This is a genomic window from Klebsiella sp. X1-16S-Nf21 (assembly GCF_002837615.1).
GTDB lineage: Bacteria > Pseudomonadota > Gammaproteobacteria > Enterobacterales > Enterobacteriaceae > Klebsiella > Klebsiella variicola.
In genome coordinates this window covers 1-52,712 of sequence record NZ_PJDK01000040.1, presented here as the reverse complement: position 1 = coordinate 52,712, position 52,712 = coordinate 1, and the positions used below count along the sequence as shown (strand labels likewise).

Genomic DNA, 52,712 nt, shown 5'->3' with positions numbered 1-52,712 from the left:
AGGTGGCAATGCTATCCCAGTGTGTATTCCCCTCCTGCGCCTGGTAGCTGGACTGGTGATGTAAACGCCAGCCAAAGGCGCGCAGGCTGGCATCCAGCCCGAGATAATGATGGCTGCTGCTATCCCCGTCGACGATGCTCTGATAGCTGTTGGCCTGATAGCGCAGCACTGCGGCGGGTACGCCGCTATCCACCTTCTTCAGGTTCACCGCCCCCCGATAATGGGGTTGCAGTAGCGCCTGGGGCATATTCACCCGCAGGACGTTTTCCCCGCTGTCATACTCCCAGCCGATCGCCTTATTGATCTGCGAAAAGCGCAGGCAGGTGGCCGCCGCCGGCCACTGGGCGTCCTTCAGCTGCAGGGCGTCGAACAGCGAGGGCGAGATGCAGGGCTCAAGCTGGCCATCGTGTTCCTGGATAACAAACGTTTCTTCCGCCAGGTCCCGGCCATTCACCGAGAGCGTGCTGCGATACTGTCCGGCGTGCAGCGGATTACCGTATTGATATTTCTGGAGATCAACCTGCGCGGCGCCGTGCAAATGGGCGCGGTTAAAACTAAACGCCTCTGCCGCCCATGCCTCCTGCCAGGGAAGGAGCAGCATCAACCCAAACTTGATCTCCCTGAGTTTCATAATAATGTCCTTACTGAGGATAATTATGATTCACTACCGCGCCGTAATCATTGATGGTGGTGAAGCTGAATTTCTCCGGCAGCGTACGCAGCGCGACCCCTTTAAGCGCGATCTCCAGCGAGGAAAAAGGGGCGACCATGCCAGCGGACTGTTTTTGTCCGTTAAGGGTGATGCTGTCGATGGTGATATAGCGCGATGAGGCATTGCTCACCCGCAGCCCATTGCCCGTGGGAGTCAGCGCCCAGCGCAGGGCATTCTCCGGCGCCATTTTTTCCGCCGCCACGCCTGCCGGACGGTAAAACAGCTTGATACGCGACCGTATCGCGAGCTGGAGGTAATTGATTGCCGTGCCGTTTTTCGGCTCAGGCGGGATGTCCAGCAGATTAAACCAGAACAGCGACTCCCGATCCTGCGGCAGACGGCTGCCGTTGAACACCAGGCGCCAGCTTTGGCCCTTTCCCGGCTCGATACGCACAATCGGCGGCAGCACAATAAACGGCGCCGAATCTTTTTCCGGTTGATTTTGCACGCGGCCATCGTCGACCCAGACCTGCGTCAGAGAGGGGGTCTCCCCCATATTGGTGGCCCGGACGGCGATCTCTTTTTTGTCGCCGGGAAAAATAATCCGTGTGCCGTCAATAACCATGCTGGCGTCCGCCGAGGGTAAAATGCAGGACAGCAGCCATGCCAGAACCATACGCCGCATATTCACCTCCTCCTTGCCGGGTGGATAAACGGCCCCTGAGCGGGGCCGTGGACAGGGTTTACGGATAGACCACCGTAAAGTTGACGTAGGTAGCGACTTTTCCAGCCGTAGCGGCGTCGGTCGCATAGTAGCGGGCATAGAAAGGCAGCGAGGCGGAACCATCCTGCTCAGCCACCGCCACCGGGATCACGTCCGGGCGAGCAATGGTGCCGTCTGCAGCGACCGCCGGAGTCTCCGCGAGGTTAATCGGCGTAAACCGGGTGTTCAGCAGTTCCACATCGACGTTTTCTGCTTCCGTGCCGTCAGACAGGGTATTTTTTAGTCGGCCCTCCGTGGAAACGTATTGATCTTTCTCGAAGTACACCGAGACATCAGCCCCTGGGGTGCAGCTCGTCAGATCGATGGTGAAGGGAACCACGCCCGCCGTCTCACCCGCGCTGCTGAGCGCTGAACGCTGGACCGTCGGCAGGGTCACCGTCTTATCTTTATTCACTACCGTACAAGTATTTTCGATGACTTCACCATTAAAGGTGACTTTGCCATCAGCAGCCTGTGCCGCTACCGGAGAAAGCATCATCATCACCACGAAAGATGCCATTCCTCTGCTGTATTTTTTCATATTTACTCCTCATCACCACGCTTATGGAGAATCGTTCAGGAAATACCCCTGGCGTACTTTATACGTACAATTTATTAATGCTCAGTCCATTGGATTAACCTGTTATCTTTTAACCCCTTCCCTGCACTGACATCCTACTCACTTCATTGTTTATTATTCAAATTCGCCACCAGGACCATTTCTACTTTTTATAGAAAAGTCTTAACGCCACTCTGAAAAAGAAATAAAATAAACCAACATTAAAAACATAACTCATTGTAAATAAATGATAATTTTTATTTTTTGTTTTCCATACAACATTCGTAAAATGCGATCTAAATATCTCACCCTCATTATTAACCACCTCCTCCCACGTTCTCCCCCCTCGATTGAAAGCGCAGGGAGTATGTTATTTCAGACGGGTATTCTCTACAGTAAATTGTCGAATCAGGCAGGACAGCATGCACAGCGTATTTATGCCAGGAGGTCATTATGTTGATCTGCATTGCGGATTCAGAATATTTTAATATTGCGCTGAAGGCGTATATTAATGAACCAAACAGCAAGCCTCTGGATATTAAAGAAATGCTCTGTTACCCGTTTAGCGGACAGAGTGAGATGTTCTATACTTTTTTTGCGACCGATGCCGGAGCCCGGTTAAGCACCATCCTTATTGATTACAGCAGCGTCAGCATCGAAGTACTGCAGGTCGCGCTCAGTTTAAAATCGTTTAATCCCCTGATCCGGATCTTTATTTTTGCCAAATCAGGCTACCCGTTGAGCGAGCTCGAAAGCAGCCTCGCCATTGTGCTCGGCGCAGAGTTCATCACCAGTTTTGCCGGGCTCAGTACGGCGCTTGCCCGCGCTCCGCGCTGGACGTCGCCCCCCGCCGACAAGCTCTATATCGCCATACCTGACAGCTATAACCTGACCCGTAAGGAAACTTTTTTAATCAGCCTGTTGATGGGGGGAATGCCGTTGTGTCACGTGGCCAGCACCATGCAGCTCACGATCAAACGGGTCTACTACTACCGTTCACGCGTCCTTAGCAAGCTGGCGGTGAAAAATAACGTGGAACTGATGAACAAAGTTCAGGGGATGGTGTTGCGCCACTACCGACAGGAGACAGGCCATGAAATCGTATCTCTACGCTAAAAATCGCCTTATGTTGATTATCCTGAGCTGGCTAAGCGCAGACGAGGCGTTGCCATCTCGTCACGATTTCCAGCAGACTGAAGCCATCCTCAGCACCCTGCATATACCGTATGTGCTGAAGTCTGACCTTGATCAACTGAAAGCTACGCTACAGCCATTACTCGCCACACCCGGGCCGCAAGCCTGTGAGGTAGGCGCTTTTCTCAGCGCCCTGTTGGCGCTGTATACCCGGTTAACCGAATATACCGCCGTCGAGCACTATCTGCTCTCCCGGCATCTCTAAGTAGCAACCCGCCTGGGCAGGAGGCGCCGCGCGCCTCCTGCCCGAACGCATTACCTTAGGTCAACAGACTGCTCGCCGCGTCGGGAGACGTAATCCCGATAGCCCTCGCCAACGTAAATCTGCCGTGGCCGGTAGATGGTCAGCGGCGCCTGGTGCATCTCGTTCCAGTGCGCCACCCAACCGACCGTCCGACCGACCGCGGTGACCACCGCAAACATCGACGAAGGCAGATTCATCGCCTTGAGGATCACCGCGGTATAGAAATCCACGCTCGGCGACAGGCCATTGTCCACAAAATAGGGGTCGGTCAGCGCCACGTCCTCAAGGGCCATCGCCACCTGCAGCAAACGGTCGGACATGCCTACCTCCGCCAGTACCCGATGGCTGGTTTCACGCAGGATCCCGGCGCGCGGATCGCGGTGACGGTAGCGCGAGTTGCCAAAACCCAGCCGGCGAAATGCCTGCGGATCGCGCTTCGCCTGGCGCAGAAACGCCGGAACCTGATCGACGCTTTCAATCTCCTCCAGCATTCGCATGCTCGATTCATTGGCGCCACCGTGCATTGGCCCCCACAGCGACGCCAGCCCGGCGGCGACGCAGGCGAATAAATTCGCCCCGGAGGAGCCCGCCGCACGCACCGTGGTGGTCGAGGCGCACTGCCCGTGATCGGCATGGAGCACCAGGATCTGGTTCATCGCCTGCTCGATGACCGGATTCAGAACATATTTCTCCGCCGGGATAGCAAACAGCATCTGCAGGAAATTTCCGGCATAGGAGAGATCGTTGCGCGGATACGCGGCGGGTTGTTCAATGGTGTACTTGTAGCTCATGGCGGCGATAGTGGGCATTTTCGACAGCAGCCGGGTGGCGGCCAGCGCCCGGTGCTGCGGATTTTCCACATCCAGGACATCATGATAGAACGCCGCCAGCGCCCCCACCAGGGCGCACATCAGCGCCATCGGGTGCGAATCGCGACGAAAGCCGCTGCACATGCGGGCTATCTGCTCGTGGACCAGAGTATGGCGGGTGATGGTCTCGCGAAAGGTTTGATAGCTGGCCTCATCCGGCGCGTCACCGTTCAGCATGATGTAGGCCACTTCGAGAAAATCGCACTGGCGAGCCAGCTGATCTACCGGATAGCCGCGGTGCAGCAGCACGCTGTTTTCCGTATCGATCCACGAGATCGCCGACTGGCATCCGGCGGTATTGGCGAAGCCGGGGTCATAGCTGCAGAATCCGGACTGATTTAGCCCGCGCATGTCGACTCCCACCGGCCCCCGCGTTCCCGGCACCTGCGGCAGGTCGATGGTCGGTTGTTGCCCGGCAAAAGAAAGCGTTAACGGTGTAGTGCTCATCCTGTTAGTCCCCCAGCAAGCTTATCAGCGACCTGAAGTCATTCTTCAGGCGGAAAGACCAACATAACCAATGTGATGCAGCATATTCATTGATGTCATCACTATAACCCTGACAAAGAGGATATTTTACTGGCCTTCACGGGGAAACAGGCCGTCTTTCCCCAGCCCACCGCCGGATAGCGGCACAAATCGCCAAGGATAAAGGCGATCATCGCTGTCAAAATTTACGCTGAGTAAAGAAAGGATGAAGAAGAGCTACCATGAATTTTGTGCTGTCGATGACCCTCATCTGCATTACCATCGCCTGGCTGATGATGAGCCTGCTGCCGGTGTAGATGCACCGCTAACCGCCACGCCAGTGGTCTGGATAACCCCTCCTTCAATTGATTTCCGCCGAGGTCTTCGCCTCTGAGGTTTCACAAGAGCCATATAAGAAGTACTGGTTGCATATCAGGCTGTTGCGTTTTCCCGCCGAGGGGTAGGCTAAAAGCCCACTGTTAAGGAGGTGATATGTCTGGACTGATCAATCCACATGCGGCCCCGGAAGAAGCAGCCTATGCGCTGCTGATTGAGCTCGTTCGCGCCCAGCGCGTGCCGCAATATGAAGGCGAAATTTCCGGCCTGCTGGCGATGTACGACGAAGCTGTTAAACACTTTAAAGAGAAAGAGACCGAGCGTTAGGCGTGGACATCGTGGTGCGAGGAAAACGTGACGCCTGCGGGAGACGCGCAGGCGTTGGCTGGATAGCGGCTTGCGTCATCAGCTGCCGCGGTAGGTAGAGTATCCGTACTGACTGAGCAGCAGCGGGATATGCAGTTTTTGATTTTGCTTTGTGACATTGAAAATAACCGGGACCACCGGGAAGAACGTATTCATGTTTTGGCTTTTAAAATAGTTACCGGTTTTAAACGTCACTTTATAAACCCCCGGCTCCATATTCTCCGCCTGCGGATAGAGCGATTTAATCCGCCCATCGGCATCCGTTTTACCGGTGGCGATATGCTGCCAGCTCTCCCCCTGCTGTTTATCCAGCTCAATCTGCACCCCCGGTGAAGGGAGCCCGGTTTGCTGATTAAGAATGTGTACGCTGAGCGTCCCCTCTGGCGCCGCCAGCGCACTGAAGCTGAGCAGGGAAATTACGGAGGCGATAACTAATTTCATAATCGTGACCTTATTGGGCAAGTGAAAGTGCCCTAACTATAGTCAGCGCGGCGGGGAAAAAAATTAAACTTTTTGTTATCAGATTGCGGTTATTCGGCGGGGAAAGGCGCAACTGGATGTGCGCTGAAACAGGCCATAAACGGCCTTCTGCACAGGGAAAGTCGGCTAACAGATATGATCTTTTCATCTTGAAAAGCAGACCTTTTCCGGACGGCGGGTAACGAACGTCCGGGACCTGTCGCTGATGCTTATACCGTGAGCCGATCGTTGTCAGAAGAGGGATTGATTGTATATAGACTTTGGATAAATGTTTGACCAGGATGGGCTCATAGCTTGTCACTAATACGCTCAATTTTACAAGGACTAACCCGATGCCATTACCCGATCGTCTGCAACCAGCCAAAGTAAACCGCCAGAAACTGCAACAGCTAGCGGACATGGCCGAAGAGATACTGTCGCAAATTGATAATGGGGCCAAGGAAGAAGATGCCGGATTGAAAATGTTGATAGATAGCTGGAATAGTCAGGTCATTAACCCATATGCATTCTCTGATTTCCGGGACTTCTCTTCATGGACCAGTGCAAAAGACTTCACCCGGATGGCATTTAATCAAGAAAAATATGTGGCGGATTTAACCTGGGATGAGCTGATTCAGATCATCCAGTTTGTGTGTCAGGCCGAAGGTAAGGAATCTGAACAAAGCTACGCGCTGGGAGTGCTGGAGAAAAACTTTGATGCCAATCCATCCGACCTTATCTACTGGCCAGATGAATGGTTTCAGGATAAAGACATGCTTCATGTCGATTTGACGCCTGAAGAAATCGCCGGATACCTGATGGCAAAATCTGGCCGGCGGCTAAGCGATGCGCCGCAGATCGAGCTGAAGTATCCGATACCTTCAAATACGTAAGGTATATCAGCGCTCAGTTTGTAGATGTTGAAAGAATGGGATAGCGGCAAAATCACCGATCACCTGGATTTATATCAGGCGCCGCTACGCTTTCTCCTTGTCGGAGACTGGGCTTAAACTGCCGCTGGTGTGTTCCGCATCACGGCTTAGGCCAGCTACGTCCTGCTTCTGGTTATCACTGGTCATTTTGTCGCGGCTGACAATTAGGCTCCCCTGACCACGACCCGGCGCCGAAGGTGTAGCCCAGGCCACCACTGAGGCTGTTCTGCGTGTTGTCGTAGTGGTCATTGCACCGCAGGCTGGTTATCACCAGGCAGATAATGCGTCGCCTCCATTTTCTGAAATCCAGCAGAAGCAGGAAATCTGGGATCATTATTCATATCCCGCAACTTATTGCCTTGTGAAGGATTTGATTCAACCTGTTTCCAGAACGTTTGCTCATTCAAATCCCTCGGCGCTGTAAATTGTTTACCCGGCTTAGCCGTCGAGATCTTCTCCGCTGCTCTAATCAGTATTGTGTTATCAATAATACCGGCTGCTTTACCCACTAACGATAACGCTTTTTCTGCCGGGATTGACGTCAGCAGAGCCAGCGCGTAATCCTTCGCCTCTTCCGCTGTCAGCAACGCCATTACCGTATCCGAGCCCGGGTTATTACTCAGGATGGTTTTGATAATATCCGCGCTTTCCGGCAAGTCGCCGCGTACGATATCCTTTAACCCGGCCTGTACCTGCTCCGGCGAAAGATTGTTGTCCTGCGCATACTTCACCCAGGATGTGGCTGCCTGTCCGGTTTCCGTCATCCCTTTTGGCAGACTCAGCGAGTTAGTCTCAACAACAATCCCAACCACAAAGGCTGGGATCTTTTCGACATAGATTAAAATCCCTTTACTTTAAAAAGGCGGAATAATGCGAGTCCAATGCCTCCAATGCTTCCACCATAAAGTCCTAATTTTGCTCCGTGCAAAACATCTTGCCAAGTTGTATTAAAACCATCGCCAAGCAGCCACAGTAACAACGAAAAAAAAATCTTTCCGCATACAGATAATGCGATCATGAATAAAATCGTAGCAGCTAAGAGAAATAGAGACTGAACACATCTAACTCGGAGATCATTTTTCATTTTTATCTCCTATTTTTTTTATTACCTGTTCAGCTCCTTTACCGCCTCCCTCTGATATTACTGAAGCTCCAATATTACCCATATTGCCTGGAAGCTTACCAGGCAACATCTCCTTAGGGATCCCCAGTTGACCTTTAATTTCGGTATATTCCAGCAGGTCAGGATTAAACTTAGGATCCCAGCCGCCGGTTAGCCATTTACCAGCCGCATTTGTGCCTGAAGAGATTAGTTTGCCTCCCCAGTAACCGCCAGCAGAACCCAGACCATTAGTAATTGCTCCTGTTAAAGGATTGTCACCGTTGATCTGATTGGTTAGCGCGCCACCGGCTGCATTCCAGCCCACTGTTCCCCATAAGCCATTCCCTATGCTTGCAACGTTTATCCAGCCAGCAACAACAGAGTTACCTGTACTCTTCTGGCCGCTGTTGTCGACGCTCATCGACAACAAAAGTGGGCGCTCCGCTGTCGCCGTCAGGTTAACGATGGAGCCGCCAGGTTTTTCGCCCGGCTGGATTTCAATTTGCACAGGCGTCGCGCGCGTGCGGTTAATCTGCTCCATCCCCTGTTCGATATCACGCAGGTTAAGAATATGGCCTTCCAGCCCTGGAAACGCCATTGTTAACTCACGTTTAGCCGCCCCTTCCATGGTGATTTTTTCGAGCTTTCCTTCAAGAATAGTCAGATGTAATACCCCGGAACGTAAATCCTGCTCGGTCAGAAAAACGCGGCTGGTAATATATCCCCGACTGATATACCAGTCGGAAATAATATTTACGAGTTTAGTAATACGCGCAATATCCATGCACTGCCCAAGCCAGGGCTGGACTATTTTTTGCTGCTGACGCGGATCAATAAGCGTCGCGCCATCTAACGCGATGCGATGGATAGAAAAACAGGGACCATCAGAGGCTTCAGCCTGCGCAGGCATCGCCGCGTGAAGGCTGGGCGTGGCGCGCTCCAGCGATTCACGTTGCTGCTGGTTCTGACGCAGTAATTGTTGCTGCTGTTGCTCAATGCTGTCGCGATCGGCTGGCGATAAAAAAGCGGCGTGGGTGGTCAGACTCAGCGTCATTAGTCCCAGAGCCAAATACAGAGATTTCATCCGTGTTCTCGTTATTACTTAACGTGCAGTGCAAAAACATATTCCATTATATGTTGCGCGGATTTAAGCATGAAACTTACGGTATGTGAACATGAAATAATGAATGAGGATCGTTTTTAGGATAATGACTTTTGCGCAGAAAAATAGACGGCAGAGGAAAAATAACGAATGTATTAAAACGTATTTGAAATATGTTTTTCAACCGCAATAGCACAGCCAGGTTACAGGATAGGGAAAATGGTGTCCGGTACGAAAAAGCAGCAAGAGGATTAGAAGCTGATATTGAATGGCACGCCCTACAGGATTCGAACCTGTGACCTACGGCTTAGAAGAAAGTAGAGCGTTAAATAACACACTGTAATCACACATGTTTTCCGCGTTCGCATCCGGTTTTGTGTCGTTTCGTGTCGTTTGGGTACATCCCTGTCTTTATCGCGCATTCCTGTCACGCCACATCTACGACACAGCAGCCACGAGCTGACAGCAACTAAACAACCGCATTGTCCTGGCGAACATCGCAGATAGTAAATGTCACGACCCCGATGACAGTAACATCGTCCAGGGCCTCGCCCTCGATCGCTTCGCCATCTTCGGTAATCAGTGCCTTTCCTCTCAGCGTGGCAAGTTCCGTGCCGCCGCCGTGCTGGATCAGAACCTGACTACCCTGCTTTGGCTTCAGGGAGATATCCAGCACAACGTAACCACCAGATTGCTCGAAGACGAGCGTATTTGGACCGACATTGCAGATCGAGTTAACCGTTAATCGCTGTTCCGTGTAGTCCGTCGCGGGTGATGGAAAGCCCATTACAGAACCCTCCCCATGTTGGCCATCATCCACAGGCGGTTTTCACTATGCTCTGCCGTTTTATCGATGAAGTAAGACTGCTCGCGAGCGATCCAGGCGTTAGCCTCCACCTCGGAAAAATGGATGCCGCGCCGGCGAAGCGCGGTAACGAAGTCGCGGGTGTGAAGGTACTGGAACCCCTTGGAACTGCGCAAAATGGACTCGCGGAAAGCCGCGGCGATGTCTGACTGTCGAAGCATGATCTGCCCTCCGATAAATACTGTTTTTATATACAGTAGTTTTAAACAAGAAGCAGATCAAGCAGGCTAACAACCGTCATGCGTTAAACAGTTATGCCTCGGCCCGGGCGTGACGCATATTCCTTAATGTAGGCATACATGGATGCCTCTTCAGCATTCGTCAGCGCTCTGTTCCAAAGCATTGCCAGCATGATCTCCGTTGTTGCTACCGTAGTCCCAGATGGTCCACGCGTACCAATACGGAGAGTGGCAGTGTTGCGCAGGTCACGAACGTTACCCGATACCAGTGCCTGTGAAGCCTGCGTGCTCTTGGTGAGGTTTTTTACATAACGGTTGCCGGTGGTTCCTGAAACACCCGTCCCGTCAATTTTCCCCAAAATAGCCCTCCACCAGGTGTTATCTGCCGCCGCAAGAGAAGTTGGAAGTCCAGATTCTGCAGTCAATACCGCAGAGTTAGCGTTCGATGCGGTTCCGGCAACGCCGGTATAGGATGCGCCAACCATCTGCTGCGTGCCGACGGCCTCAAATACGAGCCCGCAGCCTTGCGCCGTAACCGAGTTGCCGCTTTCGGTAATAACGTTGTTAAAGTTGGTAAACAACGGCAGGCGAACAGTTTGAGGGGCATATATTTTGGCAACAACAATCATTGTTGGATTTGCCATCTCAGCAATATTAGTGTCGATATAATTGGTTAATGACAACTGGGAACTATATTCCGTTACGTGATTTGGTGTTCCTACAATGGTGGGCTGGACTCCGCCAGCCACCTGGTTTACCCATAATCCTTTAGAGCCACCAAACCACACGCCCTGAAGGCCATCCATAACAGGAACATTAATGCCCATTGAAAAAGACTGAGCATTTACATTTTTTCCAATAATTACTGCACCCATTTTTAGGCCTCTTCAGTAGCTGTAATAATGTCAGCGCCGCACCAGTTTTGCAGTGCGTACGGTTTACCATTTAGTTCAGAAATTGATTCTGCTGCTGGCGAGCCGGTTACCAGCTCCCATTTATATGTTGATAATGAGTCGTCACTATCAGCGATATTGTGAACGCCAGAATGATAGGTTTTATCTCCAAGCCAAATATTTACCGGAGCAACCAGTTTTCTTGATGCGACAATTTTAACTACAACGTCAGAAGCTAATGTCACGGTCAAATCTGAACCATGCAAAACCCCCTGCGCATCTTTTATAGTAAAACCTTTATCAGCAAAACTTGTTGCCACATTTCCTACATATCCGGGAGTAAATTTAACTGGAGGGACGGGAACCGAAAAAGCTATGTTAACCGTATCTTCGCTAAAAATAGCCTCACGCATGCGGAATACCGGCCTGCCGCATCCCCTTTGCACTAAATCCATAACCTTGCCTGCATCGCAACCGAACCAGCGATATGAATTAGCGAACATGTGGTTATCGTTGCCATCAGTATTCACTGGTTTAGGCAAATGCCCCACCGGATTAACAAATGTCGCTAACCCTGGATTATTGTCGCAGAAATCAAGAAGGGCGCGAGACACCGCCATTGAATTTGAATCAGAGGTATACGTGCCACCAAGTTGATAGTTATACCAGTGCGGTGGCAATGTCTGACCAAAAATAGCCATCCCATCCGTGCAAATGTTGTTATAGAGCGTATTCAATGCAGTCATATATGCATCGTACGCCGTTGAGCCATCGTTCTCGCCCTGCATCCACATGAAGCCACAAAAGCGCGATGTCTTTCCTGCAGCATCTGCTGCGGTTTTAATAGCCTGAAGCGCGGTAATTACGTGATTATAGAAGTTGGGAGTCGCTCCTTTACTGAGCTGCGCGATGGTCTTTCCGCCTACACCGCAGCATGCCCCGGCAAAAATTCGCGTAGAATCATTATCGACCATCAACCGCTGGTTATGCAGCAACTTACCGAAGTTAAGCCAGCCAGAAAGCGGGGTTTCACCGAAACTACCGGATGAAGGGCTGAGAGTGCCATCATCTAGCTGTCGCACCTCAATTAAATTATTGAGATTGCTGTTTCCTACCGGGCCAAACTGATCTGATGTCGTGCCGCTAACGTAATTAGAGCCTCTCGGAGAATTGCCAAGCATCAGGTTCCCGAACATGTTCAATACAGAGAGAGGAACCTGGCTATTCGTTCCGACAGAAAAAGACTGACCATAAACAATATAGATGTTTATATCTGCTGTCGGCATCTGTGTCAGATAATAACGCTGACGCATAGCCCCGGCAACCAGAGACAGAGAGTTGTTAGCTATTCTTGCTACAGAATCGGTGCCTGAAACCTCACCTTCAACTCTAATTTTCGTCTGGAGTTTGAAGTCTTTAGTTAACCTGAGAAAAACAATCCCATCAGGGTCCTGCATTGTAATAATGTCAGCGCTATTCCCATCAACATAGAAACTAATGGCACTTGACTCAATGCCAATATTATTCCCAAGCATAGAGACAATTTGCTGTATCCAGTCATATTTAACTGTGATACCTAAACCTTTAGCCACTCCATTATTGAAGCTAGCGAGAATGCGTCCATCCTCATCCTGAACAGAAAACCCATCCTCTGTAACTTTGAAAAAAGAAAAAATGGCATTTTCAAGCAACTCAGGCATAAGAGATACTTTGCTTGTTTTAAACCCTACCCCATTCTCATCCATTGAAACTTTGGCGGCTGAATAACCATCCTGATCGCAAAAATCAACAAGAGTTTCACTGTCTCCATTTTGATAAATGCTTTCTGCTACAGAATCGGCTTTCCCTTTTGCCTCATCAACTGCAGCCTGTGACGGCATTTCCCTCCCGGTAGGTTCCAGGGTCCCTCCGTTATTAATAACTTCAATAGCCAGCGCGCTATCGTCAGGGCTGCGGTAATACGTGGTAGAACCCACCGGGATATTCGCTATGTCTGCCTGAGCATCAGCCAGCGTCATATACTGCCGGCTGAGAGGGATCAGGTTCTGCCGCGTTTCTTCGACAACTTTATCCCCTTCCGCCTTAATTCCATCTACGGTGTAGTGCTCACCGCCGAGGCGATCGGTGTATGTCAGCTCTGTACTGGTGACAACCTTATCCAGCATGGCGCCGGCATAAACTGCATCCCGAATATCAGTACTTGGTACCTGGTTGTCGGTTGGAGTTGGTAACGGTACTTCTGCCATTGTGCATGTCGCCCTATAAAAGGCGCACGAAGCCCTCAGATATGAACCTGATGGTGTGCGCGAAGGTTGGTAATTACTGCTGTGTGTTACGGATAAATCGAGTCTGAATACTCAGTGAGTGAGAGGGTTTGAGTATCGTCACCGTTAGGTTTGGCGCTATCGACGCGCCAGATTGTGGAGTTCAGTTCCGAGTCGGTAGCAATGAAATAACGGCTGGGGTTTTGCACATTTTCGCGGTCATAAATGTTCAGATCGAAGGTATCGGCTGCAGCCTGAAATGCTTTGGGCTTGCCGCTTACCGGATAAGCTCGCCAGCGCCCGCGGTAATTGCCGAGGCTGTCGGTCATCACCACCCACATATCGCCGAGAGAAAAGTCGATACGCTCTGACGTCGAGAACACATCCCCGGAGCGTCCGGTGATGTATCCCGTTTGCTGCGCGTTGTCGTACATGTCCGGACACTGAACCACCGTACCGCGTACGACCTGAGTCTCCTCCAGCACTTTCACCGTCATGGTCAGGCGTGAGTAAAGGATTTTTCTCGCCTCAAGCCAGGCCCGATCGGTTGCCTGAGTGGCGTTGCGGCAGCCATCCAGGCTGATCTGCATCGCGTTAACGGTAGCATCCTCAACCTCAGTGATGCCGCTGCTGTCGATCTGCAGGTAGATGTACGCCTTCTTGTTCGTCAGCGGGTCGACGTAGTCCAGCGCCACGCCGTCATAACCACCAGGCAGAGACATTTGCCAGGCGACTTTGTACTCGTCCCAGAACATGTTTGAGCGCGCAAATACCGCATCGGGATTTGTCACTTTCTCATCACGCCAGAACGTCAGCACATCGCCGATGTTATTGCCGTCAACGCGGGCCACATTGGCGATCGTCGCTATGCGCTCACCCAGCGGCTGCTTCTCATCCGAGAAGGTGTAATCGAAATACCCAAGCGCCTCATCCGGCAGCGAATCGGCAATGGCATACAGAGCAGCGACGTCAATACTGGCCACGTCCTGTTTACCGACAACCACCCACTCATGCAGGATTGCATCAGCAAACGAGCGACTCGGCCGCAGCGTGTAATCGACCGCGCCGGTTGCACGGTCATAGCTGATGGTATGCCGCTGCGCCAGCATGTTGTACTTCTGCTCGCGGTTGCTGTTGCTGTCGTTCGACCCCTTAATCGTGATGCGGGCAATCGTGTCTTCCGGATAAACGACGTTTTCGCGCACGTTTACCGCATGGATCGCCATCAGCGTCACGACGTTAGCGTCATTGCTGTTGTCGAGGCGCTCGATGGTGACCGCATAGCGCCCCGCCCCGGCAGCCGGGACAAACTTGTGCGTTGTGCGGAAATACCGGGTTGTCACCTGAAAGTCGTTATCAAAGAAATAATCGTGCTGCTCTGACGTACCAGGCACCTGATTGTTGTCGTCATCGACCTGCCAGAACTTGATCCGGTATTGCGTTGTGCCGGCCGTCGCGCCGAGCTGAACCAACACATGCACCCAGACCTGCGTCGAGACGATCGGCGACACTGACGGCCCGATAACAAGGGGTGTCTGGTCATTCAGCGTGAACAGAGTCGAGTTGATAACCGCATTGCCCGGCAGAGACGTAATTTCTCCGGAGAGCTCGCCGATATAAAACGTCGTGTACGACAGCGTGTCATCTCCGATAAAGCTCTCAGAGGAGATGATGTTCCCGGCACCGGTGACGTTGCGTGTGACGCTTGTTCCGCCGTCGTTCCAGGTAGCGTTAATGACGAATGACACGGGATGAGGTACCGCCAGCGCCGCAAAGTAGGCAAAGTTATCATCGTTCGACAGCACAATGGCTTTGAGCTGATTACTCTCTATCGCCACTGATGTCGGCGCCGTCGTGGTAGCTGTCTGGGCCGGGAAGTCCTGGCTTTCGTTCAGGCCGGGGACAGTTTCGTTATCGACGTCATCGAACTGATACCCGACTTCAATCGTGCCGATCACATCACCAGGGTTATAAATCGCAGAACTGGCACCCGCCAGGCTGCCGAGATTCGATTCCGAGTAGCGGATCGAGGAAATGGTGTACCGGCCGTAACCGACTTCAAACCACTCCGTGAGTTGCTTGTTATTGTCGACGAACTCGAACAATGCCTCCTGAATCAGATCAGGAAAGACGCGGCATTGCCCGTAAATATTCGGCCTCCCCTTGTACAGCCTCGCCCGATTGGTCTGGCCGGTCAGATCATTATTGGGGGATTCGCCTGTCGCCACCGATACTGACGCGCTGGGCTTATTTGACAGGCCGAACACCTTCAGCGCGCCGGAGAGGATTTTCGTGACCGGACGCAATATCGTGGTAATGAGTTTGCCTACCCCGCCCTCTGGCTGGTCGAACACAGCCACGACGTCACCAGATCGCATTGGCCGGCTGATATCGTAATCGTCAGGCAGCGCTCGGCCATTCAGTTTCACGATAACATCGCGGTGCAACTGCAGGGAATCCAGCAGGCTCACCAGTGTGGTGCCTGCATCTACCGTCCCCCGTTGCAGCGGCGCGCCGGGCAGCCTCTGTAACTCATATCGAACCATAGATCATGTACTCCACGCGGCTGTAAACCTTAAGAAGCGCCAGCGGGCTGTCGCAGCGTGCGAAGCCGAATTCGCCGCGGGCATGCAGGCACTTAACCGGGCTGATCATCACACCGATATGCGCCGGCACTTCGCCGCGGTAAAAAACGGCGATGCATCCAGTGGCCGCCACCGGCACACGCCGCCAGTGGGCGCGCTCCTGTTCGTAGCAGGTGATGAAATCCGCGCCCGATTCGTAGCCGGCGATGTGATGCAGCTCTAGGCCGAGAACATGCCGGTAATAGAGAACCACCAGGCCCCAGCAGTCCATCTGCTCAAAACTGCAGGCGCGATTAGCCCAGGGCTTGCCGTTAACAAGCCCGATAAAGTCGCTCTGTGTCATACGGTGATTAGCCCGGGATAGTCTTTCGTGGTGTAAATGATGGAGTTGGCCAGCGTCAGCGGGTTAGTCTTTCCGGCGGTCACGGTGACGTTGCTGGCATCGGCGGAAATGTCGTTCACATACAGCGTCCAGTCTTTCAGGGATGTAGTGTCACCGATCGCATTCCACTGCTGATACAGGCACTTTATCGGCGTCATACGCGCCGCCCCGCGCCAGCTTTTCAGTGTCTGCCGGACATGCTCCGTCGCAGCGACAAAGGTAATCGTCATGGATATCACTGCCGTTCCGTCCTGCGCCGGTTCTGTTACGCTGAACCGCGCAGGCTCGAATGAGTTGCCGCCAAACGTCGCCGGGCGAAACAGGTTATTGACCACCCGGTAATAACCAAACGCAGGATGATAAAATTCCACCGTCTGTTTGATATCGCTCGCCGGCCGGCGCTCCTTCCACTCTCTCAATGTCGGCATCAGTCGGCCCTCGGCATAACTTCGGTAATCAGGTAATCCAGCCAGTATCCATAGCCAGGCTGAGCCTCAACAATCCAGTCGTCGTAGTCCTCAGTAATGTCCTCGATACCGTTGCTGATGACCGTTGCGGTCCAGGTGACAATGTTGCCGTTTTTGCTGGTCTGCACCGGCATGTCGACGAAATGCAGAGTCTGCTGCTGAACGCCCTGCGTATCACCCAGGTCGATCGGCATCTGAAACCAGTTGCGCCCGCGGTCACAGTACGTCGGCGAGCGCAGCCACGACTTAAACCGCTCGGCCTGGGCAAGCGTGAATATCCACTGCAGCGTCCAGGTTGCTTTCAAGTCAGTAGTAATCGGCGTGATTATCAATGGACCGACTGCCGTCTGCGTCGTCTGCCAGGCTGTATCCTGCGTCATGTTCTGATCGGCGCGCTGGGGAAGCGGCAGGAACGGAGGGTATTGAACTGTTGCCACGTTTCCTCCGGGCATAAAAAATGCCGCTGCTGCGGCACTGATCTTTTATCAGGATGTTACTAAATGTATCTCGCTGATACTGTGTATTTTTCACACACAGCAAGAGAGGTCATATGTCTTACATTCACAGCAGAGAACATGCTGATCATGGCGATGTCATCAGCGTTCATTGCTCTCATCAAGTTAACGTACTGGTTCTGGATGATACCAATTACTCTAAGTATCGTTCGGGGCGGCAATGCACATATTACGGAGGGTTTTACACTAGATTTCCCGCTAATATAGCTGTTCCTCACTCTGGCTACTGGAATGTCGTGCTGGCCCTTCCTCCCGGCCATCGAGCTAATATCCAGTACTCAATCAATATCATCCGGTAAATTTAGCTGACCTTTTGCCTGAAATAGGGATTCTTCAAGGGCGGCAATGATCTTCTGCTGTGTGCCGTCCCTTAAATAACCTACCGACGCCATCCCCTCCTGTTTATCGCTGTCGCGGTACCAGATAACCTCGCCATTAACTTCGATTGCTACTTTCATTATGTTCACCCATTAAAAAACCCGCCGGAGCGGGCTTGGTTTAGTAAGTGGCTTGCGCTTTGCGGCTTAGTCCAAATGTCTGCTGCATCTGAGAGGATACCGGGCCGCCTCTTTCCATGTCGGTGATCAGCAAGTCCACAACTGCACTACCGTCCTGCATGTAGCCGTCGGCACTCTGGACGGTGGCGCCGGTAGACTGGTTGATGACGTTCACCTGCACGCTTATCCCTCCTCCTGACTGCATATCCTTATTGCTGATGACCTTCCCGTTATCGCCGGGGATCATGTACTGCTTGCCGGTGCTGGCCTGGTAAATCTCTGGCTTGCCTTTCTCGCCGACCTGGTACAGGCCGCCGGCACTTACCGGACCGCCGTTGTAGCGAGCGCCGGCAAGCGCAAGCCCGTTAGCCAGTCCCACAGTCGAACTGATACCAGCTGCAGCCGGGCCAGCGTTAGCACCGAATGAGGCGAGCGATGCCATCGCGGCCGCCGGAGCCCAGGCCGATGCGGTAGTTGCCGCCAGTCCGACTGATGTCGCCACCGATGCGGCGCCGAGCGTCTGACCGAGGATGTAGTTTTTCAGCGCTTCGACGCCAACCTGGACAATGCTATTGATCACGCTGTTCAGGATGGTATTCCCAAGCGACCGCATCGCCTCCTGCGCTGACATTGTGCCAGTTAGCAGGCCGGTGATTGCATTGGAGGCATTCCCGCTAAACGCATCCACCGCACTCGTCAGCATGTTATAGCCGAGGCTTTGCTGGCTGAGTATTTCCCATTGAGCTGCGATCCGCTGCTGCTCATATTGCCGGTCAGCGGCATTTTTCAGCGCCAAGGCATTCTCATGAGCGAGAACCCCTTGCTGCTCGAACTGCTGAATCAGCGCCAGCTCCTGCGCGTGCTGGTTGGCCAATTGCTGCACCGGGTCAACTTCTGCAAGTGCCTGCTGGGTGGGGTTAACCACCTGCTGCGAGCGTATTTTGGCAAGGTTGGCCTGATGCTGCTGCTCCATCTGCTCAGTGGCTGCGTTGTACTCCTGCAGATCAATCTTCCCGGCGTTCAGCGCCGCTTTCAGGTTCTGCATGGATTCAGCGTAGGATTTATTCTCAGCCTGTTCCGGAATGGCATTAAGCGCCTCTGTTACCCCCTTCGCCGCTGCGGCTGCATCCCATGCGGCTGCTGCGTATTTGCCTGCTTCCTGGATTTGAGCCTGAGTAGCTGATTTACCGAGAGACTGCTGCGCACGCAATATCGCCTGCTCACGGCTCAATTCCTGAGTTGAGTCCGCTGCAAGCTCAGACTGCTGGCGAAGGTTTTCGAGTTTTTGGGCAATAGAATCTGCGGTAGACGCCGACTGCTTCCCGGCTTTGTCGCTTTCCTTCCTAGCCTCCGTAACCCGATAGGTTTCGGCGTATTCGTCCTGCAGCGCTTTGATTCGCTTCGGATCGGTCACCCCAGCATCAGCTGCATCATATTGGGCCTGAAGCCTGGCTCGCGCCTCACCCTCAAGTTTGGCCAACGCAAGCCGGCGTTCAGAGTTTTGAACCAGCTTCTTGGTTGCGGCGTCATCGCCTTTGGTCGGCGGCGCATTAAACTGGTTGCTTCCGGCGTCCTTCTGAGCCTTTGCTCGAATGTGGGCTATCTCCCCCTCGATCTGCTTCAACTGTACTGCTGCCTGCGCCCTTCTGGCCTGAAAAATTGAGTCAGTTTCATACCATCTCTGGCCGTCTTTCAGCTCATTGTTCAGATCCTGCTGGAGCTTGATCAGCTTCGGCATTCTTGAAGAATCGCCGACATTGTTGTTGTAGTAATTGAGGTTATCCGCGACGCTCTGCATCAATCCTGCAAGGGTCGTAGTCAGGCCTATTGCCTGGTTCAGGTCGTTAATGGCATTTTTGAAGGCAACATCGAGGCTGTTCTTTGCGCGATCAATGCTGACCGGCATTTTATCGAACTCTTCATTGACCGACTGCGACTGACGTTGAATGGCGTTCAGGGCATCCTGAGCCGTCAGTTTACCTTCCAGCATTTTCTTGCGAAGATCGCCGATTGATATCCCCAGCCCCGCTGCAATCTGGCGCGCAAGTTCAGGCATCTGCTCAAGAATAGAGTTGAACTCTTCAGCACGGACGATACCGCCAGAAATAGACTGGCCGAACTGCCGCAATGCGTTTGCCATTTCCTCAGTAGAGGACCCACCGATCGTGCCAATTTTTTGCAGTGTCGATGTCAACCCGAGAATTTGCGAGTTAGTGGCGCCAGTCTCCTTTAGCGCTGTCGTCAGTGATTCCCATAACCTCTCAGTCTCTGACAGGCTATTACCTGTTTGAGCTGCGATTGCAGACAGGGAAGCAAGTGTTTCTTTGGCCACGTCAATGCTGGGGCTTAGTCTGGCTATCCTCGCCTGGAGCGTAACCATCTCGTCGCCGATGGCGATAATCTTCTTCGCTGCATCAATGGTGAAAGCTGCTGCAATGGCAACGCCAACTTTATTTAAAGCACCTTCGAATCGCCCGGCAGATCGTGATGATTGCTCAAACTTGGCGTCCATTTGGTCAAGACGCTTATTAACCTGCTGCTGCGCCTGGATCAGGCCGGATACGTTAGCCTCAATGTCATAATAAATTTCACCTGCTTTCTCTGCCATCGCATACTCCGGGCATAAAAAAACCCGCCGTAGCGGGTTTGGTTATTTACAGGCCCGTTGGCCTATATAATACGCTATTGAATTATCAACTATTGGTGACATGCCTTCGTCAGGCTTGGATGCTTTCATTTGTTCCAGCGTGTCTCCATCACCAAGATACTTCACCGTCCACGATGTGCAGTCATACAGGCGCTGTGAGTAGGATGTCCCTGATGGCCCCTCTCTCATGGTCGTGATGGTTGCCATGGAACCATTTAAGCTTTTATCAATGATGGTGTATTTGGCTTTCGAATCAGTTGGAATGCTTATTGTTGTCGCGGAAACTGCACTAAATGACATTAGAGCTATGACTGAAAACACGACCTTTTTCACACCTTCCCCTCCCTCTATAAAAGATGAGCATAATCCTAGCAAACTTTAAAACTCTTTCCCTTATAAAAGGCGACGACATTGCCCGCTGGCTCTGTAACTATTACTTCCGCATGCCTAAGCTCGTTATCCTTGTCGATAGATGTAATCACCTCACCTGTTTTTAAGTTGAATACCTCTAATTTATTCTCATAAGGCTCTCTTCCTTTTGAAGAGCCATAAAAGGATAGCGCCAAATATTCGGCAAACTCAGATAGGGAACATGAGGTTAGATGGGTCGTAGTAGTTAGCCTGAATACTTCTTTTTGTTGAGCATTAAGTACAATGATAGCTGCCATGATCCCATCAGGATCACGGTGAACACTGAACACAAAAGTCCCATTGAGAGAAACACACCAGGCTTTTACAGAAAATCCACTTCCTACCCTTACCATGAACTGAAACTCTTCGTTTTTTAGGAGAGCTACCGTATTCTCCCGCAGGGTTTCATATTCAGCTCGATCAAAATGCCCTACATGCCATTCGCCATTTTGGCTTGGCACGCAATTGATGCAGAAATGCTCCATCCAGTAGAGCACTCTTCCATCGGAAAGCTCGCTCCCCCTTTCTAGCTTCATCACCTATCCCCACCGCTTTGTTTTCGACAGATTAGCAGGGATAGGAGAGAACGACAAAGTGCTCCATCTTGGCTTAAAAATGGCTAAGCAATGCCGGGCAAGTACAGCTGAACTTCATCGGCAGCACGATCGCGCGCAGCATGGAGCAATTGCTTACGTCCACCGACTCCCCATTTCGCCATCTGGCTAGCACACTGGCTAATCGCTTTGGTTTCAGTGTTGATGATATGATCGATTTTGTTCAGGCGGGACATTGCTCCAATGCCCATACGAACAACCGTCCGAAATACCTCATACACCTCGATTTCGAACTCGGGCTTAATCCATGCTGCATAGCGAATGGCAAGCAGCTCCACTCCCCAGACACCAGGCTCATCCCCACCCTTAACTACCTTAAGTGGTTGAATTTGTTCCAAAGCACTTTTTTGGGCTTTGGACTGCAATGCTTTGATGAATCTTTTAACCTGAGCGCTGCGGAGGAATTTACTGGGCCTCTGCGACTCAGTTGCCTCCCCTTTTGCTACTGCCGCAGCATGAAGATCGTTGAAGTTATAGCGACCATCGCCATCGACACGAACGGAGACGCCGTTCACTGATACGGTTGGATATTTCATCGTATTTACCTTTCTGTGGTGCGAGCCTGTTCGCGTAGACATGGGCAGCCAAGAGCGGAACGATGAAATCCACCGCCCTGTCTCAGACTCACACTACGGAAAGCTCTTGCTGAAAGAAGCGCACGCGAATGCGCGATTTGTTGCGGGTATAAAAAAGCCCCGGACTATGCCGAGGCTGGTTTATTTGGTTTTACGGGCTCGTTCCTGCTCCATCATCGCCTGCCAGCGGCGATCGTCTTCGTCCATGACCGTGTCGTACTCTTCGCGCGTGAAGCCGTTCTGATTTGGGTATTTGGCGTTAATCATCATGGCGAACTCTGTCATCGTGAGGTTCTCAGCCTCTTCCCGGCTTATACCGAAATGGTTGCGGGCCGCCATGATGTAGTCGGCTGCGCGGAATTCTGCTGTTGTCTCATTCGTTTCGTAACGCTGCAGCTTGCGCACCTTCGCTTTGCCGATGATGCCGTGCATCATCAGGTTTTGCGCGACGATGACCATACTTTCCGGCGGCATGCTGCCCGGGCGCCATACAAAGCCACGCTTACGTGATTTCCCCGGTTTCATCCAGCCAACCAGATCGCCGATATCGTCGTCACAGCAGGCTGTCAGTACCGTGTGAGCAGCCATGATCGCTTTTCGTGACAGGAGCCCGCTTTGCATAAACCGAAGGATGCAATCAGGAAGGCGGCTGTACTCATCGCGGATATAGGCCTCAGCTGCGCGCTGCGCGAATGGCGTCGCCTCGTCATTGCACAGGTCATAGAACGCCTGAACAATCTCCTCGGGCTCACCGATTCGCGCCATGTTGCGAAACGACGGCCGGAAAAAGAATTCCCGGTCACCGGTACCGATAACGCATTCGCCTAATTCTTTAATCGGGGTCATAGTCGCTCCATAAACAGTATCAAGGGCGCAGAACGCCCTTTGTACTATTCACGAATGGCCTGGGGGTTAACTGATAGTGACCGTGCAAGATGCAGACGTGATCTTGACTGGTGTCGCGGAAGAATCGGTGACTTCACAGGTATAAACCCCGGCATCACCAGAAACAGCGCTGGCCTTGTTGAAGGTCGCCGTTGTTTGACCGCTGACAACCGTGCCGTCTTTCTTCCAGACGTAGGTATAAGGCGCTGCACCACCCTCAACCACTACAGACATAGTCAGAGCCGATCCGGCCGTCACGCTCTTGGTCGTCGGCAGGTTGGTGGTGAACGCCAGCGCCGGCGGGGCGACCTCAAATACCACGGTGTCTGCATCAGCTACTTTCCACTCTCCGGAGAAGGTGGAAATATCCGAGGTGCCGAAATCACCAGACCAGGAGGTGGTGTTGAAGTAGCCCATGATATAAGTGCCAGCGTCTTCACCAGTTAAGTCGAAGCGAACCCAGACAGACGGCTGCCGGCCGGCCTGCACTTCATCGAAAATATATTTCGAGATGGCAATAGCGCCAACTTCCGTCGTCTTGTCTTTCTTGCGGAACTCACCTTCGCCGGAGATGGTGAAGTCCATGTTGTTGACCAGGTTCTCAACCAGACCTTTCGTATCGTCAGCCTCAGAGGTGACGGTATTCATGGAGTAGTCAAAGCCCTTGGTGGTCATGGCGCCGAGTCGCTTCCATTCGGAAAGCGCTGGTACCGTATCAGCACAGCCAAAAGCCATGCGGAGCACGGCCACCTTACCAATCAGCTTGCCGGTGTCATTAGCGCAGCCTTGCATGTATGCCTCTCAATTAAAAAAGGCCGCCATATGGCAGCCTGATGGATGATTCTGGCGGGTTAAGCCGCTCTGGCTTCAATCCGCAAAGCGTCTGAAGAAAGCTCTCTGCGATGTGCTGCATTAGCAGTGTCTTTTTCCGCCATTGCGAGTATTCGGTCGTGAGCAATTAGCCCTGCTGTTCTTGCAGCGAGCCTTTCTCTCTTGCGAGCAATAACATCCGCATATTCGTAATGAATTCTCAGCACTTTCTGTGCATAGGATGCATCGAAGGGATAAATCATGTTTACTCCCCGTAAGTGCAGGATACGAGCAGCCGGGTTACTAATCGGCCCTCTTCGGTGGGGATCGGCGCCGGGACATTGCCGACAAGCCGTAGCGCGCCTACGCAATCATCGGCGCCGGATTGCGCGCTGATATACTCGACAATGGCGTTTACCGCGGCGTCCGCAGCATCGGGATTCGCCTTCGAGGAGATCACATCAACCATCACATACCAGTCGCCGCCGAGGTCAAAGGTGATATCGGTACCGCCGGAAGACCGGAACACGATGAACTGATCGGTATCTTTCCCGGTGTCGCGCCATTGCCGCCACTGGACCTTAAACCCCGCGGTAAGCCCCTCATCCACAAACAGGTCTTTGAGGCGCATGTACATGGGAGGGGTCATAGCGAAAGCTCCTTCTTCACTACCGCGTCAATCTGGCTGCGGGTATCTTCGAAGCCCTTCGTTAAGAACTCCTTGCGGGCCGTTGCTCGCGTGAAGTTCTGTTTCACTGCCGGGTCGTGAACATAAACCGCATAGTTAGCCGAATAGATTACACGACCGGTGACGAGCGTTCCGTTAACAGTGATTTCCCTGGCTTGGCTGTTGATGAGCGTCGACGTATCGATCGGGGTGTAAAGCGCGGCCTGCGCGCTGCCAATAAGCATCGCAGACTGGATTGCTCGCACGACTTTACGCCCCTGGACGTCTTTGATGATGCGATCGAGGTTGGCCTTGGCCTGGCGGATGCCGCGAACTTTAACGCCCATAATCAGACTCCCGTAATCAGTGCGAAATCGTCCGCCAGTCGCTCGAACGTATCTGCGAACTGGACGATCTGCCGTATCTCGTCGGCCTCATCCGGCGGTGCTGCATCGGTCGACACGCCAATCAGGATGTAATCCCCTTCCCGCGCCGTTGCGTACTCGGTCCATATCGTGTTTTTAACAACGAGCTCCCGGCCAAGGTCACCGATTTTTGCAGAGAGTCCGCCCTGGTAGTCGCAGAGGATAGCGATCGGCGCTTCCCACCCATACGGCTGACCTCCGCCGTCGGTATCGCTACCGTCGGCATCGCGTATGCGCCGCCAGATTGTCGCCGTCGCGGTGTAAGACCACGAAGCTATAGACGACATCAGTCATCCCTCCATCGCAGCACAACGGCGCCTGTGGCGCGTATGCGGTCGCAGTTAATGAACCACTCGCCGTCGCTTTTCACATATGCTGTGGTTTGCTGGCCGGCATCGGTGATCACCCATACCCGGGTAAACGTCCGCGGCAGCCGTTGCTGAACTGAAACCCACGCCATTAGCAGCCCCCGACCACCATGAACAGCCCCACACTGTTGCCGGCGCTGATCGGGAGTTCACTGGTGCAGCCACTGGTATCCAGTTTCGCCAGAGAGTCACGCAGCCAGGTGATGCCGTCGTCTCCGTAGTCGAATGAGCGGGACGCGCCGGACGGAGCGCCCTGTGATTTGATGCGGCGGGCGCCGGAGGACGTCGCCATAAGCGCGGCGGCGTACATCAGAATCAGCTTCGCGGTGCACTCGTCATACCCCGCGCCATCTAGGCACGGAATAATCTTGTTCACCACGCAGAGAATCGGATCCAGCAGCGCGCCCGGGATGGTGTAACCCAATTCACCGAGGAACGCCTGCACGTCTGCCGCTGTGATTGGGTCAGCCATGGTTATTTCGCCTTTTTCGTTTTAGCAGCAGATTCATCCTGCTGCTCTGCCTGCTCTGCCTGCTCTGCCTGCTCTGCCTGCTCTGCAGCATCATCGACAGGCGTAGCCACTTCCAGTACCTGATCTTCATCACTAATGATTTCAACCAGACCGGCGGCCGCCCAACGTTTAGCGACATCACCGTTTACCGAGACCTGCGCGCCAACCTCCAGCTTCTGGAGATTGGCACCGGAAAGCAGGTTGTCTCGAACCACTTTTACCAGTGCCATAAATGCCCCTTAGCTGTGTGCGTAGATAACGGATTTGCGATTGTTGATGTCAGTCTTAACCATCAGGCCCATCGCACCCCAGGTGCGCCAGACGTAGTCGCTGTTGTAGAACTGACGTGGGTCAGCAACAGTACCGACGGCCTGACCAACAATCGGAGCGATAACACCCGCAGTCAGAGGAACAATCAGGATCTGGTTACCGGTCAACTGCGCATCTTCTTTGATGGCAGCAATACCGGAGAGCTTCAACAGCTCCAGCAGAATGGTGTCGGACTGGTAGTTATCGCTGAAGTAGCGTTCCAGGTTAGTGATGATCTGCCCGGAAACGTACCAGGTCTGCTGCGCATACTGCAGGTTGGTCAGCTTCATCACGTCACGCAGCGCGATGGCCGCGTTGCGAATTTGCTCCGCCGTTGCGCTGGCGCTGGTGAAGTCGATATTCAGGCCGGAAGCACTGAGATCGACAACCTGTACGCGCTCATCGGCTTTAACGCCCTTCCAGGTCTTGCCATCAAAGGCGATATAATTGCCAGCGGAATCACGGAAGCCATTGAAGACGTAATCCACGTACTGACGTCGAACATCATCAACAGAACCGCGCTGAGCGTCGGCCAGAGAAGCCAGAGCGGAGCCTTTGTTGAAAATCGGGTCACGCCACTGGAATTTGAATCCAGAATCGTGGATCGGAACCATCGTACCGTCGAAGGTGTACGCGCGCGCATCCAGCGCCGCACCAATCTGTCCGGACATAGAGGTGTGCGCCCAGCCGCGGCCGCCGGTGCGAGCGTACTCGTACACTGACTCTTCAAGACGGACAGAGCGGGACAGCGGGATCAGGTCGTTAAGCAGAGTGAATTCAGTGGCGGGCTCAAACTCAGCCAGCACAGTCTGGTCGTAAGCGCGATACAGTCGACGGATATCGTCGACAGCGTTCGTCGCGTCCAGCGCCGGTGTGTTCGCCGCATCACCACGCCAGCGGGTGCGGGATACAAAATCAGCAACGGCCTGAGCACTCATGTTGCGCGCCATTTGCAGCTCGTTAAACTGCGCCTGGTTGGCTTCAAGGTTGCCCGTCTCAGTCGCGCGTCGGGTGGAAAATACAAACATTCAGTCTCTCCTTACTTGAACACGACGCGAACCAGATCGCCTGCAGCGGCGGTCAGGGACTTGTCTTCTTCGACATAGGCAAAGATGGTTTCATCTGCTGCCAGTGCTTTGATGCGGCCATTAGCCACGGAAACCGGCTGGCCCTTGGTGTAAGTACCAGCGGCAGCGCGAACGTTGAGGAAAACGCCCGGCGTTGGCTGGATGTTTACCACCCAGTCATCGATCGCGTAGGCATCATCAACCGTTTTGCAGCGCAGATAGTCGTAGTTAGCGACGTAGAGAATCGCGTCTTCAGTGCCGTCAACAGAGGGTGTCGGCTTGGCTGCGCTGAAGAAAATAACGGTACCCGGCAAAAACGCCGCGGTCGCAGAACCTTCACGATTAAGTTGCGGGTTGGGGAAAATACCACCCGCGTGAATTACGTGTTTCCCGTCTTTAGCCATTTTTTACTCCGGCATTTCGCTGAAAGAATCGTTGTTGTTGACCTGGCGGAATGCACCATTCAGGCCGGTAGAGGTCTGGCACTGAGCAAACAGGCCATCAAGTGCGGCGCCGTCGAGAGCATTCACCGCGAGGTCGTCCAGCCCGAATTTCGCTTTTACGACCGCGCGTTTTTCGCCCTTCTCTTTGTCGGAGTTGGCGGTAAGGCCAGACTTAACCGCGGCGAGATCGTCAGCGAATGGCTTAAACCATGCCGGCGCTTCTTCGCTGTTGCTGGCCTGCTCTTTTTTCTTAGGCTTGCCGGTGGCGGGGTCGATTTCGTCCTCGCCTTCTTTCTTTGCTGCCGCCTTCTCTGCCGCTAACTGGTTGTAAGCGTCCATCAGTTCGGCATCGGACTTGCCTTCAGTCGGCTTACCCGCGGCTAGGAGCGCATTGATAATCAGTTCTTTCATCGGATCTTTCTCTCCGTTGGTTTTAATCTCGTACTCAATGGGTTTGCGCACGACTTCTACAGGTTCGCCGACGAATACGGCTTTGCCGTCATCATCGATGAGGTACTTCTGTTTGAAATACTTGGCTTCATCGCGGTAGATGAAGCTGTCCGGCCATACCGATTCGGGCCAGAGCCACTTATCATCAGCACGGCCTTCGTGAAGCTTGTCGCTGATGGCGCGCTGGATATCGTCGAAAGAGAAGTTCGAGGCGTTGGTAAAGAAGAATCTCGTTTTGTTGAGCAGGCCTTCGCGGGTGCAGTCAGCGGCTTCAGAAAGACGAGCAACTTCGATCTCCACCTCTTCGCCTTCAGAGTTCACGAAGATGCCTACGCCTTCAGATGGCGTTCCGGCGCCCGGCTCATCGAGCAATACCGCGACATGGTCAAACATCATGTTGGTGGCAATTTCGTTGTACTTTTTGCCTTTAGACTCGCCGTTGGCGGCGATGCCGGAATACAGCAGGCCGGTTGAGATGTGGATAGGTTCAGAGTTAGTGCCGGCGATCATCTCGTCCAGGCGGTTAATCAGGCGCTTGCCCTTCTCACTGGATTCGGCGTACTGGCGATCGATATACATATCGCCGCTGACTTTTCCGTCTTTGTGGCTGACGTTCTGGAGCCATGCGCCGACGTGGTAGTTATTCACCGCCCGGACATCGCGAGCAGACACATGCTTGCCGTCCACCTTCGGGTGGCCCAGCGGCATCGGGTTGCGCTCCAGCGTGTTGTAGGCCTTTTCGATTTCTGCTGCCGGGTACAACTTCCGGTTCATCACAATATCGTCCACGACAGGCGTGATGCCGCGAACCACGATATGTGGCTTGCCGTCGATGGTTTCAGTAGTGATGTTTGAAGCGGAGTTGACGACGGTCAGCACGTTAACGCGGTTGCGTTTCATGCTGGGTCCTCATTGGTGGATTTCAGGCAATAAAAAAGGCCGCCGTGGCGACCTGTTTTTACTCAGTTAGATTTATTTGAATTTAAGCTCAGTTTTAGCATCAAGAACTATCGCATCAATAAGTTTTTGTGTTGCCCTGGACATGTCATCGTACGCAACGAAGTCCGGGTATCCTTCTTCATAAACGCTATAATCAGAATCTGACTCATTCTTAAAGAAGTCAGCAAGTAGTAAGCGGGTGTTATGGCTAAGGGAGATCGGTGCTATAGCGTAGAATCGATGAATTTGCGCGCTCACTTCATAAAACCTACGCCAGTCAAAATCACCCTCTGGTTCAGGCCTATTATTAATTTGGGCTTTGTAGCATCTTTCGTAAAATTTATTTGCTTTTTTATAAATGGCCTTAATTTCAAATAAATTATCAATTAACTGGTTATATGATGAGTGTTTCTTCTCCCACCATTTCTCATGGTAGAAGCGATTTAAAGCAAAGCTTGCAGTAAACCAGGCGGCAACCACCCCTGTTGTAATCGGAACAACAAGAGTTAGAAAAAAAGAGCCTACTTCTTGTGGGGTAACACTCATCAGCTTGATTCCATGAAAATTATGATGATGCTATTAAGCACTAATTGGAATCTTCTTTCCATTGATCGCGCTCTTTTGCCAGACGTTCAGCCAGACCTTTGTTGAAAATTCTGCCGTCGTCGTTGAGCAGGACCGGAATCTGGGAGCAATAACATCGATATTTGTTGCCATCGCGAGAATAGAACTCCCTGACCCACTCAGTCGTTTTGACCTTTCCGTGTTCGGCGGCATGCCACCACCGGGTCGTCGGTTTGAGCGCCGACAGCCACAGAAGGCCGGTATTCAGCCCAAGCCGATCCGCCGCCCAGTCCGTTTCGTTCCATTGCGCCTGGCGCAGCGCGCCGACCTGCTCAGTCTGAGCGATGGTCTTGGCCTTCGACATCGAGACATCAAGGCGCTTGCTGACGATGCTGGCTGTTTCTCGGGGGTTTATGCCGCGGCCTATTGCGTCGGCAATGACGTTAGCGAGATCGGCCCGCACGGCGTCGCTTGTCCCCTTCCAGTCGCTGTACGTGCTGATGTAAGCAGCAGCGATCTGATTCTGATACGCTGGACTGGAAAGCAACTGCTGCAGCGTCGTCTGGCTGGCGTAAACCGGCGACTGTACCGACAGATTCGTGAAGGCCTGCTGCGTTCCTCGCTCATACTCTGCGACGACATAATCAAGCGCCCAGAGGTTTTGGCTGCCGCCATCCAGCAGGGCATCGTCCAGAATCGTTTGCACAATCTGGAGAAGGTCGGCTAACTGCGCCGCCGTCATGTCATAAATGTAGGTGCCGGAGTTAACCTGGTAGAGCGACGGCTCAGCACCTTCATTATTGCACATCAGCCATGAACGATCGCCGTTAACCTCCCGCTGTCGGCCAGTCAGACGCTGGTCAAACACCATTTTCAAACGACGCTTAATATCCAGATACCGGCCTTCGATATCCTGAAACATCCTGCTAACCGGCCTGGCTGATTGCGTGGGGTCGACTTTGCTGCGGGGGATTATCGGCGTGCCGACTTTACTCTTTTGCTCCAGGGTCATCGGAAAGAGGATCATCGGTTGTCACCTTGTTGTTTGGGTCTGGCTGAGCAACCTCTTTGCGAGGTTCAAGCTCACCGACTGCCCTTACCTCGTTCTCATCGACCACAGGGGTGCCGTAGGCTTGCTGAGTTTTCTGGGCAACATCAGCCATAGTCGCCATATTCGCGAGCTTTTCTTTCTCACTGGGAGCGAGCAAGTCAGACCACGCCAAGGTGACCTCGCCCGATGCGGGAGGTTCGATAATACCAATAGTCCAGAATCGCTCTATCACTCGCGTAATGACATCAGACATAAAGCCCCAGCGTCGCGTATTGCAACGATTGGCCCACGCGGTTTTATCCTCCTCTGAAGCAAGGTTGCCTGTCTGCTTGCCAAACAGGATGTTAAACGGACACTGAATCGTCGACGCGAATGAGTTTGCAGAAACCGTCCACGTTGGTGTCGGATCAGCTGCCGCAACAGAAAGAACGCTCGCCTTCCCTGCCTGCATTGCTATTGCAGCATCCGTACCGCGGTTAAGCTTATTCACCTTGTCATTCATCGCATCACCAAGGTTGTTATATCCAGCATCCTTGGCTTGCTTGATGAGCGTGTCAATTTGGGTGGCGGCGTCGAACTCCATCGCCAGTTGACGACTGGCGTTCTTCAGAAACCCCTCAGCACTACCGCCTTTCGTCTTCTCAATATCGAGGAGGTCATTGTAGCCGGCCTCAAGAAGCGGGATTCCCGACAGGATATTCTCATCCTCTGAGCCTTCACAGAGCAGAATGATACGATCAGGATGCACCTGAACCGAACGAGGGCTGCTATACGTGCCCTCGTCGCCTATCGGTTGTTCATTAAACTGATAGCTGACGGGCTGCCCGTAGGTTTCCGACCAGGTATCAATATCAAGGTTGCCAGGTTTGACTTGCGGCTCCCATGCCGGGATCAGTTTAACCAGTGCAGCACTACCTAGCCTCTGGACCAGTGCCACATCAACAGGCTCACTCCAGTCTCGATTATCTTTCACCTGAATCAGAAGTGCTGAGTAACGCCCAACCATATTGCGGCGGTCAGCGTCTTTAATTTTCGCCCAGTGCTTTTTCATCAGTTTGGTAACTGACTTTTCCCATGGCGTAGTTTTGGTCGACTCCCTGTCTTCATCACCATCGATGATGGTCGGCCTGTCCATCCAGCAGGAATCCAGCAATTTATGGACAGCTGCAAAACCGGTAGAGCCGCGGCGATACTGGCGATAGAAATTGTCGAACGTCAGAGCGTCAGGGTAGCCGAACTCGTCCCATAATTTGGTCCGCTTGACGTTGCCATTACGCCCTGCGTAGAGCATGCGCTGGCGCCCAATTGCATCAGCAAGGGCATTAACGAGGAATTGCTCCCCGGTGCTTAATTCACTCACTGATGAGCTCCTTAGAAGAAGACTGCACCAACCTTTTTCGGTGAGTGCAGTACGCGGTAACGAGTACCATCCCAGTCATGATCTTCCTGCTGGGTGTCTACGTCGTCAGGGTTTTTATTGTCGCGGACAAGCACAGGGATACGGCTAATCCAGCCTCGGCAGTAGTCGAAAACGTAGAATGCTGGCTTCTCAGGCACGCCTGATTCCAGCTTTTTACCTTCGATAACAGCTTCCAGCATGTCAGCGAATAACGATGCGCCATTGATGCGGGAGCCGGGCTTTTTGTCAGCAGGCAACCATGTAACTCCCTGCGCTTCCATCTTCTGCGCGATCGATAACTCGTTATCACCAGTGTTGAATATCGCGCCGTCAGCCGGTCCAGGAATAACTTCGCTGCAGATGCCAGGCATAATGTGAAGCTGGCCCTGGGTGACACCGTCGATTTGAATCTCTTCCGGCTCGTCGACGTCTTCGCCCGTCAGCCGCTTGTCAATCCACGCCACGCCTTTCGCGACGTTGGTGGATGACATATTCAGGCCTTTGTTGAGCTCGTCAGGCGGGCATCCGTACCATTCACCGATCAGGATAAGGGAACCGGCAGGCGGGCAGAACTGTCGACCATCAGACAGCTCGGCGGCTGTGCCATCGGCCTGAGCCCACCAGAGGTTAGAGAACGGCTTCGACTCACCCCAGTCATGGGAGCGGTCGACGGTCCAGCTATCGGGAATACGGAACGGCTTAATGACATGCAGAGCTTCATTCCATAGATGGTCGAATCGGCCTCCGCTGGTCACGTCCCATGAGCCCTCTACCCACGCTTTGCGCCGGTTAGGGTCTTTTATCGCCATCAGGGTCGCGATGTACTGCGGGTCAAGGTACGGGTTCTCTTTAAACGATCCGTGGATAGCTACGCGGGTAAGCGTGATTTCCTCTTCTCGTTCTGTCTGAGGGTTGAATACCATTTGCCGGTCGCGCTGCACGGTCCCGCGCGGCGCTGGCTCAATGAAGCGTTTCTTTACCCAGGTATGCCCGATGCCAAACGGGTTGGTCGTGCTGAACGTCTCCAGCGGGATCGGCTTTAGTAACTTGCCATTATCCAGCGGGTAGTTTTCCGGCCTGAACGATGAGCGTCGGCAGGAGAACATCATTTCGTAGAATTCAGGGGACTGCTGTTTCGTCAGTTCGTTAAAGCCAATGAACGGGAATTCCTGCCCGTGAAAATCCCAGTAGTCGTCTGCCTCTTTGCCGAAGCGGAATAGAAGCTCCTCGCCTGTTGGCCATACCCATCGTAATTCGCTCGCAGATGACAGATATCGAGCGCCATCGTTGAACAGACGAAACATACGCTTCGACTGCGTGATAATGTCGGCAAGGTTCTTGTATTCGGTATCGAAGATGACGCCACGCCAGAACGAGCCATAGCCTACTCCAACATTGCGCCGGAACCTGGCCAACTGCGCAGCAGTTTTACCAGGGCCGCGAGTTCCTTCGAAAAGTATTTCGTTACACGGGCAACTCAGAGCCAGAGACTGTGATCCAGGCAGTGGCTTCCATACAGCTTTGTAATTCATCCACCGAGCACCTCACCCTGTTGTTTCTGCGCCGCCGCCTCCCAGTCATCCACGTTATCGCTGGTTGGTACAAGCATGACGTTATGCGTGACCTCTTTCGTTTCAGCCTTATTCTCAATGCTGTATGCCTCTCGTTCGAGGCCGATAAGCGTTTTCAGGCTGTCGCTCAGGTCTTTCATGGATTTAACGCGGGAAGGAAGACTGATTATTTTGTGGTAGAGATCGTTGAGCTTATCCATACCTTTGTCATCAGGCGATCGCATCATCTCGCCCAGGTCTTCAAGCGCGGCCACGTTGCCACACTCTCCGGCCAATTCATCGAATAGCGTGTTGGTCAGTTCGCGAGCCCGCCGGATGTCTCCCCGGTGCTCCATGCGTACCGTTGCAATAACCTCGGCTGTCGCCTCTATCAGTACGCGTTCGGTCAAAGTGCTTTCGTTGCGTACCGTCCTGCGTACCTCCCGCTTGCGTACCAAGTCGTCAGCCTTTTGCTGAATCTTCGCATTCAGGTCGCGCGACCAGTCGTCACGCTTTGCTCGCTTACGGATAGCGCCTTCGCTGATACCGTGTTGCGATGCGATTTCACGGAGGGACATCACCCCGGCCCGGTACGCCGTCTCGATGGCCTCCCAGTCGGGTTTGCTCATACTCCATTCCTTATTTTATCTGTTCAGCACCGACCCTTTTAGCCGCGCCATTACTGCTTTCTTTTCGCCTGGCGGCGTGAGTGGATTTGCCTCCTATAAGAGACAAAAGCTATTCAGAAGTTGATGCGACTCACTATAGAGAGGCCTTGTCCAACGCGCTCCGGATTCAATAGTGGCGAGTATAGATACATCACCGCGTAAGAATTTAATGTTACAGGAGTAGGAAGAGCCACGCGGAGGGATAAGTTACACAATAGAACGCACCACACCACCAACTAACCAAGGAGGTTTAATGTCTCACATCGAAATTATTCAACTGATCGATTCATATGTCATACTGGCGACCCATATCATTTCTCTCATCATCGTTTGCCGTAAATTGATTGCCGACCTTTCTCGACGCTCCTAATCCCCGCCTTATCCAGATTGCACTGCCCAAGCGCAGAGTTAAGCTTCGCGTTTAACTCCAGACTGTCCTGCCACCTGAACGGAACAACCATTTCGGGGAGCGGTGTGTCTTCTCTAAGCCTGGTGCTTATCAGGCCGACGCGATTGCCTCATTGAGGTTATGTGCTGATCACATACTAGAGAAAGCTCAATGCTTTCCTTCTAGACTATTGAAGTTCAAGGGAAAACATGGCCTCTCCAATGTTGGTTCAGCCATATTTAAAACCTTAATAACCAAAAAAAGGAAATAAATAATTGCAAAATCTTAATATAACCATCTTTCGCAGATACAGAATTTAGTCCCCGAAATCAATAATGCCTTTAAATGTGCTTTTATCAATGGTGATCATTTTTTCTAATTTAGCAACCACATCAGGGTTTTGTTGCATATCATCAATCCATTGCCGAACTGCACTAACAATGTCTTTACAAAGTTCAATGACATCAAGCTGAAGGGTACCATTGAAGTTATTCATGTGCATAGATATGCCCACATTGGTTGGCGGGGTAATTTTAAACTTCCGCAATCGATTTTCATCCACCCCTTCATGTAAACATGCATTTCTTAAGCTCCAGCAGTCTTCTGCAGTAAATGCAACTGTTGGAGGCTGTTGTTTCCATTGCTCTACCATAACTAGCGGCATTCCTTGTAAAGCCTCAGGCGAGGTGACGAGCATTAACTCATAGAAGTTGTCTGGGTTGTATCGCGGCTTAAGATACCGATTGAACCAATCTCTATATCTGGCTCCATTTCCTTGCACAGCGTTTTCTGTGGCACCACAGATATCTGGTAGTGAAATGGCAATAAACAAAGCTCCGAACCAATTTTCCTTCGCCAAAGATTCTTCAATTGATGATAACAACTGATTCATAAGTTTAACCACATTAAATGGAATGGAATTAAACTCTACAATGGAATCTGATACCTAGGCTACAACATTATCAATAAACTTTTAGAGGTTGCTCGGCAAGGCCTTACTTCAGACATGGCTTGGCGATGAATTCCTACTACTGGCTGATGGCCCGGTAGTAGGCCTGCCAGCGGTACTTATCCAACCGCAGTTGTCGCAGACATTGAGCGGTTTCGACGTCCGATTGCAGGTCTTCGTCGGTATCCTTCCCTGCGTCACTTGCTTTGCACGGAGGGCTCATCAAATCCTGGGATGGTGTTGGCAGCGTCGATAGCTCGCTGGCGCAGCTGCACAGCATCACCGTCAAACTGGCACACAGTACGATTCGGAGACTGAACATATTTCACCACGTCGCGGGTTATGGTTCGGTAGATGACCTTGCCCTCTTCTGTAGCGGCGGCGGCCTTTTGCTCAACTGGCTGGATAGTCTTTTCGGCTTTCTCTTTCTTCTTCGCCGCGAGGGCGTTGATATAGTCAGCGTGAGAATTCCAGCCAGACCGCCATGAGAAAATGCAGGAAAGCAGCAGGATAACTACAGCGCTGATAATGGCGGTTAACCGGCTCATTTCTGGCCCCACTCGCAGACTTCACGCTCAATCTCGCGCCTGGTGATCAGCCCCTTCCACTGCTTGCCACCGGCATACGTCCAGCGCTGCAGTTCCTTGCATGCGCCCGGCACGTCTCCAGCATTCAATTTCTTCAACAACGTAGAGCTGGCGAAAGCGCCAGAGCCAATGTTGTAGGTGAATGAGTAAAGCGCGGCGCGGGTAGGATCAGGAATGCGGACTTTGATGAGCGGATCAATGGCGCTTGCCACCTTCCGCAGATCTTCCTTCAGCAGGCTGTCGCACTCCCTGTCGGTGTAACGATGGCCGCGGCGAATATCGGTGCCAGTGTGACCATCACAAACAGTCCAGACGCCGACAACATCCTGATAGGCGTAATAACGCCTTCCTTCCAGGCCGTCAGCATTACCAAGCATGACAGAAGCAATCGCGATCGCACCCGAACCGCCGGCGATCACGCCAATCAGTTTATTCCTCATTGATGGCGTCATGCTCACCCCTGCGTATCACTTGCGATCCGCTTCAAGGCCTCGGTTACCACTTCGGCTGAAGCCGGGCGGTCACTTCCTGGCTTAGTGGAGACATCAGCCAGATAACTGGCCAACAGCTGCGTGCGTTTTTTCTCTTCATCCAGTCGCTCTCGCTCTTCTTTACGCTTTGCGTAATACGTCTTGATTGTGAAGAAGGCAGAGATCAGGGCGCCAATGATGAAGACATAATCCTGCAGACTCAGGACGGAAAAGATACCAAGCAAGGCTGACCACCAGTAAGGCAGATTGTGACCATCGGTTGGGTTCATACGTTGCATCTCTCACCTCCGATAATGTTCGGGGTGCTATCTGTAGTCAGTAAAAGGTTCAGGGCCGTCGGGCTGATTTACCAACAAAGCGTCGAGGGTGATTCCCGCGACCCTGAAAATAAAAAACCCGCTCAAGGCGGGAAGAAATACCAAGGGTAAAAGCGACGGCGCGGTAGCCGTAATGGCCCCAAGGTAGAGGGATTGGGTTGTGGTGGCCGGCGCTGAACCCGGCTCAGTGAGTTTCCGATATTTTGACAGCATTTCTGCTGGATAGGCTTCCGGCTTCATCACCGCCTCGGAGCGCGATCACAACTCGCCAATGTTTACGCATCAGCCTGCGCATTCACCACAACGGAAAGAGCACTGACTTCGAGCAGACCTTGGGCCCAGGAACGACGATCAATCTCAATGCTCTTACCTGTTATGGGATCCGTTTCGTGGAGCAACGGCCAGCCGATCAATCTGGCACCGGGGGAGGACTTATTTTAGGCGATAATGCCCGTGCTCCATATATTGCGGATAGCGCAGGATTCGAACCTGCGGGACGACAGTTACACACCCATCCCGATCGGTTAGCTACTGACTGCCTGGAGCTAGCCAGCGACTCAGCCAACTCCCCATCCTTTTTAGTTATATCAACAAATCTTATTAACCGATCCATCACTTTCCTAATCCCCCTACAGTATGTTACAAAAGTTGAGATTTATTGCGTTTATAAATGCTCACCTTAATTTGGGGGTTTTGATGAATCCTGCGTATCCCGTATATGAATCAGTTGATTTAGATGATAAAAACCTACAAGAATTTTCCAGGAAAATTAATCGAGGAGCCGATCCGATATCAGTCCCAGTTGTAGAGTACCCACTACCATTCGCTAACTGCTACTGGAATGTAGAGTCATTGGTCAAGGAATTTGGCGGTCGCATGGTTCTTGGCTGGGACCTTTCACTGTGGCCAGGAAGCCACCTATGTGCTGTACATCATGCAATATACCTTGATTCCTCCGGTACACTTCATGATGTCAGCAAAAGGATTGAAAGCTCACCTAACCAAAGCAGCACAATCTTTTTGCCAGACAATTCTCGGGATATAAATCTAAATAAAATACCTGCAATAACATCACGTTTTTTTGTTTTAGATAATAACGCACATACAAATGAATACATCCACGCCTACTCTCTTGTGAATAAATTTGAACAAGAAAATAGTCGTTTCTTATATTCCATAGGTTTCAGATGTGAGACCAACCGCGCCATAGCTAATGGAACACCATTAATGCCAACAAACATACCTGAGGAGTTTGTTGATGATTTCTACCGAATATCTAACGCAATGTCCTTGGCCAGGGATTTTCTGGGGTTGAAGAGTCACGCCTTAAGAGCTAAAACTGGACATCTCCCCTGAGGATTTAAACCTACAGGATATGACGCCCCCTGGTAAATCATCATCGAGATGACTTTTTCATGCTCAATTTTGGCGGACCGACTATTGGCAGTTGAACCGCGGGATTTCTCCATTTTGCATTTTTTTCTGCCCATAGCTGCCAACCTATTTTTAAATTAGTTGAACCAGCAATCTGGTTCAGGGCTCTTGCGCGGCGGGTGTCGACGCGTCGTGCAGCACGTCTCAACCAAAGAGCCCTGACCGGATCGCAGGCATAAAAAAGCCCCGGCGGAATGCCGAGGCTAATTTTACAAACTGGTATGTGACTATCATCTTCATGCCGCCACTTAAAGTTAAGGCAGCATATCAAATTAGACTCAAATATGACGTATTTAATTGACTTTTGCAAGACCCTGCTGCGAAAAAGTCGCTTTTTGTTGTGATCGTGTTCTCACAGCACAGAGAAGAGAGTCGCTATCAAGCCGCTTAAAAATGGCGCACATAGCACGCCAGTAATCAGCGTAGTTATGGCACCAGTTATCAGGCTTAACGCCACACAGGGCTGCAAGGTCCTGATGCTGATATCCATACTTACCCGCCAGCTCTGCTTTCACGTCCTGTGCCGCCAGCCAGATAAGCTTCTTCAGGCGCTCCATCGTCTTGCCGGCCACTTTCTTAGCGCCGAGTTGATCACGGAATTCTTCCCATGCCCACTGTGTTATCGCTACCTGATACTCAAAGCGGATATTGTCGCTGTAGTTCCACAGCAGCCACGCTTTCTGATGCTCTTCCAGCGACAGCAGAGCCCGGCGCCAACTGGCCGTCGAATACTCAACGGGAAGAACGAGAGCGATTGATGAACCTTTCGCGCGGGACTGCTGCCCGGGAATTGGCGGGCTGGATGGGTTTACCATGCGGCCGGTTACCGGGTCGGCTACTTTCTTCCTTCCCCGGCTGCGCGCCGTAGCGGTGAATTGTGCGTTCTCTGCAAATGCCACCAGTTGCCCTTTCGTCGCGCCGCTCAGATCGGCGGTGGCCACTATCAGCTGCTGGCGTACAAATTCCAAGTATTGAGCTGTCATGCTGCTTCTCCCAGGCGCTTATAGATACGGACGAAATTGCGTAATATTTTGTAGTCGACCAGCACGGTGCCGCGGCTACGCAGGAGGCGGAGCTTTTGCCAACGGTCGCGGATGCGTTCGATAACGTCACGGCTCATTTGGTAGTCCTCGCCATGGCCTTGGCCATCGCCTTATACGCCCTGAGCACATACGCGCTCTTTCCGTACAGGGTGATCTGGAAGGTAATGCCGCGAGACTCCCAGGTATTGACCGGGGAAGCGTCCAGACCAGCATCCGCAATGCGTCTGGTCATAGCCAACTGCCAGAACGGGCCAGTCAGCCAGATGCGGGAATAAGCCCCTTCGTCGCTATAGGTGATCTTCATGCAGCCTCCCGTTGTTTTATGAGCCTACGGCGTAGCGCGCTGTAATGGCGCCTGATGCCTTCCAGTTCTTCGATGGTGTACCGGTGAGGGGTGTTGTTGTTTTCGAGGTCCTCGACGCGCTCAGCGCCGATTTTCTCTACCAGACCGAGGCGGTACTGCTGCTGGTTACCTGACATTTGCACGTTGCAGTGATGACACTGCTTGTGAATGTTGTCCTCGTTGTAGCGCAGGTGAGATGCTTTACCGCGGGAGCGGTAATGGCCGGCTTCCCACTGAACCGTGTCAAACGTGCCGCAGCTGATACACGGCAGATCGTGGTCACGCTCGCGGATATAGTCGTTAACGACACGCTGGGTCATATCCTCCCAGTGTCGGAGAGGCTTCACCGCTGCTTTGCGCTTGCGCCAGGCTGCGCGTTCTTTCTTCGCTTTCGCCTGAGCCTGCTTTTCGCGCTTCTTCTCCAGTTCCTGCATGGCAAATTCAGCGCCATGCTCAGGGCAGCACCAACGATGGTTTTCGAATGCTGGGGTGAATTTTGCCCGGCAGATTTTGCACCGGCGCTGAGTACGTTTAAGCATGATCACCACCCTGGATCTGCACCAAGGTCAGGCGTCCGCAGAATACAGCCCCGGTATCGATATACATCTGATTGGCGTACTGGCTTGGCTGATGTGTCGGGGTGTGCCCAAAAATAAACAGGTCTGCACCGGATATTTCATTCACTATCCCATCCTGAGCTGCGCTCACTCGCTCACGATTCCAGATGACCTGTTCTGCATCGACGGGCTTGCCATATGAGTATTCGTTATGCGGGTAGTCAGCATGGCAGACCACCACCCTCTTACCCTCGGTCATTACCTCGATGATGAGTGGCAAACCAGCAACCAAATGCGCCAACGCGATAGCCAGGCGTTCTTTGTCGTAGTCAAGGTTAAAGAACCATCCGCCACCGTTAGCGAGCCAGTGATTCACGTTCCCGGAAGAGGATAGTCCGTCGAGCATCATCTGCTCATGGTTCCCTCTTACAGCCATAAACCAGGGCATTGCGATTAGCTCAAGGCATTCGACGTTTTCCGCACCACGATCGATAAGGTCACCTACCGAGATCAGTAGGTCACACAACGGGTCGAAACGGACCCTTTCCAGCTCGTTCATTAGCAGCGTATGGCAACCATGCAGATCGCCAACAACCCAGATGTTGCGCCAGATAGCACCATTAATGCTTCGGTAGAGGCTCATGCAATTTTCCTTCTGGCAGCACGACGCAGCCAGCGGACATCTGCCAGGTGAGCCGTATAGTGAAAGGTGGGGATATCTGATGGTTTAACTTCGACCTTGCGCTTGCGGCGCGCCGGCACGCGGAAGATGCCGCGATCCATGACCTTAGCGAGCAGACTGTGCATGCGAAGCCCTCCATTCCTGGGCCCATGCAATTCGACTGCTGGACTTCTCGCTGAACTTCACATTGTGCTCGGTGCCGAACCAGTAGATCGCCTCGATAACCTCCACCATGTAGCGCTTGCTGGATTGAGAAGTGCGAACGCCGAAGTAGACGCGGCCGCCATTGATGCCCGGGGCGGATTTCTGCTCACGCTCCGGGTTTTGCATCTGGCTGACCAGTACGGTGATGAGGTCTTTCCACTCCGCTGGCTCCAGCTTTTCACCGTACCAGATCACCTGATCGCTCAGGTCTTTCAAAAGTGGCCACATGAGACGATTCTGTTTATCGGTACGGCTTTCTTCGCGCGCCTCGATAATCAGCGGCGATCGGTGGTCGACGGGCAGAGACTGGATGAAGTTGACGACGTTACGCTTAACGTTGTCGTTGATAAGGCAGAATTGTTGCTTCACGCTTCACCTCCGGAGAGGTTAAACGCTGAATGCAGAAAATCGCCGGTGGCTTTCGCCATCGGTGATAGGGATTGCTGTAAGGTTTTGTGCGCCATGTGTCCCCACTTGGCGCCGGAAGTAAGTCGTCAGTTGCTCAGGCTGACGAGGTAATTATCGCCCGTCACGGGGATAAATGCAAAATGAGCATATACGAGAAAATCGCTATTTTTTGGCGTTCTGCTCTGCCATTTCCAGATAGCGCGGATCGGATGCCTTGGGGAGTTGGATACTCTGCTCGCGGTAGTAGCGGACGCGTTCCATGAAGTAGTCCCGTAGGTGTTCTGGCTGCTCTCTGGCTACCACTTCGGCGACAACCGGCATGTTCAGCCGCTCTTTGTAGGCGACGCCGGAAGCTGCGAGGTCAACATTGACCTTGTCCTGCTCGTCTTTCGATTTGGCTGCAATGTTCCACTTCGACATAAGAAAATCCCCTCTGGTGTGGAGGGGATTATATATCGCTACCGGTTTAGGTGTGCGGCTTTGCATTATTCTGTAGTTATGCAACATCCCAGACAGGATCATTAGCGGCTTTTGGACGGGTATCGATACAAATACCTATATGGCAATGACTCATACTACAACCGAACCATTTCTGCCAATGAGTGCCGTCCATGCATATTTCAAGGACTTGTTCATTTCCTCTGAACATTACCCCATCAAACAACATATCGATGCGCTCAATGATGATTCCTCGCGGAGGGTCTAACTTAATCACAAGGTCGATTTTTCTATGTTTACTGCGAATTGTTATATTCGGGCCTTCACATTCAACATCCCAATTATCTGATTTAACCAACCATTCATTCTCATTGATTATCAATGAGTCACTACCGTCTGGACCACAAAATATGCCAGAAAGAAGCACTGGAGAAAGTTCATCTTTCGGAGGTGAAACCGAAAGAATCGGTTTATCGTTAACAACAATTAAGTGGTTGCAATCATAGAATGAAACACCTGCAAATTTTATTTCAATGGGTTCACTATGAAAGTCAAACATTTCGTTTGCGTAACCCTCCCTAAGACACTTAGGGTTTTTATTCGCTTTGGCCACTGTATCCCTTGATAATCGCCCTCTCCCTCTACTTTGATTACATTGAGAGCACAAGAGGGTCATTCCCTCAGGGTTATGCTCGGTAGCATCAGCAAAATCAGGATCAAAGTGCTCATAATCATAAAACCCAAGACCACAAATCACACACCCAAACCCGCAGCGCTGCCTTATTATTCGCTTCACAGGCCCTGGTATTGTTCTGGACAGCCCGTGTTTGTTTTTTTCTGTCATGTTCATTCAACCCTAAGTGAAACAACATAATCACTATAATCCTTGTATGTTAAAACGAATACAACGGTGTTCCTAAATGATGGAACTTGTCTTTTTGATTTATCTGGACTTACAATTTTTCAGTCTCCATACGGCCTGACCAATTCGGCTCTCGTTGGGGCATTTTGATACCAGCCCATCTTTCGCCAGTTCGATGAGCTCTTTGCGCAGGTCTGAGCTTCTCCATTCCACTCCGGGGAATTTACGCTCCATTGCGCAGCGGATATTCCACGTAGCGAGTCGGAACGGGTATCCACTCCCCAGCGTCGCATCCTGCTGCGCTGCTCCCTCGATCAACACCTGCATGATTTTGCTTTTGACGTCACTCACCTTTCACCTCCTGCGCCGTTCTGCGCTTAGCTCTTGCCAGCAAACGTATCAGCACGAAAGCGCGGTGCTGTCGCATTCCCTCTGTCATGATTTTGGCTCCTGCGGGGCGGCTGCGAGCATGGCGACATAACGCTCGCGCAAAGACTTGCGTCCGTAGTCGCTATCGTTAAATGCAGCGCACATGGCTTGCGTTGGCTCCTTCGGCACCATCACGTAACCATCCGGAATTACCGGAGAGTTGCCAGGATGCACCGGACAAGGCCAGCGCAGCGAACCATCGCCGCTGGGGCATGTGCAAACAGGAAAAGCCTGGAGCATGGTGGCGCGGCAGGCGTTCCAGGAATCAGCGGCCGCATTTCGTTGGTCTTCACCCCACTGGAATACAGCGTGGTCACGACGCCTGGCGCTGGCAAGAATCTCGATACTGTCCGAAGTGGCTTCCTCCGGCACTACCGGCTGCTGCGCGTGGCGATAGAGCTGGGTGCCAACAGGAAGCGCCCTGTCAATTGTCGACGTGTCATTGCCTGGGCGGTTAGATAAAACTTCGGCCACCGGCTCGCTGTCCATTGCGGCCAGCGCCATGCGGGCCAGCTCTTCCGCTTCTTCAGCTGGCAGCATTACGTTACTTCCGGCGCCGTAGGTTTCACGCCATGATTGAATTTTTGCCAGGCGTTCTCTGGTTATGGTTGATTTGGTCATTGGTTGGCTCCTTCGATAACAGGCATAAACGAGAGGTCAGCGAAGAACTCACCAAACCCAAAGCAGACGGAATAGGCCAGGCGACCGTGAGGCTTGTAGCCAGGGTTAGTGATATCGGTAGTCGCATATGTCGCGGTGATTTCTGCCACGACTTCTTCAGGTTTTGATGGAGTCTCGACCCACGGAATACAAATAAGGTCAAAGTCACGCGCCATCGTTCCGTGAATAGCCATTGCGTAACCGTGCTTGCGGGCTATCTCCGCCAGTGCCGGATAAAGTGCGCAGTACACAGGGGCAAAATTTGCAGGTTTCATCTACTCAGCCTCCACCTTGATGCCAGCTGACATTTTGAAGGGCAGCCGCTTAGATAACGGAGACTTCTTCAAGCGAGAATTCTGAGGCTCATGCGCGCATTTATCGCAAAGGTGAATATTTCTACTGCCAGTGCCGACACTGAATATCGCGCCGTTTTCACAACCCTCTATCTCACATTCTTCGAATTGCCATCCATCCGGCAGCTTCACGGTGCGGGACTCCAGCTCGACGATGCGAGACATCACGCGCCGTGATTTCTCCCTCTCCCGCTCAAGCTCTGCATCCAGTACGGCAATGTGCTGCTGCGCCTTCTCCAGCGCCTCTAGCAGCGCGAGAACGTTGGCTGGGTTAGCCAGGGCGATGAACTCTCCATTCCTGTCTGTCTGAGCTTGGGTGAAATCACCACTATCGACATAGAGGATTGAGCCCTGAGATTCATCACTGCCTACGTCATACTCAATGCTGGTATTTTTCGGAAAATAAACCCACTCACCCGGAGTCGCTTTCTCTGCTGCCGCTTTCAGGCTCTGCGCCAGTTCGGTGATATCAGTCATGCTGCAAGCTCCTTAATCGGGATCCGATTCATGTGCATGGTGTAGCCAGTACGGGCCTCCAGTGCCGCATACTGCTCCAGCAGGTCAGGGTGATGCGTTGCGCCGTTCTTCAGATCGTTGCGGCTTGCCATGATGCAGAACACGCAGCTCAGGCGCTCGTTACCCAGTGCGTAGGCGTAGTGTGGCTCTTGTCCTGCCCCGCTGATGATTGCGAAAACCGCGTCGGCCTGCAGATCGTGAACCGGTAGCCACTCGTACCAGGTCAGAACGGAATTGGAGTCTGTCTCGTTCTTCCGGAACGCCTGCCGCTTTGCGCGACCTGGCGACTCCTGAGCCCGCAGGCCCAAGCAGTTAACGATGACCTTGAACCCGTTGGCCTTCGCATAGGCTCTAACCTCGCGCTGGATAGGTCCGCGCTTCAGGTCACTGGTGCACTGCCGGGTACTTGCAGAAGGCCAACTCGGAACCTCCGGGCGGTTCAGGAATCGACGCTCTACCATCTCCAGCAGGGTCTTGTGTGCACGGGCGACGATGAACGGTATGCCTGCTGCCTCTGCCTGTTTCTGAGCCAGCTCCAGCGCTCCGGGCCATTCCATCGCGCCAAGGGACGCATGCACGACAACGAGCTGCTTCGGCGGGATGACCTCAAGCAGATTGATGAGCATCGCCTGGCTGTCTTTGCCGCCAGAATGATTGGAGACAAACAGCGCGCCAGCAGTGATTAATGAAGTAATGTCGGGGATCATTTGGCCCCCTCGCGCACCTGGTTTGCAAAATCGACCATCGCATCATGAAACTCGATTGCCCCTGAGGTTCGCGTCTCGGCTTCTTCGTAGCTGATATCAAGCCTGTCCATAACACAGTCAGTTTCAAGGTAGTCAGAGCAGGCATCCAAAGAAGCGGTAATCGCATCAGCCTTAATCCCGGCTACGATGCGATCGGTGGCGGGGGTTTCGATTTCAGGCTTGGCGTAAACAGGCCACGAATCACTGCCGTCATCGTTTTTCTCCCCCGGCTGCTCATGCACTGCAAGATACTCACCACCGCGATCTGGCTCTTGATATGTCGGCGGAATCGAATGGAAGGACAACCATGCATCTGGTTTGTTGAATGCTTCCTTCAGCGCCACATTCTCCGCAGCCAGCTGCTTAAACGCTTTCGCCAGCTTCAGGAACTTCTGCTCTCTGATCGACAGCTCGCCTGCGCTCTCCAGGGAGGCGATGAGCTCGTTTACTGTTTCGATGTTCATTTTCTTACTCCCGCCAGGCACTGGTTAAAAAGGGTGGTCATTGGGTTTACGCCGCCAGGACGCTGGCGATACTGAACAGACGGATCGCTTTCGGTTACGGCTGTCGTGTCGATCAGGGTGTAGCGGTAGCTCCTGCACTCACCCGCACGCTGTACCTGGCCGTCACGGTGCATCTGCCACAGGGAGGAATTGACCACTGAAGAGTCAAGGCCGGTACCGCGGCGGATATCCTGAAAGCTGCAGCCAGGATGCTGGCCGATGAAGTTAATAACGGCTTGTTTGCCAGAGTTCTTTTTCATGACCGCCCTCTCCCCAGTCCAAATTTCGCCCGAATTTCTGCGATTTTGTTTAACCCCTGCTCCTGACTTAATGGCCGACCACCAAGTTTTGGAATCTGCTTAACCGGCTCTGGAATCGCTTCTCCTGCGTTTAAACGACGCACCATACGCATCAGCTCATCCTGAGCCTTGCGGCGCAGCTCAGCGTCGCTGAGGCCGTTTGCGCGCATGTCTGCGTACAGTCCAGTAACCATCCAGTAGCAGGCCTTGTGCTTCAGCGTTACCGGCGTGACGTTGTGCTCTGGCCACGGATAGGACTCAGCATCCGGGTATTGCCCGCGGGTCCGGCAGTACTGGTAAACCATATCGACCAGCTCCACTGCATCCGGCAGTCCGGCGGATACGGCTGATTCCGATTTGCACCAGGCGACAAACTGACCCGGCGATGGCATGAATGGACGATCCTGTTTGCGGGCAACGCGCATGCCAGCGTTGATTTGCTCCATGGAGACAATCCCGTTTTCCTTGAACGCCAGAAGCCACTGCCGGCGCATCTCGTTCATCTCCTCGGGTGTTTTGCTGGCCAGCGCCGGGAACACAGCGAGCAACTGGCGGAACAGTTCGTTGAAGATCTCCGCAGTCTTGGCCGCCAGGCGCTTTACTGCCTGCTCGTCCTGCATTTCAGGAAGCCCGGCAGCCACGCGCTGGAAATTTTCCCGATCGAAGTTGTGCATGCTTTCAGCGATTGATTTCATTCGAGCACCCCGTAAATCCAGTCAGTGTTGTTCAGGTCGACTTTTGGCTTCCCGGCAACCTGAATCCCTGGCGCGCTGCGCTGCATGGTCAGCTTGTCCCACTGCTTGCGCAGCGCATCAGGGCTCAGGATGTTGCGATGCCAGAACGAGTCTTTGCTGGCCCAGTCGTACATGGCGCAGATATCCTGGTGGCTGCGGTTGTCGATCTGACGCATCAGTCGAACCGTGTTTGACCAGGCGGTCATGTCAGGAGCTTTGCAGGTTGGGTTGATCATCCTGACCCTGGAGAAAATCCACTCGGCAACGCGAACGTCTTCTGCGGTTCCCCACTTGCTGCCGCTGGGTGTGTAAACCGCGGCATCAGGATGAGCAGACAAAAATTTCTTCAGGCGGACGTCAGAGGATTCGCCAGAATTCTCGGACGAAGATCTTTTAATGTTTTTATTCTTGTTATTACCTTCTTGTTCATGTTGTGCGGTTGTTTGTGCGGCTTCATGTGCGCCATTATGTGCGGGTACCACCTTCAAACCCGCGCCATTGCTGGGTTCGTCATGTGCGCAAGTATGCGCGGCTTCATGCGCGGCTTCATGTGCGGCTTCATGTGCGGGTAAATTGTCTGTTTTTTGAGCATATTCTGCAAAATTTGTGATAGTGATCACTCTCCCTTTTTGCTTCTCACCTTCGATAGAAATCATCCCTTCGCGTACAAAAACAGCCAGCATTCTCTCCACTGAATCGCGACTAGTAGGATTCCCTTTCCGGTCGCAAAGCTGCAGCCCTAAATCGGCCGCTGTGACCACCAGTTGACCGGGCAGCAGTGACCACTCATGACCTTTGAAAGTCGCTCTGAATGGCTGACGAGCAGCATTAAGCAGCAGGTTTTCCCACAGGGTTCTGAGGTAAACATCTTTTGCCCAGGACTGCTTGAGAACGCTCCGGTACAACGGGATGTAGCCAGATTTCTGGTTTTCCATCCGGTTGCTCCTGAATTGCCCCGGCGCGGCGCCGGGAAACTTGAGTATTTCTGCGGTGTTCATGCTTCACTCTCCCAGCCGGCCTCTTTCAGGAATTCGCGATAGTTGTCCAGGATGGCGCGCGCATCAGCTGGCAGTTCAATGTCAGCCTGATCAGCGACTATCTGGAGAAACTGGCGCGCCTTTGCTGCGCTAAACTGCGGCAGCGCCGCGCTGCGGGTTAATTTCGATTTACCCGATGCTCTGGCCTTATCCATCTGGCGAACAGCTACAGAGGCCGCCTGGGGGCCGTGCTCGCGGGATAGTGCAACCGCGGTTGTCGGGGATACTTCGCCGGCACGAACCATGCTGATCAGCTCTTCTCCGCAGGTCAGCAAATGCAGGTGATAGTCGACGTCGGATAGAGAACGCTTAACCTTCTTCGCGATCTCGTCCGGTTCCCACCCCTGATTTCTCAAACGCTGATATGCAGCTGCGCGTTCCAGAGCTGTGAGAGGCTTGCCCTGGTTCCGGGTAACCATGAAGGCGATCCGGTCAGCTTCGTTCCCGACGAAGTCTTTACACTCAAGGCGGATGATGTCAGCGCCTGCTTTCGTCGCTTCAATGGCGCCGTAATAGCGGTGGTGACCGTCGATTACCTTGACGCCCTTCTCGGTAACCTGGACGTCCAGCGGCGGCACCGACTCGCCGGCGATAAACGCATCGCGGAATTCAGCGACGTGATCTTGGTCGATTTCGCGGATATTCAGGCCGGGCTCGACGTACAGCTCTTTGAGGGGAACGATAAACGTCCGGTTCACCTTAATGCCGGTTCCGTTTTTATCTTTTTGGTTGTAATGCTGGTAAAGTGAACTCATAATTACTCCTGTGAATTGATCCAGTTAATTCGCATCAGGCCTCAAAGTGTTGCGAGCACTTTGGGGCCATCTCTTTTCTAAGCAGGCTTGCTACTTCTTTCGCCAGTCGAGACATGTCGTCATCGACCACTCCCCACTCCAAGACCGCCAGTAACATTGCTATTTTCGGAATCCAGGTTTCCTTCCATTTACTGATGCTCGACTTTGTAAGACCCATGGCATTTGCCACATTGGTCGTCCCCTTCATTGCGATTTGGTTATGCAGCCATGACTCAATATTCCTGGCCTGGTGTTTGTTTCGTGCTGTTGAATTCTCCATCTGCAATACTTCCTCTGGTGTTATCTATGTGAAATTGAATTAAGGATTTCAGAGGCGCTCACCTGACCATCAGTGGCAATGACAATGGACTTGATAAACCGGGAGCCGATCTCAGCGCCGTTAAGCCATTTACTGACAGTGGATTGGTTAACCCCTGTCTTTCTTGCCAGCTCAGTTTGAGAACCAGCTATGCAGATGGCGCGCTTGATTGCCTCGTTGACTGTGTCGCTCATGAAAATTCCCCTTTGCATAATTTTAAGGTGATTATGCGTTAGGGAATTTAAATGATCAAGTCATTTGAGACTTTGACATAAAATTCGTTAGGGAATATTTTTCGTGCTATGAAAACGTTAAAAGAAAGACTGGCTTATGCCATGAGGTCTACGGGTAAAACCAACCAGACCGAGCTGGGGAAACAGGCTGGAGTGCCGCAATCCTCTATCTCAAAAATCCTGCGCGGAGATAGCGAGACTTCGCGCCACGCGGGTAAGATAGCGGCAGCTCTTGGCGTGAGCGCCGACTGGCTCATTAATGGCACTGGATCAATATACGGAGATTCTAACCAACCTCTGCAGGCTATCGACGTCTCTAAAAACGTTAAGGTTTATGATTTTGATGGCTTTACTGGCGATTATGTATCCTGGTTTAGCGAACTTCCTGAACATTTCCGCGCTTACATAATCAAGGGCCGGACTGGCATCGCTCAAGCTCCCGCCGGCGCCATTGTAATTGTCGATCCAGAGGCTATTGCAACCTCTGATGACCTGGTTCTCGTCAGACTCAAAGAGACATTGTCTGTTTTCAAATATCATATCGGTGGCGATGGTAATGGGTATCTTTCAGTGGATGACGTGAGGGTCCCTTTAGCGCCAGTATCTGATCTCTCTTCTGTCGTTGGACCTATCGTCCAAGTCTTCATACCGGAATTAAATAAGTAAACAATCTCTCTATCTGCTGCCTGGGTACTGACATAACTCCCAGGCCCCATCCTCACGTACAGCACACCCATAAAGCCACCTCCTGACATTCGATTCTCACCGCCAGTAACTGTATATTTATCCAGTATACATCCTGTGGTCTCCTATTCCAGCAAAAAAAATTCCTTTAAGAATCCGCTCGAGAAGGCGCAAAGGAATTATTTAACCAATTCTCTATTGACTTGTATTATTCTCTATCGCATAGTTAAGCCATCCAAACAACAACGTTGGCGCCGGTAATAGGTAACAACGCTCCGTTAGCCGCGATAAGGCAAAGGTGAAGAGATGATCCGCGAACATGAGGTTCCTGCGTGGAACAGATTCAAGGTGAAGGTGGCACTGTTGTTAGCTTTGGTCGCATTCGTAAGCGTTCAGTGCTGGGGTGCGGTATGAGCAAACAAGGCATTCGTTCACTGATTTACTGCCTGCTGATCTGCGGCGTTATCTGGTCGGCTGTGACTATCAAAATTCTGCACGCTGCGGGGGTGTTCAATGGCTAACTCAATTCCTAACAGCGGGCGCGCCGTGATGATGCGTAACGCTAAAACTGGCGCCACCTGGAAGGTTTCACGTGACTACCTGAAAGAAACCTTCTGGTTCGAGCCGCAGGGCAACCTGCGTCACATTCGCAAAGCATTTGAGGCACGCGACTTGCTGCCGAACTTGGTACCAGCCGGGACGCATTAACCGCGCATATCAGCGCACGAATTTAACTGAGCTATCAGGCAGCCATTACGGTGCCGGGATTCTTACAACCAAATTTCAGGGGAAGCCATGAGCGAAATAATGGATTTAGTCGTCATCGAGAAAAAGAACGCGATGGCGGTTTTCACCAATAACGACCAGCTCGACCCGCTTATTGAAGCGATCGAAAAAGAGGCTCGCAGCCTGGTGCCGGACGTTACCACCAAAAAAGGCCGCGACGCTATCGCATCCATGGCTCACAAGGTCGCGCGCTCTAAAACTTACATCGACAACGCAGGTAAAGACCTGGTCGCTGAGCTGAAGGCTCTGCCAAAGCAGATTGACGAAAGCCGCCGCGTTGTCCGTGAGCGCCTCGATGCGCTGAAAGATGAAGTGCGTCGCCCGCTGACTGAATGGGAAGCCGAGCAGGAACGCATTAAGGCCGAAGAAGCCATGAACGCACTGCATGCCGAAGCACTGGCGATGAATGAAGAGTTCGATCGGCTGCTGGCAGCTCGGATTGAATCTGACCACGAAATGGCTCTGCTGATGAATGACGCTTTTGACCGAGAGCAGGCAGATAAAGCAGCTGAGGCTGAGCGCCAGCGCATTGCCCATGAAGAAGAAATTAAGCGAATGGCAGCCGCCGCAGCAGCCCGAGAAGTTGAGCAGCGCGCACAGCGTGAACGTGAAGAAGCGGCGCTCCGGGAAGCTGCGTTGAAAGCACAAGCCGAGCAGGCAGAGCGAGATCGAATTGCAGCCGAGCAGAAAGCTGAGGCTGACAAGCAGGCCGCTATCGAAGCGGAACGCCGCAAAGCACAGGAAGAAGCCGATCGCATCCGCCGCGAGGCAGAGCAACGCGAACAAGCCCGTCTGGCTGAGGAGAAGCGCAAAGCAGATGAGCAGGCGCGCCGCGAAGCCGACGTTAAGCACCGTAAGGCCGTAGGCGCAGAGGTTGTTAAGGCCTTGGTGGCCAATACCAGCCTTACCCGGGATCAGGCTATCGAGGTGCTCACCGCGGTTAAAGACGGCCGCATTCCTCATACCGGTATCAGTTACTGAGGTGCTTATGAACGCATACCGCGCATATGACGTAATCGAAGAGCGCAAGTGGGCTGAACAGTCGCTCACCGAAGAGAAGCAAAAGTGGATTGATGGTCGGGCGCAGGAAATTATCGACGCCCTGCCGAAAGAGCCGTCAGGCCTGTTCCGCTTATCTGTACCGATGGACAAAAGCCCATACGAAGGCCTCCGCAGCGATGCAGCTGGCGAGGCATATAACAATCTCATTTCGGCAGTAGCTTACGCCCAGGCGGAATACGACTGGGATCACCGCACCGGCTGCCCGTTTTAACTTTGAGGGGAATAGCAATGGCTAACGAACTTGTGATTACAGCCAGCTCTCTTGCTGAGCGAGGCATTGACGGCGCTACCTGGAGCGCCCTCAAAAACAGTATTTACCCTGGCGCCAAGGATGAGTCGGTGATGATGGCGCTGGATTACTGCCGGGCCAGAAACCTCGATCCGCTTCTGAAGCCCGTTCATCTGGTGCCAATGAGCGTTAAGGACTCGAAGTCGGGTAAAAGCGAGTGGCGCGATGTTGTTATGCCTGGCATCGGGCTTTATCGGATTCAGGCCGATCGCTCCGGTTCTTACGCTGGCGCAAAAGAACCAGAGTTCGGCCCGGACGTCACTCTGACGCTTACCGGTATTGAGGTGACCGTACCTCAATGGTGCAAGTACACGGTGAGCAAGCGCATGCCGAGCGGGGAAATCGTCGAATTCAGTGCGAAAGAATACTGGGTTGAGAACTACGCCACCGCCGGCCGCGACACTACCGCGCCAAATGCTATGTGGAAAAAGCGACCTTATGGCCAGCTGGCGAAGTGTGCTGAGGCTCAGGCTCTGCGTAAGGCATGGCCTGAAATTGGCCAGCAGCCCACTGCCGAAGAGA

The 52,712-nt window shown here is 52.6% G+C and carries 73 protein-coding genes and 2 pseudogenes (1 of these 75 running past the window's edge); 12 read left to right on the top strand and 63 right to left on the bottom strand.

Annotated features, from left to right (window positions below; all coding sequences use genetic code 11):
- The 3 genes in view from CW267_RS18325 to CW267_RS18315 are tightly spaced (at most 58 nt apart) and all read right to left on the bottom strand, a layout consistent with a single transcriptional unit that may run on beyond the window.
- A protein-coding gene (locus CW267_RS18325; protein WP_100781069.1) for a fimbria/pilus outer membrane usher protein crosses the window boundary here: on the bottom strand, window positions 1-631 show its start. 1,796 nt of this gene lie to the left of the window's left edge; 631 of the gene's 2,427 nt are visible here — the first part of the coding sequence; it begins with the start codon at window positions 629-631; the stop codon falls past the left edge of the window.
- 10 nt (window positions 632-641) lie between these two features.
- A complete protein-coding gene (locus tag CW267_RS18320; protein ID WP_012968788.1) occupies window positions 642-1,337 on the bottom strand; it encodes a molecular chaperone in 696 nt (231 codons plus the stop codon).
- Window positions 1,338-1,395: 58 nt separating this feature from the next.
- Window positions 1,396-1,956, bottom strand: a complete 561-nt coding sequence (locus CW267_RS18315) for a fimbrial protein (protein ID WP_004151792.1) — start codon at window positions 1,954-1,956, stop codon at window positions 1,396-1,398.
- Between the two features lie 471 nt (window positions 1,957-2,427).
- Here CW267_RS18315 and CW267_RS18310 point away from each other — a divergent pair, with 471 nt between their 5' ends.
- Together CW267_RS18310 and CW267_RS18305 are read left to right on the top strand one after the other, a co-directional pair.
- Window positions 2,428-3,090, top strand: a complete 663-nt coding sequence (locus CW267_RS18310) for a LuxR C-terminal-related transcriptional regulator (protein ID WP_008805477.1) — start codon at window positions 2,428-2,430, stop codon at window positions 3,088-3,090.
- Window positions 3,068-3,373, top strand: coding sequence for a hypothetical protein (locus tag CW267_RS18305; protein ID WP_008805476.1), 306 nt, complete (start codon window positions 3,068-3,070; stop codon window positions 3,371-3,373). Before CW267_RS18310 ends, CW267_RS18305 begins: the two co-directional genes overlap by 23 nt.
- 50 nt (window positions 3,374-3,423) lie before the next feature.
- On the opposite strand, the gene CW267_RS18300 is transcribed toward CW267_RS18305, so the two are convergent.
- Together CW267_RS18300 and CW267_RS30695 are read right to left on the bottom strand one after the other, a co-directional pair.
- On the bottom strand, window positions 3,424-4,728 hold the full coding sequence (locus tag CW267_RS18300) for a citrate synthase (RefSeq protein ID WP_100781070.1): 1,305 nt from the start codon (window positions 4,726-4,728) through the stop codon (window positions 3,424-3,426).
- Between the two features lie 45 nt (window positions 4,729-4,773).
- Window positions 4,774-4,914, bottom strand: a pseudogene (locus CW267_RS30695) (hypothetical protein).
- 324 nt (window positions 4,915-5,238) lie between these two features.
- On the opposite strand from CW267_RS30695, the gene CW267_RS18295 reads away from it, so the two are divergent.
- Entirely contained in the window at window positions 5,239-5,409 is a 171-nt protein-coding gene (locus tag CW267_RS18295; protein WP_002892370.1) for a hypothetical protein, read from the top strand.
- Between the two features lie 78 nt (window positions 5,410-5,487).
- On the opposite strand, the gene uraH is transcribed toward CW267_RS18295, so the two are convergent.
- Entirely contained in the window at window positions 5,488-5,889 is a 402-nt protein-coding gene (gene uraH / locus CW267_RS18290; protein WP_100781071.1) for a hydroxyisourate hydrolase, read from the bottom strand.
- A 371-nt stretch (window positions 5,890-6,260) separates the two neighbouring features.
- Here uraH and CW267_RS18285 point away from each other — a divergent pair, with 371 nt between their 5' ends.
- The gene (locus CW267_RS18285; RefSeq protein WP_012968793.1) at window positions 6,261-6,800 is read left to right on the top strand and encodes a hypothetical protein; all 540 of its coding nucleotides are present in this window, start codon (window positions 6,261-6,263) and stop codon (window positions 6,798-6,800) included.
- 284 nt (window positions 6,801-7,084) lie between these two features.
- On the opposite strand, the gene CW267_RS18275 is transcribed toward CW267_RS18285, so the two are convergent.
- The 11 genes from CW267_RS18275 to CW267_RS18225 all read right to left on the bottom strand — a co-directional run bounded on the left by CW267_RS18275 (window position 7,085) and on the right by CW267_RS18225 (window position 17,115).
- A complete protein-coding gene (locus CW267_RS18275) occupies window positions 7,085-7,651 on the bottom strand; it encodes a hemagglutinin repeat family protein (protein WP_022065134.1) in 567 nt (188 codons plus the stop codon).
- A gap of 26 nt (window positions 7,652-7,677) precedes the next feature.
- The gene (locus CW267_RS18270) at window positions 7,678-7,923 is read right to left on the bottom strand and encodes a hypothetical protein (RefSeq protein WP_100040860.1); all 246 of its coding nucleotides are present in this window, start codon (window positions 7,921-7,923) and stop codon (window positions 7,678-7,680) included.
- Window positions 7,913-9,025 (bottom strand): ShlB/FhaC/HecB family hemolysin secretion/activation protein, encoded by a 1,113-nt coding sequence (locus CW267_RS18265; protein WP_100781072.1) that lies wholly within the window; start codon window positions 9,023-9,025, stop codon window positions 7,913-7,915. The genes CW267_RS18270 and CW267_RS18265 overlap by 11 nt, the downstream gene beginning before the upstream one ends.
- Before the next feature lie 487 nt (window positions 9,026-9,512).
- Window positions 9,513-9,830, bottom strand: coding sequence for a hypothetical protein (locus CW267_RS18260; RefSeq protein WP_100781073.1), 318 nt, complete (start codon window positions 9,828-9,830; stop codon window positions 9,513-9,515).
- Window positions 9,830-10,069, bottom strand: a complete 240-nt coding sequence (locus CW267_RS18255; RefSeq protein ID WP_087825225.1) for a hypothetical protein — start codon at window positions 10,067-10,069, stop codon at window positions 9,830-9,832. Before CW267_RS18255 ends, CW267_RS18260 begins: the two co-directional genes overlap by 1 nt.
- Before the next feature lie 83 nt (window positions 10,070-10,152).
- Window positions 10,153-10,962: a hypothetical protein gene (locus tag CW267_RS18250; protein ID WP_100781074.1), complete on the bottom strand. Its 810-nt coding sequence runs from the start codon at window positions 10,960-10,962 to the stop codon at window positions 10,153-10,155.
- 2 nt (window positions 10,963-10,964) lie between these two features.
- Window positions 10,965-13,145: a sialate O-acetylesterase gene (locus CW267_RS30690; RefSeq protein WP_413773657.1), complete on the bottom strand. Its 2,181-nt coding sequence runs from the start codon at window positions 13,143-13,145 to the stop codon at window positions 10,965-10,967.
- A 167-nt stretch (window positions 13,146-13,312) separates the two neighbouring features.
- A complete protein-coding gene (locus tag CW267_RS18240) occupies window positions 13,313-15,790 on the bottom strand; it encodes a host specificity factor TipJ family phage tail protein (protein WP_100781075.1) in 2,478 nt (825 codons plus the stop codon).
- A complete protein-coding gene (locus CW267_RS18235; RefSeq protein WP_100781076.1) occupies window positions 15,777-16,172 on the bottom strand; it encodes an NlpC/P60 family protein in 396 nt (131 codons plus the stop codon). Before CW267_RS18235 ends, CW267_RS18240 begins: the two co-directional genes overlap by 14 nt.
- Entirely contained in the window at window positions 16,169-16,639 is a 471-nt protein-coding gene (locus CW267_RS18230) for a hypothetical protein (protein WP_004178860.1), read from the bottom strand. Before CW267_RS18230 ends, CW267_RS18235 begins: the two co-directional genes overlap by 4 nt.
- The gene (locus CW267_RS18225) at window positions 16,639-17,115 is read right to left on the bottom strand and encodes a hypothetical protein (RefSeq protein ID WP_023283377.1); all 477 of its coding nucleotides are present in this window, start codon (window positions 17,113-17,115) and stop codon (window positions 16,639-16,641) included. The genes CW267_RS18230 and CW267_RS18225 overlap by 1 nt, the downstream gene beginning before the upstream one ends.
- A gap of 113 nt (window positions 17,116-17,228) precedes the next feature.
- On the opposite strand from CW267_RS18225, the gene CW267_RS18220 reads away from it, so the two are divergent.
- On the top strand, window positions 17,229-17,492 hold the full coding sequence (locus CW267_RS18220; RefSeq protein WP_100781077.1) for a DUF1883 domain-containing protein: 264 nt from the start codon (window positions 17,229-17,231) through the stop codon (window positions 17,490-17,492).
- Here CW267_RS18220 and CW267_RS18215 read toward each other — a convergent pair.
- The 25 genes from CW267_RS18215 to CW267_RS18090 form a co-directional block, all read right to left on the bottom strand.
- A complete protein-coding gene (locus CW267_RS18215) occupies window positions 17,472-17,651 on the bottom strand; it encodes a hypothetical protein (protein ID WP_032746671.1) in 180 nt (59 codons plus the stop codon). The genes CW267_RS18220 and CW267_RS18215 overlap by 21 nt on opposite strands.
- Window positions 17,652-17,691: 40 nt before the next feature.
- The gene (locus CW267_RS18210) at window positions 17,692-20,298 is read right to left on the bottom strand and encodes a tape measure protein (protein ID WP_100781078.1); all 2,607 of its coding nucleotides are present in this window, start codon (window positions 20,296-20,298) and stop codon (window positions 17,692-17,694) included.
- A gap of 42 nt (window positions 20,299-20,340) precedes the next feature.
- On the bottom strand, window positions 20,341-20,670 hold the full coding sequence (locus CW267_RS18205) for a hypothetical protein (RefSeq protein WP_012967740.1): 330 nt from the start codon (window positions 20,668-20,670) through the stop codon (window positions 20,341-20,343).
- A 35-nt stretch (window positions 20,671-20,705) separates the two neighbouring features.
- Window positions 20,706-21,284 (bottom strand): hypothetical protein, encoded by a 579-nt coding sequence (locus CW267_RS18200; protein ID WP_012967739.1) that lies wholly within the window; start codon window positions 21,282-21,284, stop codon window positions 20,706-20,708.
- Between the two features lie 83 nt (window positions 21,285-21,367).
- A complete protein-coding gene (locus CW267_RS18195) occupies window positions 21,368-21,898 on the bottom strand; it encodes a KilA-N domain-containing protein (protein WP_040245553.1) in 531 nt (176 codons plus the stop codon).
- 180 nt (window positions 21,899-22,078) lie between these two features.
- Window positions 22,079-22,783, bottom strand: coding sequence for a DUF6246 family protein (locus CW267_RS18190; RefSeq protein ID WP_100781079.1), 705 nt, complete (start codon window positions 22,781-22,783; stop codon window positions 22,079-22,081).
- A 66-nt stretch (window positions 22,784-22,849) separates the two neighbouring features.
- Entirely contained in the window at window positions 22,850-23,614 is a 765-nt protein-coding gene (locus tag CW267_RS18185) for an immunoglobulin domain-containing protein (protein WP_100781080.1), read from the bottom strand.
- Between the two features lie 59 nt (window positions 23,615-23,673).
- The gene (locus CW267_RS18180) at window positions 23,674-23,895 is read right to left on the bottom strand and encodes a hypothetical protein (protein WP_032419302.1); all 222 of its coding nucleotides are present in this window, start codon (window positions 23,893-23,895) and stop codon (window positions 23,674-23,676) included.
- 2 nt (window positions 23,896-23,897) lie between these two features.
- Window positions 23,898-24,281 carry a hypothetical protein gene (locus tag CW267_RS18175; RefSeq protein ID WP_061357252.1) on the bottom strand — a complete coding sequence of 128 codons (384 nt, stop codon included), beginning with the start codon at window positions 24,279-24,281 and terminating at the stop codon, window positions 23,898-23,900.
- The gene (locus tag CW267_RS18170; RefSeq protein WP_100781081.1) at window positions 24,278-24,646 is read right to left on the bottom strand and encodes a hypothetical protein; all 369 of its coding nucleotides are present in this window, start codon (window positions 24,644-24,646) and stop codon (window positions 24,278-24,280) included. The genes CW267_RS18175 and CW267_RS18170 overlap by 4 nt, the downstream gene beginning before the upstream one ends.
- 2 nt (window positions 24,647-24,648) lie before the next feature.
- Window positions 24,649-25,011 (bottom strand): hypothetical protein, encoded by a 363-nt coding sequence (locus tag CW267_RS18165; protein WP_100781082.1) that lies wholly within the window; start codon window positions 25,009-25,011, stop codon window positions 24,649-24,651.
- A gap of 172 nt (window positions 25,012-25,183) precedes the next feature.
- Entirely contained in the window at window positions 25,184-25,564 is a 381-nt protein-coding gene (locus CW267_RS18155; RefSeq protein WP_100781083.1) for a hypothetical protein, read from the bottom strand.
- 2 nt (window positions 25,565-25,566) lie between these two features.
- Window positions 25,567-25,833 (bottom strand): hypothetical protein, encoded by a 267-nt coding sequence (locus CW267_RS18150; protein WP_100781084.1) that lies wholly within the window; start codon window positions 25,831-25,833, stop codon window positions 25,567-25,569.
- Between the two features lie 9 nt (window positions 25,834-25,842).
- Window positions 25,843-26,940: a major capsid protein gene (locus CW267_RS18145; protein ID WP_100781085.1), complete on the bottom strand. Its 1,098-nt coding sequence runs from the start codon at window positions 26,938-26,940 to the stop codon at window positions 25,843-25,845.
- Between the two features lie 11 nt (window positions 26,941-26,951).
- Entirely contained in the window at window positions 26,952-27,383 is a 432-nt protein-coding gene (locus CW267_RS18140) for a hypothetical protein (protein ID WP_100781086.1), read from the bottom strand.
- Between the two features lie 3 nt (window positions 27,384-27,386).
- A complete protein-coding gene (locus CW267_RS18135) occupies window positions 27,387-28,772 on the bottom strand; it encodes a DUF2213 domain-containing protein (RefSeq protein WP_100781087.1) in 1,386 nt (461 codons plus the stop codon).
- Between the two features lie 72 nt (window positions 28,773-28,844).
- Window positions 28,845-29,357, bottom strand: coding sequence for a hypothetical protein (locus CW267_RS18130; protein ID WP_100781088.1), 513 nt, complete (start codon window positions 29,355-29,357; stop codon window positions 28,845-28,847).
- Window positions 29,358-29,397: 40 nt separating this feature from the next.
- Complete coding sequence (locus tag CW267_RS18125; RefSeq protein ID WP_165787450.1) at window positions 29,398-30,402, bottom strand: phage minor head protein; 1,005 nt, start codon at window positions 30,400-30,402, stop codon at window positions 29,398-29,400.
- Window positions 30,365-31,786, bottom strand: a complete 1,422-nt coding sequence (locus tag CW267_RS18120) for a DUF1073 domain-containing protein (RefSeq protein ID WP_100781090.1) — start codon at window positions 31,784-31,786, stop codon at window positions 30,365-30,367. Before CW267_RS18120 ends, CW267_RS18125 begins: the two co-directional genes overlap by 38 nt.
- An 11-nt stretch (window positions 31,787-31,797) precedes the next feature.
- Complete coding sequence (locus CW267_RS18115; protein WP_100781091.1) at window positions 31,798-33,357, bottom strand: terminase; 1,560 nt, start codon at window positions 33,355-33,357, stop codon at window positions 31,798-31,800.
- Window positions 33,354-34,004, bottom strand: a complete 651-nt coding sequence (locus tag CW267_RS18110; protein ID WP_004191551.1) for a hypothetical protein — start codon at window positions 34,002-34,004, stop codon at window positions 33,354-33,356. The genes CW267_RS18115 and CW267_RS18110 overlap by 4 nt, the downstream gene beginning before the upstream one ends.
- Before the next feature lie 743 nt (window positions 34,005-34,747).
- On the bottom strand, window positions 34,748-35,323 hold the full coding sequence (locus CW267_RS18105) for a hypothetical protein (RefSeq protein ID WP_100781092.1): 576 nt from the start codon (window positions 35,321-35,323) through the stop codon (window positions 34,748-34,750).
- 254 nt (window positions 35,324-35,577) lie between these two features.
- On the bottom strand, window positions 35,578-35,928 hold the full coding sequence (locus CW267_RS18100) for a hypothetical protein (protein ID WP_100781093.1): 351 nt from the start codon (window positions 35,926-35,928) through the stop codon (window positions 35,578-35,580).
- Window positions 35,925-36,419 (bottom strand): lysozyme, encoded by a 495-nt coding sequence (locus tag CW267_RS18095; protein ID WP_100781094.1) that lies wholly within the window; start codon window positions 36,417-36,419, stop codon window positions 35,925-35,927. Before CW267_RS18095 ends, CW267_RS18100 begins: the two co-directional genes overlap by 4 nt.
- 2 nt (window positions 36,420-36,421) lie before the next feature.
- The gene (locus tag CW267_RS18090) at window positions 36,422-36,736 is read right to left on the bottom strand and encodes a hypothetical protein (RefSeq protein WP_032428647.1); all 315 of its coding nucleotides are present in this window, start codon (window positions 36,734-36,736) and stop codon (window positions 36,422-36,424) included.
- 735 nt (window positions 36,737-37,471) lie between these two features.
- Here CW267_RS18090 and CW267_RS30115 point away from each other — a divergent pair.
- Complete coding sequence (locus CW267_RS30115) at window positions 37,472-38,131, top strand: hypothetical protein (RefSeq protein WP_133124633.1); 660 nt, start codon at window positions 37,472-37,474, stop codon at window positions 38,129-38,131.
- Between the two features lie 371 nt (window positions 38,132-38,502).
- Here CW267_RS30115 and CW267_RS18085 read toward each other — a convergent pair whose 3' ends face one another.
- From CW267_RS18085 to CW267_RS17990, 21 genes and pseudogenes are all read right to left on the bottom strand, one after another.
- A complete protein-coding gene (locus CW267_RS18085; RefSeq protein ID WP_100781095.1) occupies window positions 38,503-39,192 on the bottom strand; it encodes a bacteriophage antitermination protein Q in 690 nt (229 codons plus the stop codon).
- The gene (locus CW267_RS29950) at window positions 39,189-39,329 is read right to left on the bottom strand and encodes a YlcG family protein (protein ID WP_001548467.1); all 141 of its coding nucleotides are present in this window, start codon (window positions 39,327-39,329) and stop codon (window positions 39,189-39,191) included. The genes CW267_RS18085 and CW267_RS29950 overlap by 4 nt, the downstream gene beginning before the upstream one ends.
- Window positions 39,326-39,556: a hypothetical protein gene (locus CW267_RS18080; RefSeq protein ID WP_100781096.1), complete on the bottom strand. Its 231-nt coding sequence runs from the start codon at window positions 39,554-39,556 to the stop codon at window positions 39,326-39,328. The genes CW267_RS29950 and CW267_RS18080 overlap by 4 nt, the downstream gene beginning before the upstream one ends.
- Window positions 39,553-40,134, bottom strand: coding sequence for a recombination protein NinG (locus CW267_RS18075; protein WP_100781097.1), 582 nt, complete (start codon window positions 40,132-40,134; stop codon window positions 39,553-39,555). Before CW267_RS18075 ends, CW267_RS18080 begins: the two co-directional genes overlap by 4 nt.
- Window positions 40,127-40,795 (bottom strand): metallophosphoesterase, encoded by a 669-nt coding sequence (locus CW267_RS18070; RefSeq protein ID WP_100781098.1) that lies wholly within the window; start codon window positions 40,793-40,795, stop codon window positions 40,127-40,129. The genes CW267_RS18075 and CW267_RS18070 overlap by 8 nt, the downstream gene beginning before the upstream one ends.
- Window positions 40,792-40,959 (bottom strand): NinE family protein, encoded by a 168-nt coding sequence (locus tag CW267_RS18065; protein ID WP_012542614.1) that lies wholly within the window; start codon window positions 40,957-40,959, stop codon window positions 40,792-40,794. The genes CW267_RS18070 and CW267_RS18065 overlap by 4 nt, the downstream gene beginning before the upstream one ends.
- Window positions 40,940-41,407, bottom strand: coding sequence for a recombination protein NinB (locus tag CW267_RS18060; protein WP_100781099.1), 468 nt, complete (start codon window positions 41,405-41,407; stop codon window positions 40,940-40,942). Before CW267_RS18060 ends, CW267_RS18065 begins: the two co-directional genes overlap by 20 nt.
- A 201-nt stretch (window positions 41,408-41,608) precedes the next feature.
- Window positions 41,609-41,866 (bottom strand): DNA polymerase III subunit theta, encoded by a 258-nt coding sequence (locus tag CW267_RS18055; protein WP_088296077.1) that lies wholly within the window; start codon window positions 41,864-41,866, stop codon window positions 41,609-41,611.
- A gap of 76 nt (window positions 41,867-41,942) precedes the next feature.
- The gene (locus CW267_RS18050) at window positions 41,943-42,728 is read right to left on the bottom strand and encodes a hypothetical protein (protein WP_100781134.1); all 786 of its coding nucleotides are present in this window, start codon (window positions 42,726-42,728) and stop codon (window positions 41,943-41,945) included.
- A gap of 99 nt (window positions 42,729-42,827) precedes the next feature.
- Entirely contained in the window at window positions 42,828-43,073 is a 246-nt protein-coding gene (locus CW267_RS18045) for an eaa protein (protein WP_263283394.1), read from the bottom strand.
- 108 nt (window positions 43,074-43,181) lie between these two features.
- Entirely contained in the window at window positions 43,182-43,796 is a 615-nt protein-coding gene (locus CW267_RS18040) for a hypothetical protein (RefSeq protein ID WP_100781101.1), read from the bottom strand.
- On the bottom strand, window positions 43,793-44,110 hold the full coding sequence (locus CW267_RS18035; protein ID WP_065808876.1) for a hypothetical protein: 318 nt from the start codon (window positions 44,108-44,110) through the stop codon (window positions 43,793-43,795). The genes CW267_RS18040 and CW267_RS18035 overlap by 4 nt, the downstream gene beginning before the upstream one ends.
- Before the next feature lie 204 nt (window positions 44,111-44,314).
- Window positions 44,315-44,665: pseudogene (locus tag CW267_RS31710) on the bottom strand (ead/Ea22-like family protein); the annotation flags it as partial.
- The gene (locus tag CW267_RS18025; protein ID WP_039104065.1) at window positions 44,662-45,411 is read right to left on the bottom strand and encodes a phosphoadenosine phosphosulfate reductase family protein; all 750 of its coding nucleotides are present in this window, start codon (window positions 45,409-45,411) and stop codon (window positions 44,662-44,664) included. The pseudogene CW267_RS31710 and the gene CW267_RS18025, both read right to left, overlap by 4 nt.
- Window positions 45,408-45,914 carry a hypothetical protein gene (locus CW267_RS18020; protein ID WP_100781103.1) on the bottom strand — a complete coding sequence of 169 codons (507 nt, stop codon included), beginning with the start codon at window positions 45,912-45,914 and terminating at the stop codon, window positions 45,408-45,410. Before CW267_RS18020 ends, CW267_RS18025 begins: the two co-directional genes overlap by 4 nt.
- Window positions 45,911-46,213, bottom strand: a complete 303-nt coding sequence (locus CW267_RS18015) for a MarR family transcriptional regulator (RefSeq protein WP_100781104.1) — start codon at window positions 46,211-46,213, stop codon at window positions 45,911-45,913. The genes CW267_RS18020 and CW267_RS18015 overlap by 4 nt, the downstream gene beginning before the upstream one ends.
- Window positions 46,210-46,947 carry a replication protein P gene (locus CW267_RS18010; protein ID WP_100781105.1) on the bottom strand — a complete coding sequence of 246 codons (738 nt, stop codon included), beginning with the start codon at window positions 46,945-46,947 and terminating at the stop codon, window positions 46,210-46,212. The genes CW267_RS18015 and CW267_RS18010 overlap by 4 nt, the downstream gene beginning before the upstream one ends.
- Window positions 46,944-47,921, bottom strand: coding sequence for a replication protein (locus CW267_RS18005; RefSeq protein WP_100781135.1), 978 nt, complete (start codon window positions 47,919-47,921; stop codon window positions 46,944-46,946). Before CW267_RS18005 ends, CW267_RS18010 begins: the two co-directional genes overlap by 4 nt.
- 59 nt (window positions 47,922-47,980) lie before the next feature.
- Complete coding sequence (locus CW267_RS18000) at window positions 47,981-48,778, bottom strand: ParB/RepB/Spo0J family partition protein (RefSeq protein WP_087847134.1); 798 nt, start codon at window positions 48,776-48,778, stop codon at window positions 47,981-47,983.
- Between the two features lie 34 nt (window positions 48,779-48,812).
- Window positions 48,813-49,097, bottom strand: coding sequence for a CII family transcriptional regulator (locus CW267_RS17995; protein WP_038435002.1), 285 nt, complete (start codon window positions 49,095-49,097; stop codon window positions 48,813-48,815).
- 20 nt (window positions 49,098-49,117) lie between these two features.
- Window positions 49,118-49,330 carry a transcriptional regulator gene (locus tag CW267_RS17990; RefSeq protein ID WP_038435003.1) on the bottom strand — a complete coding sequence of 71 codons (213 nt, stop codon included), beginning with the start codon at window positions 49,328-49,330 and terminating at the stop codon, window positions 49,118-49,120.
- A 108-nt stretch (window positions 49,331-49,438) separates the two neighbouring features.
- Here CW267_RS17990 and CW267_RS17985 point away from each other — a divergent pair, with 108 nt between their 5' ends.
- From CW267_RS17985 to bet, 6 genes are all read left to right on the top strand, one after another.
- Window positions 49,439-50,035: a helix-turn-helix domain-containing protein gene (locus tag CW267_RS17985; RefSeq protein WP_039110713.1), complete on the top strand. Its 597-nt coding sequence runs from the start codon at window positions 49,439-49,441 to the stop codon at window positions 50,033-50,035.
- Window positions 50,036-50,448: 413 nt separating this feature from the next.
- Window positions 50,449-50,574 carry a hypothetical protein gene (locus tag CW267_RS30685; protein WP_165787451.1) on the top strand — a complete coding sequence of 42 codons (126 nt, stop codon included), beginning with the start codon at window positions 50,449-50,451 and terminating at the stop codon, window positions 50,572-50,574.
- Complete coding sequence (locus tag CW267_RS17980) at window positions 50,567-50,761, top strand: hypothetical protein (protein ID WP_019704100.1); 195 nt, start codon at window positions 50,567-50,569, stop codon at window positions 50,759-50,761. The genes CW267_RS30685 and CW267_RS17980 overlap by 8 nt, the downstream gene beginning before the upstream one ends.
- Before the next feature lie 87 nt (window positions 50,762-50,848).
- Window positions 50,849-51,820 (top strand): hypothetical protein, encoded by a 972-nt coding sequence (locus CW267_RS17975; protein WP_100781106.1) that lies wholly within the window; start codon window positions 50,849-50,851, stop codon window positions 51,818-51,820.
- 7 nt (window positions 51,821-51,827) lie between these two features.
- The gene (gene gamL / locus CW267_RS17970; RefSeq protein WP_100781107.1) at window positions 51,828-52,112 is read left to right on the top strand and encodes a host nuclease inhibitor GamL; all 285 of its coding nucleotides are present in this window, start codon (window positions 51,828-51,830) and stop codon (window positions 52,110-52,112) included.
- Between the two features lie 17 nt (window positions 52,113-52,129).
- Window positions 52,130-52,712, top strand: a 583-nt coding sequence (gene bet, locus CW267_RS17965) for a phage recombination protein Bet (protein WP_101148644.1), incomplete at its 3' end; no start/stop codon positions are given.

What these genes read in the sequence shown, in the direction of transcription:
- CW267_RS29950 (WP_001548467.1), bottom strand. Translation starts at nt 39,329, where the DNA reads ATGAGCCGTGACGTTATCGAACGCATCCGCGACCGTTGGCAAAAGCTC.
- CW267_RS17985 (WP_039110713.1), top strand. Translation starts at nt 49,439, where the DNA reads ATGAAAACGTTAAAAGAAAGACTGGCTTATGCCATGAGGTCTACGGGT.
- CW267_RS18285 (WP_012968793.1), top strand. Translation starts at nt 6,261, where the DNA reads ATGCCATTACCCGATCGTCTGCAACCAGCCAAAGTAAACCGCCAGAAA.
- CW267_RS18250 (WP_100781074.1), bottom strand. Translation starts at nt 10,962, where the DNA reads ATGGGTGCAGTAATTATTGGAAAAAATGTAAATGCTCAGTCTTTTTCA.
- CW267_RS18100 (WP_100781093.1), bottom strand. Translation starts at nt 35,928, where the DNA reads ATGAGCCGGTTAACCGCCATTATCAGCGCTGTAGTTATCCTGCTGCTT.
- CW267_RS18195 (WP_040245553.1), bottom strand. Translation starts at nt 21,898, where the DNA reads ATGAAATATCCAACCGTATCAGTGAACGGCGTCTCCGTTCGTGTCGAT.
- CW267_RS18200 (WP_012967739.1), bottom strand. Translation starts at nt 21,284, where the DNA reads ATGAAGCTAGAAAGGGGGAGCGAGCTTTCCGATGGAAGAGTGCTCTAC.
- CW267_RS18045 (WP_263283394.1), bottom strand. Translation starts at nt 43,073, where the DNA reads ATGCAGGTGTTGATCGAGGGAGCAGCGCAGCAGGATGCGACGCTGGGG.
- CW267_RS18170 (WP_100781081.1), bottom strand. Translation starts at nt 24,646, where the DNA reads ATGGGCGTTAAAGTTCGCGGCATCCGCCAGGCCAAGGCCAACCTCGAT.
- CW267_RS18105 (WP_100781092.1), bottom strand. Translation starts at nt 35,323, where the DNA reads ATGAATCAGTTGTTATCATCAATTGAAGAATCTTTGGCGAAGGAAAAT.
- CW267_RS18175 (WP_061357252.1), bottom strand. Translation starts at nt 24,281, where the DNA reads ATGACCCCTCCCATGTACATGCGCCTCAAAGACCTGTTTGTGGATGAG.
- CW267_RS18110 (WP_004191551.1), bottom strand. Translation starts at nt 34,004, where the DNA reads ATGAGCAAACCCGACTGGGAGGCCATCGAGACGGCGTACCGGGCCGGG.
- CW267_RS18115 (WP_100781091.1), bottom strand. Translation starts at nt 33,357, where the DNA reads ATGAATTACAAAGCTGTATGGAAGCCACTGCCTGGATCACAGTCTCTG.
- CW267_RS18295 (WP_002892370.1), top strand. Translation starts at nt 5,239, where the DNA reads ATGTCTGGACTGATCAATCCACATGCGGCCCCGGAAGAAGCAGCCTAT.
- CW267_RS18025 (WP_039104065.1), bottom strand. Translation starts at nt 45,411, where the DNA reads ATGATCCCCGACATTACTTCATTAATCACTGCTGGCGCGCTGTTTGTC.
- CW267_RS18080 (WP_100781096.1), bottom strand. Translation starts at nt 39,556, where the DNA reads ATGAAGATCACCTATAGCGACGAAGGGGCTTATTCCCGCATCTGGCTG.
- CW267_RS18240 (WP_100781075.1), bottom strand. Translation starts at nt 15,790, where the DNA reads ATGGTTCGATATGAGTTACAGAGGCTGCCCGGCGCGCCGCTGCAACGG.
- CW267_RS18220 (WP_100781077.1), top strand. Translation starts at nt 17,229, where the DNA reads ATGTCTTACATTCACAGCAGAGAACATGCTGATCATGGCGATGTCATC.
- CW267_RS18165 (WP_100781082.1), bottom strand. Translation starts at nt 25,011, where the DNA reads ATGTCGTCTATAGCTTCGTGGTCTTACACCGCGACGGCGACAATCTGG.
- CW267_RS18140 (WP_100781086.1), bottom strand. Translation starts at nt 27,383, where the DNA reads ATGGCTAAAGACGGGAAACACGTAATTCACGCGGGTGGTATTTTCCCC.
- CW267_RS18260 (WP_100781073.1), bottom strand. Translation starts at nt 9,830, where the DNA reads ATGGGCTTTCCATCACCCGCGACGGACTACACGGAACAGCGATTAACG.
- CW267_RS18215 (WP_032746671.1), bottom strand. Translation starts at nt 17,651, where the DNA reads ATGAAAGTAGCAATCGAAGTTAATGGCGAGGTTATCTGGTACCGCGAC.
- CW267_RS30690 (WP_413773657.1), bottom strand. Translation starts at nt 13,145, where the DNA reads ATGCTGGATAAGGTTGTCACCAGTACAGAGCTGACATACACCGATCGC.
- CW267_RS18015 (WP_100781104.1), bottom strand. Translation starts at nt 46,213, where the DNA reads ATGAAAAAGAACTCTGGCAAACAAGCCGTTATTAACTTCATCGGCCAG.
- gamL (WP_100781107.1), top strand. Translation starts at nt 51,828, where the DNA reads ATGAACGCATACCGCGCATATGACGTAATCGAAGAGCGCAAGTGGGCT.
- CW267_RS18255 (WP_087825225.1), bottom strand. Translation starts at nt 10,069, where the DNA reads ATGCTTCGACAGTCAGACATCGCCGCGGCTTTCCGCGAGTCCATTTTG.
- CW267_RS18180 (WP_032419302.1), bottom strand. Translation starts at nt 23,895, where the DNA reads ATGATTTATCCCTTCGATGCATCCTATGCACAGAAAGTGCTGAGAATT.
- CW267_RS18145 (WP_100781085.1), bottom strand. Translation starts at nt 26,940, where the DNA reads ATGTTTGTATTTTCCACCCGACGCGCGACTGAGACGGGCAACCTTGAA.
- CW267_RS18310 (WP_008805477.1), top strand. Translation starts at nt 2,428, where the DNA reads ATGTTGATCTGCATTGCGGATTCAGAATATTTTAATATTGCGCTGAAG.
- CW267_RS18020 (WP_100781103.1), bottom strand. Translation starts at nt 45,914, where the DNA reads ATGAACATCGAAACAGTAAACGAGCTCATCGCCTCCCTGGAGAGCGCA.
- CW267_RS18055 (WP_088296077.1), bottom strand. Translation starts at nt 41,866, where the DNA reads ATGTCGAAGTGGAACATTGCAGCCAAATCGAAAGACGAGCAGGACAAG.
- CW267_RS18130 (WP_100781088.1), bottom strand. Translation starts at nt 29,357, where the DNA reads ATGAGTGTTACCCCACAAGAAGTAGGCTCTTTTTTTCTAACTCTTGTT.
- CW267_RS18070 (WP_100781098.1), bottom strand. Translation starts at nt 40,795, where the DNA reads ATGAGCCTCTACCGAAGCATTAATGGTGCTATCTGGCGCAACATCTGG.
- CW267_RS30115 (WP_133124633.1), top strand. Translation starts at nt 37,472, where the DNA reads ATGAATCCTGCGTATCCCGTATATGAATCAGTTGATTTAGATGATAAA.
- CW267_RS18190 (WP_100781079.1), bottom strand. Translation starts at nt 22,783, where the DNA reads ATGACCCCGATTAAAGAATTAGGCGAATGCGTTATCGGTACCGGTGAC.
- CW267_RS18005 (WP_100781135.1), bottom strand. Translation starts at nt 47,921, where the DNA reads ATGGAAAACCAGAAATCTGGCTACATCCCGTTGTACCGGAGCGTTCTC.
- CW267_RS18090 (WP_032428647.1), bottom strand. Translation starts at nt 36,736, where the DNA reads ATGCAACGTATGAACCCAACCGATGGTCACAATCTGCCTTACTGGTGG.
- CW267_RS18035 (WP_065808876.1), bottom strand. Translation starts at nt 44,110, where the DNA reads ATGAAACCTGCAAATTTTGCCCCTGTGTACTGCGCACTTTATCCGGCA.
- CW267_RS18040 (WP_100781101.1), bottom strand. Translation starts at nt 43,796, where the DNA reads ATGACCAAATCAACCATAACCAGAGAACGCCTGGCAAAAATTCAATCA.
- CW267_RS18010 (WP_100781105.1), bottom strand. Translation starts at nt 46,947, where the DNA reads ATGAAATCAATCGCTGAAAGCATGCACAACTTCGATCGGGAAAATTTC.
- CW267_RS18135 (WP_100781087.1), bottom strand. Translation starts at nt 28,772, where the DNA reads ATGAAACGCAACCGCGTTAACGTGCTGACCGTCGTCAACTCCGCTTCA.
- CW267_RS17980 (WP_019704100.1), top strand. Translation starts at nt 50,567, where the DNA reads ATGGCTAACTCAATTCCTAACAGCGGGCGCGCCGTGATGATGCGTAAC.
- CW267_RS17975 (WP_100781106.1), top strand. Translation starts at nt 50,849, where the DNA reads ATGAGCGAAATAATGGATTTAGTCGTCATCGAGAAAAAGAACGCGATG.
- CW267_RS18050 (WP_100781134.1), bottom strand. Translation starts at nt 42,728, where the DNA reads ATGACAGAAAAAAACAAACACGGGCTGTCCAGAACAATACCAGGGCCT.
- CW267_RS18085 (WP_100781095.1), bottom strand. Translation starts at nt 39,192, where the DNA reads ATGACAGCTCAATACTTGGAATTTGTACGCCAGCAGCTGATAGTGGCC.
- CW267_RS18185 (WP_100781080.1), bottom strand. Translation starts at nt 23,614, where the DNA reads ATGCAAGGCTGCGCTAATGACACCGGCAAGCTGATTGGTAAGGTGGCC.
- CW267_RS18265 (WP_100781072.1), bottom strand. Translation starts at nt 9,025, where the DNA reads ATGAAATCTCTGTATTTGGCTCTGGGACTAATGACGCTGAGTCTGACC.
- CW267_RS18300 (WP_100781070.1), bottom strand. Translation starts at nt 4,728, where the DNA reads ATGAGCACTACACCGTTAACGCTTTCTTTTGCCGGGCAACAACCGACC.
- CW267_RS18235 (WP_100781076.1), bottom strand. Translation starts at nt 16,172, where the DNA reads ATGACACAGAGCGACTTTATCGGGCTTGTTAACGGCAAGCCCTGGGCT.
- CW267_RS18155 (WP_100781083.1), bottom strand. Translation starts at nt 25,564, where the DNA reads ATGGCTGACCCAATCACAGCGGCAGACGTGCAGGCGTTCCTCGGTGAA.
- CW267_RS18230 (WP_004178860.1), bottom strand. Translation starts at nt 16,639, where the DNA reads ATGCCGACATTGAGAGAGTGGAAGGAGCGCCGGCCGGCGAGCGATATC.
- CW267_RS18125 (WP_165787450.1), bottom strand. Translation starts at nt 30,402, where the DNA reads ATGATCCTCTTTCCGATGACCCTGGAGCAAAAGAGTAAAGTCGGCACG.
- CW267_RS18320 (WP_012968788.1), bottom strand. Translation starts at nt 1,337, where the DNA reads ATGCGGCGTATGGTTCTGGCATGGCTGCTGTCCTGCATTTTACCCTCG.
- uraH (WP_100781071.1), bottom strand. Translation starts at nt 5,889, where the DNA reads ATGAAATTAGTTATCGCCTCCGTAATTTCCCTGCTCAGCTTCAGTGCG.
- CW267_RS18095 (WP_100781094.1), bottom strand. Translation starts at nt 36,419, where the DNA reads ATGACGCCATCAATGAGGAATAAACTGATTGGCGTGATCGCCGGCGGT.
- CW267_RS18315 (WP_004151792.1), bottom strand. Translation starts at nt 1,956, where the DNA reads ATGAAAAAATACAGCAGAGGAATGGCATCTTTCGTGGTGATGATGATG.
- CW267_RS18000 (WP_087847134.1), bottom strand. Translation starts at nt 48,778, where the DNA reads ATGAGTTCACTTTACCAGCATTACAACCAAAAAGATAAAAACGGAACC.
- CW267_RS18270 (WP_100040860.1), bottom strand. Translation starts at nt 7,923, where the DNA reads ATGAAAAATGATCTCCGAGTTAGATGTGTTCAGTCTCTATTTCTCTTA.
- CW267_RS17995 (WP_038435002.1), bottom strand. Translation starts at nt 49,097, where the DNA reads ATGGAGAATTCAACAGCACGAAACAAACACCAGGCCAGGAATATTGAG.
- CW267_RS18210 (WP_100781078.1), bottom strand. Translation starts at nt 20,298, where the DNA reads ATGGCAGAGAAAGCAGGTGAAATTTATTATGACATTGAGGCTAACGTA.
- CW267_RS18150 (WP_100781084.1), bottom strand. Translation starts at nt 25,833, where the DNA reads ATGGCACTGGTAAAAGTGGTTCGAGACAACCTGCTTTCCGGTGCCAAT.
- CW267_RS18075 (WP_100781097.1), bottom strand. Translation starts at nt 40,134, where the DNA reads ATGCTTAAACGTACTCAGCGCCGGTGCAAAATCTGCCGGGCAAAATTC.
- CW267_RS18065 (WP_012542614.1), bottom strand. Translation starts at nt 40,959, where the DNA reads ATGCACAGTCTGCTCGCTAAGGTCATGGATCGCGGCATCTTCCGCGTG.
- CW267_RS17990 (WP_038435003.1), bottom strand. Translation starts at nt 49,330, where the DNA reads ATGAGCGACACAGTCAACGAGGCAATCAAGCGCGCCATCTGCATAGCT.
- CW267_RS18305 (WP_008805476.1), top strand. Translation starts at nt 3,068, where the DNA reads ATGAAATCGTATCTCTACGCTAAAAATCGCCTTATGTTGATTATCCTG.